Source organism: Neisseria sp. 20925_1_37 (genome assembly GCF_041433255.1).
In the GTDB taxonomy this organism is placed as follows: Bacteria; Pseudomonadota; Gammaproteobacteria; order Burkholderiales; family Neisseriaceae; genus Neisseria; species Neisseria flavescens_D.
The window spans coordinates 57,672-115,342 of the sequence record NZ_JAPWBC010000008.1 but is presented as its reverse complement, the minus strand read 5'-3'; the positions used below and the strand labels follow the sequence as shown (position 1 = coordinate 115,342).

At 45.7% G+C, this 57,671-nt stretch carries 53 protein-coding genes, 1 other RNA gene and 1 pseudogene (2 of these 55 cut by a window edge); 34 read left to right on the top strand and 21 right to left on the bottom strand.

Annotation, left to right across the window (positions count from 1 at the left end):
- Both O3661_RS07975 and O3661_RS07970 read right to left on the bottom strand, forming a co-directional pair.
- Window positions 1–499, bottom strand: the 5' portion of a protein-coding gene (locus O3661_RS07975; RefSeq protein WP_308538353.1) for an NAD(P)H-dependent oxidoreductase. 80 nt of this gene lie to the left of the window's left edge; the window shows 499 of its 579 coding nt (coding positions 1–499); it begins with the start codon at window positions 497–499; its stop codon lies off the left edge, out of view.
- A gap of 225 nt (window positions 500–724) precedes the next feature.
- Entirely contained in the window at window positions 725–1,054 is a 330-nt protein-coding gene (locus O3661_RS07970; protein ID WP_371492976.1) for a LysR substrate-binding domain-containing protein, read from the bottom strand.
- Window positions 1,055–1,139: 85 nt separating this feature from the next.
- Between O3661_RS07970 and O3661_RS07965 the strand changes: the two genes are divergently transcribed.
- Window positions 1,140–1,343 carry a hypothetical protein gene (locus O3661_RS07965; RefSeq protein ID WP_308538351.1) on the top strand — a complete coding sequence of 68 codons (204 nt, stop codon included), beginning with the start codon at window positions 1,140–1,142 and terminating at the stop codon, window positions 1,341–1,343.
- A gap of 57 nt (window positions 1,344–1,400) precedes the next feature.
- On the opposite strand, the gene O3661_RS07960 is transcribed toward O3661_RS07965, so the two are convergent.
- Window positions 1,401–2,252: an MBL fold metallo-hydrolase gene (locus O3661_RS07960; RefSeq protein WP_371492975.1), complete on the bottom strand. Its 852-nt coding sequence runs from the start codon at window positions 2,250–2,252 to the stop codon at window positions 1,401–1,403.
- Between the two features lie 97 nt (window positions 2,253–2,349).
- On the opposite strand from O3661_RS07960, the gene O3661_RS07955 reads away from it, so the two are divergent.
- Together O3661_RS07955 and O3661_RS07950 are read left to right on the top strand one after the other, a co-directional pair.
- Window positions 2,350–3,336: a GlxA family transcriptional regulator gene (locus O3661_RS07955; RefSeq protein WP_371492973.1), complete on the top strand. Its 987-nt coding sequence runs from the start codon at window positions 2,350–2,352 to the stop codon at window positions 3,334–3,336.
- A 210-nt stretch (window positions 3,337–3,546) separates the two neighbouring features.
- Entirely contained in the window at window positions 3,547–4,836 is a 1,290-nt protein-coding gene (locus tag O3661_RS07950) for a ferric reductase-like transmembrane domain-containing protein (protein ID WP_371492972.1), read from the top strand.
- A 177-nt stretch (window positions 4,837–5,013) separates the two neighbouring features.
- Here the strand turns inward: O3661_RS07950 and virB11 are convergent, their stop codons facing one another.
- The 8 genes from virB11 to O3661_RS07910 all read right to left on the bottom strand — a co-directional run bounded on the left by virB11 (window position 5,014) and on the right by O3661_RS07910 (window position 13,864).
- Window positions 5,014–6,033: a P-type DNA transfer ATPase VirB11 gene (gene virB11, locus O3661_RS07945; RefSeq protein WP_107723661.1), complete on the bottom strand. Its 1,020-nt coding sequence runs from the start codon at window positions 6,031–6,033 to the stop codon at window positions 5,014–5,016.
- 71 nt (window positions 6,034–6,104) lie between these two features.
- Window positions 6,105–7,811, bottom strand: a complete 1,707-nt coding sequence (locus O3661_RS07940) for a calcium-binding protein (RefSeq protein WP_371492970.1) — start codon at window positions 7,809–7,811, stop codon at window positions 6,105–6,107.
- Between the two features lie 18 nt (window positions 7,812–7,829).
- Complete coding sequence (locus O3661_RS07935; RefSeq protein ID WP_371492969.1) at window positions 7,830–8,471, bottom strand: hypothetical protein; 642 nt, start codon at window positions 8,469–8,471, stop codon at window positions 7,830–7,832.
- A gap of 63 nt (window positions 8,472–8,534) precedes the next feature.
- Window positions 8,535–10,226, bottom strand: coding sequence for a type IV secretory system conjugative DNA transfer family protein (locus O3661_RS07930; RefSeq protein WP_371492968.1), 1,692 nt, complete (start codon window positions 10,224–10,226; stop codon window positions 8,535–8,537).
- 359 nt (window positions 10,227–10,585) lie between these two features.
- On the bottom strand, window positions 10,586–11,758 hold the full coding sequence (locus tag O3661_RS07925) for a TrbI/VirB10 family protein (protein WP_371492967.1): 1,173 nt from the start codon (window positions 11,756–11,758) through the stop codon (window positions 10,586–10,588).
- A 2-nt stretch (window positions 11,759–11,760) separates the two neighbouring features.
- A complete protein-coding gene (locus O3661_RS07920; protein ID WP_063068979.1) occupies window positions 11,761–12,486 on the bottom strand; it encodes a TrbG/VirB9 family P-type conjugative transfer protein in 726 nt (241 codons plus the stop codon).
- The gene (locus tag O3661_RS07915) at window positions 12,486–13,388 is read right to left on the bottom strand and encodes a virB8 family protein (protein WP_371492966.1); all 903 of its coding nucleotides are present in this window, start codon (window positions 13,386–13,388) and stop codon (window positions 12,486–12,488) included. Before O3661_RS07915 ends, O3661_RS07920 begins: the two co-directional genes overlap by 1 nt.
- Window positions 13,389–13,399: 11 nt before the next feature.
- Window positions 13,400–13,864, bottom strand: a complete 465-nt coding sequence (locus tag O3661_RS07910; protein ID WP_371492965.1) for a hypothetical protein — start codon at window positions 13,862–13,864, stop codon at window positions 13,400–13,402.
- 100 nt (window positions 13,865–13,964) lie between these two features.
- Here O3661_RS07910 and O3661_RS07905 point away from each other — a divergent pair, with 100 nt between their 5' ends.
- From O3661_RS07905 to O3661_RS07870, 8 genes are all read left to right on the top strand, one after another.
- Complete coding sequence (locus O3661_RS07905; RefSeq protein ID WP_371492964.1) at window positions 13,965–14,672, top strand: lytic transglycosylase domain-containing protein; 708 nt, start codon at window positions 13,965–13,967, stop codon at window positions 14,670–14,672.
- Window positions 14,673–14,722: 50 nt separating this feature from the next.
- On the top strand, window positions 14,723–15,112 hold the full coding sequence (locus O3661_RS07900) for a TrbC/VirB2 family protein (RefSeq protein ID WP_371492963.1): 390 nt from the start codon (window positions 14,723–14,725) through the stop codon (window positions 15,110–15,112).
- A gap of 8 nt (window positions 15,113–15,120) precedes the next feature.
- Entirely contained in the window at window positions 15,121–15,426 is a 306-nt protein-coding gene (locus O3661_RS07895; protein WP_036490852.1) for a type IV secretion system protein VirB3, read from the top strand.
- A gap of 63 nt (window positions 15,427–15,489) precedes the next feature.
- A complete protein-coding gene (locus tag O3661_RS07890) occupies window positions 15,490–17,940 on the top strand; it encodes a VirB4 family type IV secretion/conjugal transfer ATPase (protein WP_371492962.1) in 2,451 nt (816 codons plus the stop codon).
- Between the two features lie 117 nt (window positions 17,941–18,057).
- Window positions 18,058–18,822, top strand: coding sequence for a hypothetical protein (locus O3661_RS07885; protein WP_371492960.1), 765 nt, complete (start codon window positions 18,058–18,060; stop codon window positions 18,820–18,822).
- 121 nt (window positions 18,823–18,943) lie between these two features.
- Window positions 18,944–19,978, top strand: a complete 1,035-nt coding sequence (locus O3661_RS07880; RefSeq protein WP_371492959.1) for a type IV secretion system protein — start codon at window positions 18,944–18,946, stop codon at window positions 19,976–19,978.
- A gap of 74 nt (window positions 19,979–20,052) precedes the next feature.
- Window positions 20,053–20,562 (top strand): DUF4189 domain-containing protein, encoded by a 510-nt coding sequence (locus O3661_RS07875; RefSeq protein WP_371492957.1) that lies wholly within the window; start codon window positions 20,053–20,055, stop codon window positions 20,560–20,562.
- A 66-nt stretch (window positions 20,563–20,628) separates the two neighbouring features.
- Window positions 20,629–20,931: a TrbM/KikA/MpfK family conjugal transfer protein gene (locus O3661_RS07870; protein ID WP_371492956.1), complete on the top strand. Its 303-nt coding sequence runs from the start codon at window positions 20,629–20,631 to the stop codon at window positions 20,929–20,931.
- A gap of 302 nt (window positions 20,932–21,233) precedes the next feature.
- Here the strand turns inward: O3661_RS07870 and ygiD are convergent.
- Window positions 21,234–22,019, bottom strand: a pseudogene (gene ygiD / locus O3661_RS07865) (4,5-DOPA dioxygenase extradiol).
- A 238-nt stretch (window positions 22,020–22,257) separates the two neighbouring features.
- Between ygiD and O3661_RS07860 the strand changes: the two are divergent.
- The 4 genes from O3661_RS07860 to O3661_RS07845 all read left to right on the top strand — a co-directional run bounded on the left by O3661_RS07860 (window position 22,258) and on the right by O3661_RS07845 (window position 24,788).
- Window positions 22,258–22,776, top strand: coding sequence for a GbsR/MarR family transcriptional regulator (locus O3661_RS07860; RefSeq protein ID WP_063068990.1), 519 nt, complete (start codon window positions 22,258–22,260; stop codon window positions 22,774–22,776).
- A gap of 262 nt (window positions 22,777–23,038) precedes the next feature.
- Window positions 23,039–23,428 carry a DoxX-like family protein gene (locus O3661_RS07855; RefSeq protein ID WP_371492954.1) on the top strand — a complete coding sequence of 130 codons (390 nt, stop codon included), beginning with the start codon at window positions 23,039–23,041 and terminating at the stop codon, window positions 23,426–23,428.
- Window positions 23,425–23,907: a DUF2269 domain-containing protein gene (locus O3661_RS07850; protein ID WP_314594995.1), complete on the top strand. Its 483-nt coding sequence runs from the start codon at window positions 23,425–23,427 to the stop codon at window positions 23,905–23,907. Before O3661_RS07855 ends, O3661_RS07850 begins: the two co-directional genes overlap by 4 nt.
- A gap of 41 nt (window positions 23,908–23,948) precedes the next feature.
- Entirely contained in the window at window positions 23,949–24,788 is an 840-nt protein-coding gene (locus O3661_RS07845) for an NAD-dependent epimerase/dehydratase family protein (RefSeq protein ID WP_371492952.1), read from the top strand.
- A gap of 124 nt (window positions 24,789–24,912) precedes the next feature.
- Here the strand turns inward: O3661_RS07845 and mobA are convergent, their stop codons facing one another.
- A complete protein-coding gene (mobA, locus tag O3661_RS07840; protein ID WP_371492951.1) occupies window positions 24,913–25,494 on the bottom strand; it encodes a molybdenum cofactor guanylyltransferase MobA in 582 nt (193 codons plus the stop codon).
- A gap of 260 nt (window positions 25,495–25,754) precedes the next feature.
- Here mobA and O3661_RS07835 point away from each other — a divergent pair, with 260 nt between their 5' ends.
- The 3 genes from O3661_RS07835 (at window position 25,755) to trmB (ending at window position 29,022) form a co-directional block, all read left to right on the top strand.
- Window positions 25,755–27,515 (top strand): histidine kinase, encoded by a 1,761-nt coding sequence (locus O3661_RS07835; protein ID WP_371492950.1) that lies wholly within the window; start codon window positions 25,755–25,757, stop codon window positions 27,513–27,515.
- On the top strand, window positions 27,512–28,168 hold the full coding sequence (locus tag O3661_RS07830; RefSeq protein ID WP_371492948.1) for a response regulator: 657 nt from the start codon (window positions 27,512–27,514) through the stop codon (window positions 28,166–28,168). The genes O3661_RS07835 and O3661_RS07830 overlap by 4 nt, the downstream gene beginning before the upstream one ends.
- A 137-nt stretch (window positions 28,169–28,305) precedes the next feature.
- Window positions 28,306–29,022 carry a tRNA (guanosine(46)-N7)-methyltransferase TrmB gene (trmB, locus tag O3661_RS07825; RefSeq protein WP_371492947.1) on the top strand — a complete coding sequence of 239 codons (717 nt, stop codon included), beginning with the start codon at window positions 28,306–28,308 and terminating at the stop codon, window positions 29,020–29,022.
- A gap of 59 nt (window positions 29,023–29,081) precedes the next feature.
- Here trmB and ilvA read toward each other — a convergent pair whose 3' ends face one another.
- Window positions 29,082–30,605 (bottom strand): threonine ammonia-lyase, biosynthetic, encoded by a 1,524-nt coding sequence (gene ilvA, locus O3661_RS07820; RefSeq protein WP_371492946.1) that lies wholly within the window; start codon window positions 30,603–30,605, stop codon window positions 29,082–29,084.
- 205 nt (window positions 30,606–30,810) lie between these two features.
- On the opposite strand from ilvA, the gene O3661_RS07815 reads away from it, so the two are divergent.
- On the top strand, window positions 30,811–32,028 hold the full coding sequence (locus tag O3661_RS07815; RefSeq protein WP_371492945.1) for a D-alanyl-D-alanine carboxypeptidase family protein: 1,218 nt from the start codon (window positions 30,811–30,813) through the stop codon (window positions 32,026–32,028).
- An 89-nt stretch (window positions 32,029–32,117) separates the two neighbouring features.
- Here the strand turns inward: O3661_RS07815 and O3661_RS07810 are convergent, their stop codons facing one another.
- Together O3661_RS07810 and O3661_RS07805 are read right to left on the bottom strand one after the other, a co-directional pair.
- Entirely contained in the window at window positions 32,118–34,748 is a 2,631-nt protein-coding gene (locus tag O3661_RS07810) for a type 1 secretion protein (RefSeq protein WP_371492944.1), read from the bottom strand.
- A 183-nt stretch (window positions 34,749–34,931) separates the two neighbouring features.
- On the bottom strand, window positions 34,932–36,560 hold the full coding sequence (locus O3661_RS07805) for an ABC-F family ATPase (protein ID WP_371492943.1): 1,629 nt from the start codon (window positions 36,558–36,560) through the stop codon (window positions 34,932–34,934).
- Window positions 36,561–36,746: 186 nt separating this feature from the next.
- On the opposite strand from O3661_RS07805, the gene O3661_RS07800 reads away from it, so the two are divergent.
- The 5 genes from O3661_RS07800 to O3661_RS07780 all read left to right on the top strand — a co-directional run bounded on the left by O3661_RS07800 (window position 36,747) and on the right by O3661_RS07780 (window position 40,417).
- A complete protein-coding gene (locus O3661_RS07800) occupies window positions 36,747–36,941 on the top strand; it encodes a hypothetical protein (protein WP_036491242.1) in 195 nt (64 codons plus the stop codon).
- A 13-nt stretch (window positions 36,942–36,954) separates the two neighbouring features.
- A complete protein-coding gene (locus O3661_RS07795; protein ID WP_371492941.1) occupies window positions 36,955–37,404 on the top strand; it encodes a DUF4124 domain-containing protein in 450 nt (149 codons plus the stop codon).
- Between the two features lie 160 nt (window positions 37,405–37,564).
- Window positions 37,565–38,401, top strand: coding sequence for a sulfate ABC transporter permease subunit CysT (gene cysT / locus O3661_RS07790; protein ID WP_004520580.1), 837 nt, complete (start codon window positions 37,565–37,567; stop codon window positions 38,399–38,401).
- Window positions 38,402–38,486: 85 nt separating this feature from the next.
- On the top strand, window positions 38,487–39,347 hold the full coding sequence (gene cysW / locus O3661_RS07785) for a sulfate ABC transporter permease subunit CysW (RefSeq protein ID WP_371492939.1): 861 nt from the start codon (window positions 38,487–38,489) through the stop codon (window positions 39,345–39,347).
- The gene (locus tag O3661_RS07780; RefSeq protein ID WP_371492937.1) at window positions 39,344–40,417 is read left to right on the top strand and encodes a sulfate/molybdate ABC transporter ATP-binding protein; all 1,074 of its coding nucleotides are present in this window, start codon (window positions 39,344–39,346) and stop codon (window positions 40,415–40,417) included. The genes cysW and O3661_RS07780 overlap by 4 nt, the downstream gene beginning before the upstream one ends.
- 54 nt (window positions 40,418–40,471) lie before the next feature.
- On the opposite strand, the gene ung is transcribed toward O3661_RS07780, so the two are convergent.
- Entirely contained in the window at window positions 40,472–41,131 is a 660-nt protein-coding gene (gene ung / locus O3661_RS07775; protein ID WP_371492936.1) for a uracil-DNA glycosylase, read from the bottom strand.
- Between the two features lie 125 nt (window positions 41,132–41,256).
- Here ung and O3661_RS07770 point away from each other — a divergent pair, with 125 nt between their 5' ends.
- The 6 genes from O3661_RS07770 to O3661_RS07745 all read left to right on the top strand — a co-directional run bounded on the left by O3661_RS07770 (window position 41,257) and on the right by O3661_RS07745 (window position 46,363).
- Complete coding sequence (locus tag O3661_RS07770; protein WP_371492935.1) at window positions 41,257–41,682, top strand: NfeD family protein; 426 nt, start codon at window positions 41,257–41,259, stop codon at window positions 41,680–41,682.
- 9 nt (window positions 41,683–41,691) lie between these two features.
- Window positions 41,692–42,654, top strand: a complete 963-nt coding sequence (locus tag O3661_RS07765) for an SPFH domain-containing protein (RefSeq protein ID WP_039863787.1) — start codon at window positions 41,692–41,694, stop codon at window positions 42,652–42,654.
- A gap of 75 nt (window positions 42,655–42,729) precedes the next feature.
- The gene (locus tag O3661_RS07760; protein ID WP_371492934.1) at window positions 42,730–43,992 is read left to right on the top strand and encodes a multifunctional CCA addition/repair protein; all 1,263 of its coding nucleotides are present in this window, start codon (window positions 42,730–42,732) and stop codon (window positions 43,990–43,992) included.
- On the top strand, window positions 43,992–44,603 hold the full coding sequence (locus tag O3661_RS07755) for a hypothetical protein (RefSeq protein ID WP_128581998.1): 612 nt from the start codon (window positions 43,992–43,994) through the stop codon (window positions 44,601–44,603). Before O3661_RS07760 ends, O3661_RS07755 begins: the two co-directional genes overlap by 1 nt.
- 63 nt (window positions 44,604–44,666) lie before the next feature.
- Entirely contained in the window at window positions 44,667–44,978 is a 312-nt protein-coding gene (locus O3661_RS07750; protein ID WP_371492932.1) for a hypothetical protein, read from the top strand.
- Window positions 44,979–45,145: 167 nt separating this feature from the next.
- Complete coding sequence (locus O3661_RS07745) at window positions 45,146–46,363, top strand: uracil-xanthine permease family protein (protein ID WP_371492931.1); 1,218 nt, start codon at window positions 45,146–45,148, stop codon at window positions 46,361–46,363.
- A gap of 117 nt (window positions 46,364–46,480) precedes the next feature.
- Here the strand turns inward: O3661_RS07745 and ffs are convergent.
- Window positions 46,481–46,577, bottom strand: an RNA gene (gene ffs / locus O3661_RS07740) — signal recognition particle sRNA small type.
- A 260-nt stretch (window positions 46,578–46,837) separates the two neighbouring features.
- Between ffs and O3661_RS07735 the strand changes: the two genes are divergently transcribed.
- A complete protein-coding gene (locus tag O3661_RS07735; protein ID WP_371492929.1) occupies window positions 46,838–50,671 on the top strand; it encodes a DUF3683 domain-containing protein in 3,834 nt (1,277 codons plus the stop codon).
- A gap of 189 nt (window positions 50,672–50,860) precedes the next feature.
- Here the strand turns inward: O3661_RS07735 and O3661_RS07730 are convergent, their stop codons facing one another.
- Genes O3661_RS07730 through O3661_RS07720 form a run of 3 tightly spaced genes read right to left on the bottom strand, consistent with a single transcriptional unit; the run spans window position 50,861 to window position 53,786 of the window.
- A complete protein-coding gene (locus O3661_RS07730; protein WP_371492928.1) occupies window positions 50,861–52,312 on the bottom strand; it encodes a LutB/LldF family L-lactate oxidation iron-sulfur protein in 1,452 nt (483 codons plus the stop codon).
- Window positions 52,309–53,010, bottom strand: a complete 702-nt coding sequence (locus O3661_RS07725) for a lactate utilization protein C (protein ID WP_371492925.1) — start codon at window positions 53,008–53,010, stop codon at window positions 52,309–52,311. The genes O3661_RS07730 and O3661_RS07725 overlap by 4 nt, the downstream gene beginning before the upstream one ends.
- The gene (locus tag O3661_RS07720) at window positions 53,007–53,786 is read right to left on the bottom strand and encodes a (Fe-S)-binding protein (protein ID WP_049323225.1); all 780 of its coding nucleotides are present in this window, start codon (window positions 53,784–53,786) and stop codon (window positions 53,007–53,009) included. The genes O3661_RS07725 and O3661_RS07720 overlap by 4 nt, the downstream gene beginning before the upstream one ends.
- A 667-nt stretch (window positions 53,787–54,453) precedes the next feature.
- Between O3661_RS07720 and O3661_RS07715 the strand changes: the two genes are divergently transcribed.
- From O3661_RS07715 to O3661_RS07705, 3 genes are all read left to right on the top strand, one after another.
- Window positions 54,454–56,364 carry an alpha-amylase family protein gene (locus O3661_RS07715; protein WP_371492924.1) on the top strand — a complete coding sequence of 637 codons (1,911 nt, stop codon included), beginning with the start codon at window positions 54,454–54,456 and terminating at the stop codon, window positions 56,362–56,364.
- Window positions 56,365–56,519: 155 nt separating this feature from the next.
- A complete protein-coding gene (locus tag O3661_RS07710; protein ID WP_254346350.1) occupies window positions 56,520–57,344 on the top strand; it encodes an amino acid ABC transporter substrate-binding protein in 825 nt (274 codons plus the stop codon).
- A protein-coding gene (locus O3661_RS07705) for an amino acid ABC transporter permease (protein WP_049323221.1) crosses the window boundary here: on the top strand, window positions 57,334–57,671 show its beginning. 379 nt of this gene lie beyond the right edge of the window; the window shows 338 of its 717 coding nt (coding positions 1–338); the start codon lies at window positions 57,334–57,336; its stop codon lies off the right edge, out of view. The genes O3661_RS07710 and O3661_RS07705 overlap by 11 nt, the downstream gene beginning before the upstream one ends.

Genomic DNA, 57,671 nt, shown 5'->3' with positions numbered 1-57,671 from the left:
ATACGAATGTTGGCAGACGGGTCAAACCGATGAACTCATTGAGTTTGTGGAAGTGCATGTATAAAGCATCCACGCCTTTGCCTTCGAAGAAGTCGCCTTCGCGAGTAAAGGCTTCAATCGGGGCATTCCAAGTAAGCGAAAGCATATGTTTTTTACCTTGCAACAAACCACCTGTGCCGTAGCCTTCAGTTGGATTGACACGATGACGGCCATCACTGTGGTAAAGCTTGCCGTGTCCGGCGGTTAATACTTCATCTATGTATTTTTTCACTGTCCAAGGTTCGTGCATCCACCAGCCTGGCATTTGCCAAATCACGGCATCCATCCACAAGAATTTTTCGATTTCTGCCTCAACATCATAGCCGGCATCAATCACGGTTTCTTTTACATCATGTCCAAGTGCGGTCAAAACTTCTTTCGCTTTTTTATGAAGTGTGTGGTTCAACTCGCCATGTGAATGTCCGAAATCTTTACCACCGTCTAATAATAAAATATTCATCTTCTGCTCCTAAAACAAATAATTCTGAAAAATGAGGGCTTCAATTATGCCTTTTTACTGCATCTTTTAAAAGTGCATTCACCTACACGCTATTTACAGACCATAAAGAGAAATTTCTCATACCTATCATTAGCATTCATCATTCTTCTTCAACCAAACAAGCCTTTTCAATCGGCTCTCTAACCCAGCGATACGCAGGATCTTTATGTGTCCGTTCGTGCCAAATCAATGTTTTGGTGAAGCCTTGAATTTCAAGGGGGGGGGCTCAAAGCGTTTAAGATTGTTTAAATGAGTAATCAAGCGCTCAGGCACGACTGCCAATAAATCACTTTGCTCCAGCAATTTAGGCAAGACAATAAAGTTTTGTACCGATAGGCTGACATTTCTTTGTAGCCCCATCGCTTGCAGGGCTTGGTCGGTAACACCGCTGAAGCTGCTGCCATGATAGGAAATCAAGGCTTGTTCTAACTGGCAAAATTGCTCAAGGGTAAGTTCTGTTTGTTGAGCTATGGGGTGATCGTGGCGAACGGCACAGATATAGCGTTCGTCATACAAATTTTTGGCGTGAAGATCCGGTGCTTGGAAATCAGGTGTTACCAACGCAAAGTCAATTTACTGCTGTTCAAGCTGATTTTGTACGATGCTTTCGTCAATCGCCAGCACCACCACTTTAATTTTCGGCGCTTGGATTTTAAAAAGCCTGCCTAACAACCGCGTGCATGTATTAACCGAAGAAAGCCAAATCGGCAAACTTGCCAAAGGCTTGGCAGAAACTGTGCTAAACCCAATGGTAAACGGCCATCAAGCATGGTTGGACGGTTTAACAAAAGCGGCGAAAAAATAAAGCAGCCTGCACTTTAAAAAGCAAAGTGCAGGCTGCTTTAAGGTAATGAGCCGTTTATCAATCTAGCTTCACAATTTCTCCGTCTTCCGGAACGTTCACACGGCTTTCAATGCCTTGACCGCGTATAAATTTACGCATATCGGCTCGGCTGACGGCGGTATGATTCACGGTATCCATGTGTACGGTGATGATTTTGGCTTTAGGCATGACTTGGCTGGCTTTTAATACATCAGCCGTCCCCATAATAATGCCGTCTGAAATACCTGAAATCAGCGCGTAGCCCGTGTTCATAATCAGATAATCGGGTTTGTAGCGATTCAATGCTTTGTTTACATCTGCCGTCCACACAGTATCACCCATAATATAAGCGGTTTTATGTCCGCTGCTTTGGAATACCACACCCATTGCATCGCCTAAGATTTCGGCTAGCTGCGGGTTGGCATACATGGCTTCTGTACCGTGTACGCCGCCGGTTTTGCTAATAGTTACGCCGTTGAAGACAGTGCTGCCGTTCAATACGCGTACATCAGTAAAGCCTTGGCTGCGGATTTTTGCCGCGTCGGCTTGGTGCTGCACATATATGGGCAGTTTCTTCGGAATGGAACGTGCGGCGGTTTCGTCCCAATGGTCTTCGTGAGTATGGGTAACGACAACTGCATCCACACCGTCCAAAATTTTATTCACGCTCATCGGCAGCCCGACCAGCGGCATTTTGGCTTGGCTGTTGAACGTGCCGGCAAAGCCGTTCATGGAGTGCTTGGGTGCGAAAAACGGGTCAATCAAAAACGTCTGCCCCGCATATTCGACCTTGGCGGTAGCGTTACGGATATGTTGGTATGAATCGCCTGCCCAAGCGGAAAAGGCTGTCACGCCCAAAACAGTGGCAAGAATAAATTGCTTGAATTTCATGATGTTGCTCCTTAAAAAATCATGTAGCGTATTTTAAGCAGCAGGTGCATCGGCTAAAATAGGCAATATTGCCAATAAACGTAAGGATAGTGCCAAAATGTCGTCTGAAAACGAGCGTAATGAGTTTCGCCAAAATCAAACTGTCCCAAAAATCGTGCTATATGCTCAATCGGGCATGAATGATTTTGTCTTCAACATTCCCTTTTCTGTTTTTCAGACGACCTATCGGGACAATCCACTCTTTGACCTGAAAATCTGTTCCGATGACAGCAAAGACGTCATCACGGCACTGGGCGCAAGCATTCCCGTACACGGCGGCCTAGATTTGACGGAAGAAGCCGACATCATCATCATCGCAGGCTGGCGCAATATTGAAGAAACCCCGACGCCGGAACTGGCTGAGAATTTACAGCGGGCAGCGAAACGTGGTGCACATATTGTCGCCCTATGTTACGGCACTTACGCCCTTGCCTACACAGGACTTTTAGACGACAGAACCGCCGCCACCCACTGGCTTGCCGAAGACGACTTTGTCCGCCGTTTCCCTAAAATTCATCTGGATACCAACCGCCTATATGCGGAAGACGGCAACTTTTTAACATCGGCAGGGGCGGCGGGCGGGCTGGATTGTTGCCTATACCTCATCCGCAAAATCCACGGTGCAACCGTTGCCAACGACCTTGCCCGTACCTTGGTTACGGCACCACACCGCGAAGGCGGGCAGGCACAGTTTATCCACCGACCTGTCGAACGTCGTACCGCCGATGACAAAATCAATCACTTATTGGACGAACTGCGCCAAAACCTTGCAACCCCATACCGCTTGGACGATTTGGCAAAAAAATTAGCCGTTTCCCGACGAACCTTTATCCGCCATTTTTCTCAAGCCACAGGTATGAATTTCGGTGAGTGGCTCACAACAGAGAGGCTATGGCAGGTGCAGGATTTATTGGAAAATACGGATTTGCCGATAGAACGCATCGCCGAACAAAGCGGCTTCGGCAGCGCGGCAAACCTACGTTTGCAGTTCAAAGCCAAATTTAAAATCAATCCAACTGCCTGGCGGAAAGTATTTGGCAGATAGCTCGCGTTAGTTAATCCAAAATACCTGAGTACAGGCTGCTTTGGAGGCCGTCTGAAAACCCAAAAAGCAGCCTGCACTTTTCAGACGGCCTCAACAGGTAAATCCTTCCCACCCTTACCCACACCACTAATTCCCATCTAATTTTCCCCACATATAATCCCCACAAACGACACAGACCGCTTCATATTCCCATCCATAAGGAACACTACCATGAAAAATATTAAATTTACATTATTTGCCTTTTTAGTAGGTATATTCGCTTTATGGCTGTTTGCCACACCGTTTCCAGACAAGTGGGGCGTATTTCCCGTACGCAACCTATTATTACAGTTCACAGGCAGCATCAGTATACTGGCCATGAGTGCTTGTATGATTCTTGCAGTACGTCCCAAAATGTTGGAAGAACTATTTGGCGGATTGGATAAAATGTACCGCCTGCATAAATGGTTGGGCATCGTTGCCCTTTCAGGCAGTATCCTGCATTGGACCAGTAAGCAATTCCCCAAATGGCTGGTAAAGCTCGGTCTGTTTGACGGCAAAAAGCCGCCGCGTCCACTGATGCAGGAAGTCTTGACTTTAAAAGATTGGTTGGTTACCCAGCGCCATTTTGCTGAAGAAGTGGGTGAGATTGCTTTTTACGTTGCAGTCGTCTTATTGGTGATCGCACTGATCAAACTTATTCCCTACCGTTGGTTTGCCAAACTTCACATCTTAATTGTCCCTGTCTATCTTGCACTCGTATGGCACACCATCGTATTGGCAAACTTTACTTACTGGGCTCAGCCACTTGGCTGGTTGCTGGCTACCGCCCTATTCTTCGGTAGTATTTGTTCGCTCCTCGCCCTCTTTAAACGCATTGGTAAACCGCAAACCGCAACAGTAACTGCCATGAACCAAAACGGCTCCCTGCTTTCACTTACTCTGAATGCGCCAAAATGGCAGGGACACCAAGCCGGTCAATTCCTCTTTTTGCGTGCACATGGAGAAAGCCATCCATTTACCATCGCTTCCAACTGGAATCCTGAAAATCAACAAATCAATCTTATCATCAAAGACTTGGGCGACTACACCCATCGCCTGCCTCAACGTTTGAACATCGGTGATACCGTTCAAATTGATGGTGCATATGGCCGCTTCAATTTTTCAGATAAAAATGAACAAATTTGGGTGAGCAACGGTATTGGTTTTACGCCTTTCCTTGCAAGGCTCGAAGAATTAGCTAAACAACCTTCCAATCAACCGATTGACTGGTTCCATACCGATAGAAATTTATCTGCAGAAATAATCGACCAATGGAAAGATTTGGCTCAACAAGCGAATGTTACGTTCCACTATATTCCTTCTGAAACCCAAAGATTGTCCGCTGATTATATTGCACAAAGCATTCAGAATAGTGAAACCTGCAGCCTATGGCTTTGCGGTAGTCGTAGCTTTACAAGCAGTATTGCAGGAAATCTTAAGACACGCTCATTGCATCAAGAGCTGTTTGAATTCCGCTAAATGAACCTGATGCTTTTAAGTAATAAAGCATTAAGGCCGTCTGAAAGATTTTCAGACGGCCTTTAAGCCTTCATTAATATCACAACCTTAACAACATAAGCCTACGGTTGCTTTTTATGTTTCACACATTCTGTATCATCCAAATGATATATTGCTTCAGTTGCATCATGTTCAATATCAAGTTTTGATAGGATTAAAATCAATACCCGTAATATAACGTTGTCCAGCATGAGCTTTAATGTGCACAACAATATCAATGGTCTGTCTAAGCAGGTTTTTAATAACTTCAAACTCCAGACCACTTCCTTCTGGTGAAGCTTTTACCATTAATGCTAATTGATCCCATGTTTGTTCCGTGCTACCAGCATGGCAACTTGTAATAGATCCCGGGTGTCCAGATGCACAATTTCGAATAAAATAAAATGATTCGTCACCACGTAGCTCTGCTAGAATAATTCTATCCGGCTTCATACGCAGACAGGATTCCATACAACTTTTTGCCGTAATATTTGAACTACCTTGTCCACCTTTTGAGTAAAGTAAATGAACTACATTTTCATGAGGAATAAATAGCTCCCTAGCATCCTCAATGCTGATTAGTCTCTCACTTAAAGGAATGTGATTAACCAATGCTTTCATAAAAGTAGTCTTACCACTACCAGTTGCACCTGAAACGACTATATTCTTTTTATATTCAACGGCTTTTTTAAAAAATTCTTCGTAGTTCCGATTGTTCTTCAGTTCGACTAATTCCTTATCTTGAGGAGATAATTCTCCATTTAATTCAATGATCTGACTAAAGAAACCATCTTTGCTATACTGGCTTAAGCTCTTAGTATGTTTTGATGGTAGACGGATTGTAATTGAAGCTTTTCCTGCATCACAGGCAGGAGGAATCACAAATTGGGCACGTTGTCCTGTTGGGAATGTCAACGATACCATCGGCTCTGCTTCTGTAATTCGTTGACCAGTATTACTTTCATTAACAACAGCTGTACAGAACTGACGTGCCCTATCAAAGTTTAGCGTATCTACTTCTACCTTTTTCCAACCTCGAGAAGTCTCAAGAAATACCTCTCCCGGCCTATTAATACAAATTTCTGTAACATCAGGATCTTTCAGGAAAGAGGTAATTCCCAATACTTCGTATTGATAATCTAAGAAATCTGCTGAAATTGTTGAGTTTAATTCATCCATGTTTAAAATAAGTTTATTCAAAAATTTAATTACAATAATACTTGAACCTTAGGTGTATTTTTCATTTTAGCCTAAGAAATACTCAGCCCTCTGGCTTGTGTTAACTGCTTTTGTTGTGTTTCTAATTCAAATTGCTGAGTTGTTGCTTGTACTTTGATAATACTCTCCTCTATCGGAGTAACCTCAGCTTTCTGCATATCCACAGAAGCAGTTCTTAATTCAGGAGCCTTATCACCAATAAGAATATGTCCATTTTCTTTGATATTAATAAGAGATGCACCTCTCATCTTGTTTGCGTACCCTTCAGCAGCCAGTGCCATAGCAATATTATCTAGGCTTCTTTCATCGTAGATAATATCTTTTTTATTACAGAATTCAGTAAAAATTTTTTTACTCTGCTGATAGATATTTAGGGCATTTTGCGGGATTGCTTCCAAATTCAAAGGCTGATTAGTGTACATATCATCCCCATTACTAGGAGCTGGAGTATGAGCCATGTTGGTATTCCGAGGTTGACGCAAAATCTTAATACCATCTATTCCCGTAGCAGAATGTACTCTAACAACATCATTATATTGGCCTGTTTTTTGGCCTGTTTTTTGTTCTTTTAAATGAATTCCTAAATCACCATTTTTGAAATTTTCAATTTTAAGACCATTTACATCTAATGTCCCCGTATTTCTATCCCATTCATATACCATTCCAGCACTACGGTAAACGAAACGGTTTGATTGAGATAAATCACGTACACCACCCTGTAATATATGGCCATTTAATGACACTTCACCCTTGCCGTCTGAATCTCGGATAATATCTAAATTATCAGCACGATATTTGTCATGTCCTTTACCACCAAATAATTTATCTCTTCCGGAATTACCGGCTAAAACATCATTACCATTACCACCAATTAATATATCATTACCACTACCGCCTAATAAAATGTCATTTTGATTAGTACCTTTTAGAATATCATCACCGGCATCTCCATACATATATGCACCACTTTTTAAGAAAGTCTTAGATCTGCCTATTAATAAACTATCACGGCTATATGATCCATCAGCAACGACTTTATTGTTACCCTTATTTCCAAAAGTGTCATAATTTGCCATATGTTTAACAAATACTTGTTTATCTTCCGGCCTTAAGAATGCCTCAGAAAAGTCTTTGGCAAAATTGGTACGGGTATTCAGAAAGTAATAAATATCCTTTTCATAATAACTCAATTTAATCGATTCATTTTCTTCTGAATTTGGGCGCATACCATACATATTTTGGCGAGCAATCAAATCCTTAACTTGCTCAAAAGATTTACCCTTGATATAAGGATAAAGATCACCGCTAATTTGAGTTCTATAGGCACTTCCATTATTTCGCTCTTCATAAGCAATCATACGTGCTTCATTAAAGATTGCCTCTGCTTCTCCATAGCCTCGTGCTTGAGCATAAGCTTTAGCAGTATTATAATAACTCGCTGATTTAGCCTGATATTTACCCAATGCATGTCCTATTTCATGGGCTACTGCTGTGGCAGTAGTATACCCTGTTCCTGGTCGGAAATAGATGTTTCTATCGTTGGAGTCATAATACGCATTACTCTTACTATTTGTAACTTTGAAAAAACCCTGTCCTTTACTGCTAAACTGATTAATCTGTCTAACCAGCTCATAATCTGCCTTTATCCTGTCTAATTCTGACATGGTGGAATTAAATTGTGTTTTATGGAAACCTAATATTTTTAATTGAGTTTCTGCTTTTTTGTTTAATTTAGTCATAATATATTAGTCTCTGTATCAATAACCCATTGGACTCATTTCTGTATTACTATAAAAAGTAAATGATGTGATTGCTCCAGAACCGTTGTTTGCCGCAATTATTTCACGACCGTTTTCACGCCAATAGTAATCAACCAGCTCTTTAATCGGGTCACTTTCACGTCTTGGATAATAATCCCCATACTCAGGAGGCATTTCTTTCTCCTTAGGCTTTGGTAAAAAGTCAGGAAATCTGTTTTCTGGGAAAATACTTATTTTTTCTTTAAAATATTGCTCAGTCGGTAAAACAATAAAACTGGTTTGATATGAACTATATTGTACTGCTACATACAATCCAATAGGAGAAGCAAAATTTTCAAAATGATTATTGACATAACCTTCAATAACTGGAATTTGCCAAATATCTTCTAATTCTAGCGCATACATTGCATACAGGCAGTCATCTTTAAAAGCCGTATCATACATCTGCTTGATTAGATCATCCCGATTTTCCACTTTGTGCAACATACTTCGGCAACGATTGCGCACTTGTTCCATAGTTATTTCCTTTTGTATATTCTGCATCTTGGAAGAATCCTTAATATTTTTATTGCTAATCTGCGGAGTACAAGAAGTTACCAAGCATACAGTTAATATGGCTGTAATCGCTGATAGTTTCATATAAATTCCTTTTTTGTCATTATGCACATTTCATTTTCAGGCGGCCTTGGACTTTGATTACTATTACCGTTTTTCTTTTAACGAGGCAACTTTCACTGCCCCCATCAGCCGTTTAGTAAATGTTCCATCTTGGTAATAACGGATTTTCCCCACTTGCGCCGGATGTGACATACCCTCGTAAAGAATAATTTCCTTATCTTGGCTCATTGCCTTTAACTCTTGCGGCAACATCAGTGCGCGGCGCTCTTCGCTTTCCGAGACACTACGTTCGCGTCCACGGCTGACATTTTTTCTTTTCACTGTGGTATAACCCAGCATTTCGGAGTATTCGTTTGCATCCTGCTGTTCTCTAGGTGTATAAATGATTTGCAAAGCATGGTTAGTGATAATAGTACGCGCATATTCTTTGCCATAGACAGCATCCAGCTGGGCGACTGACTGGATAATCGGAAATAGGCGAATGTTATAGCCCGCCATATAACTGACAGAATGAGCAATGATTTCAACTTTACCAATACTTGTGAACTCATCCATTAACAGCATACATTGGTGTTTCAAATCTGGGTTGTCCTGAGGTAACTCTTTCGTATTCTGGTTGATAAGTTGAGAGAAAAAGAGGTTAACAATGACCCTTGATTCAGCAAGCTTGTTAGGAAGAATGCCGATATAAATAGTCATTTTCTTTTTACGTACGTCAGTCAACAGAAAATCATCAGCGGAAGTGGCGGCATCAATGACGGGATTAATCCATGGGTTGAGAGGTTCTTTAAACGTACCCATGATAGAACCAAAGGTTTCTTTTTCCTGAGAGATTAAACCGGAAAAAGCAGTTTTTGTAGCCTCGCTGAGATATGGTTGTTGTGATAAAGATGTAAAATACTCCTTGAGCTCTGTTCCATTACCTGATGAAAGGCGATATATTTTCCCTAATGTACAAGCTGGCTCATTTTCTTTGCCCTCCACAGAAAAGTCAGCCATTGCTTCATACTCATCAAAACAATAAAGTGAAAACGCCAAAAACGCATTTCTTGCCTGCGCTACCCAGAACTTATCACGGCTATCTCCATCAGGATATAGCATTGCAGCTATCGACATTAAATCCGATACTCGCTGGTCAGGATCAGAAGAAACATAGGTAAACGGATTCCAACGGTGTGTCCTTCCATCTTCGGCAAACGGGTTGAACAAATAGACTTCCTGACCTAATACTTCTTTGCGGTAGCCGCTAGTTAAATTGAAGTTCTCCTGTTTGATGTCCAAAACAACTACCGATCCTTTATAACTTAACAGGTTCGGAATAACGATGCCGACACCTTTACCCGAACGTGTTGGCGCTGCCAACAATGCGAATTGCTGGCCATTGTAATGTAACAATTTGCCGTTGTATTTACCGACGACAATTGAAGTATCCGTTTGTTTGAAAAATCCCGCTTTTGTCAAATCAGCCATCCCGGCAAATCGTGCTTCCCCATGAAGACTTTGGGAGGCAGTGCGCCAAATAGGAATTAAACCAAGCAGGGCAATCAGAAAAGTAAAACCAAATCCAACAATTCCTGATGTTTTAATTTGCAGTGAATATTTAGCAACCTGAGGAATATCCAACGTATTATAGTATTTGAACCATGTTGTAAGTAGTAAGGGCGTTTTATCTAAGCCTAACCATTGCAGCAGGATAAAGCCTGAAAGGTAACAGCCTAATATGAAAGAAATTAATAGTAAAACTACCGTAATAATAGATTTGTTTTTTAGAGTCATTTCAATACCTGTAAGTCAAAGGAATAGATCGTTTTAGATTTCTAGTGAAGATATTAGTTTTCAGACAGCCTAAGGTGATGAGAGAAAGCTCAGTTCTACTGATGTGTATTATGAGAAATTTATCACTCTCTTTTAGTGCTATCCTTAGCAGTTTTACTGTATATTTGAACTAAATATTTTTGAAATAAGTTTACGCCTATTGCATCATAATTATGATACACCTCTATATACAAACTCTTAGCACTATATTTAACAATAGGGCTATAGACTGTATTAGAACAAGAGGCTTTATCAATAATTCCTCTTTGTGATGAAAGCATAATAAGTAGGCCGTCTGAAAAAACAGACGGCCCTTTAAATTACTGCATAACCGAACTGAAATCAATGTCCTGGGCAGTATAAATATTAATCAAGGTCCCTTGATTGATCGTTACCGTATTGGGACGAGCATTATTTCGCTCAAGTTGATTGATAGCCTGTTGCTTCAATGCATTGGCTGTTTCACTCTCGTAAGGATTAGTGGTAGTTGATGAGCTGGTTGTAACCGTTTGTCCTTGTGGGCCATATTCAGTAGCAGCATATTTAAAAGCATCAGAAATCATACTAATCAATAAAGCTGATGCCAAACGAGACCCCCAATGGGACTTAAATTTACCGACATGACCTGCTGCACCAAGATTATCTACTCCAGGAGATTCAAGTGTTACATCGATACCCTCGGGTGTTATAACTCGATTCCAGATAATCTCCATCCGTGGACCAGTAGGATTGCTGGAACCATATTGCCCCATTACTTTTGACCCTTTCGGCAATAAGAGATATTTTCCACTGGCAGAATATACAGGTTCAGTAATGATACAAGATGTAAATCCTTTTACCTCAGAAATAATTTTAGTTTCTAATACACAACGCAAATAAGTCCCTTGTTGAAGCAACTTATCCCTATTATGCATATAACGGACAGCATTAGCCTGAGCTGTACTTACTCCTGACTCTTTTTGAGCAGCCTCCCCGTCCTGAACAAATGCAGAATTCATATTAGCATACATATCTCCTGCTGGAATAATCGGCTGTATAGGAACATTAGGAGTTGTTGGAGTTGATGGAGTTATAGGTGGCAAGGTCTCCACTACTGGTGGAGTAGTTACTTCTATTGTTTTTGTATTCGATGTATTATCCGTTTCTAATTCGGGCTTTTTGTCTTCTGCTAAATCAATTGAAGGGGGTTCTGTAACTTGAGGATCTGGAGCAGGTAAATCTGGTACAGTAACTACCTGAGGACGTTCTGGAGGGGGAGCTTCATCAGAACCACTAAATTGATGATAGGCAAATGCCCCTAGTCCAGCCAACCCAAAACCTGCAGCTACAATAAACGCAATAGCTTTTTTGTTGACTGTGCGATCAACAGGAGCATTTAGTTGAGGAGCATTCTCCTCAAGTCCCGCCAATTGTTCTTGTTCGTATTGGCTTGAATATAAATTTTGTGATGATTCACTATCTTTGTGATGTTCATTATTTAGCTTATCAGACATTCTTAATTCCTTTTTAATCCAACTACATCATTTCCATGTCTCAAAACTAGGAATGGATAAGTCCCATGGACAATAACTACATTACCTTCAACATTACTGTTTAAGACAAACTCAGCTCCTTTCTCTGATTTTCTGCCATAAACAGCAGGAAAATCACCTGTGAATTTGCCCTTATTCAAGTGGACATAGGTAAATCTGCCATCATCATAGACTTTTAAAGGAACTAGCCAACGAGATTTTTCATTTGCAGCCACATCATAATTAGTATTATAGATTTTAGAAGAATCATATTTCAGGCTATAACCAGCCAAAGTACTAGCACGAAGACTGAAGTCCGTAGAATCGGGATATCTGAATTTAACTTGATAATTTACCCCTTTGTCTGAAGCTTCTGCTAAATTACCAACAACATTTTTCATAACCTTAAGCTCAAAAATATATTGGTGAGCCTGAGTACGAACAATAAGATTAGTATCAACTGCATCAGCCTTTGGACGCAGATAAAATACATTTTCTCTACGTACCAAATCCCATCCACCACTTAGGCCTGCACCAAAATCTTTAACCTTTTCACGAGAATCAAGTTCAATTTGTGTGACTACGCCTTGTGCCGTATGAACGGGATAAGTTGTATTTTCTTGAAACGTATACTCTTGAATAGCTGCAGCATAGACGCTTCCTTGCAACAAACACGATGCTGCCGTTGCTAAAAACATTTTTCTTAACATTATTGATTTCCACTTTCAACAGATATAGGAGAAGCATTAGGAACATCATTATCTACAGATGTAGGAGCTTCTAACTGGGGCTGGGGTACACTTTGTATTTGTTGCTGAGCCTGGCTTTCAGATGATGTTCCTGCAGAAAGATAATCCGAAGATAAATCTTGAACAGGCGATTCACTAGCATCAGGATCAACACGATAAGATAATACCTGGAATCCCAGAGGATTTTTTAACCTATACTTTTCATCCATCTTCAAATTGCTATTATAAGTATAGGTCAGAGTAGCAACATTGCTATCCATAAATCTTGATATGCCAGTACTCTTATTTAATAAAAATCTTTGGAATCTTACTGTTGCGCTAGCATCGCGACCATCGGCCTTTCCACTATTATTAAGGACAATACTCAAAATCTTAACGCGAATTGACTGAGCAGACCCATAAAGATTAAATGGGCTATTCGGGTTACTTTTATTCATCAGATTGCGATAGCTGTCAGATACCCCTGCAACCGACATAGAATAAACTGTAGCCCAGTCATTATCATAAATAATCTGACTATCAAAAGATTCTCTAGCAATAATAAAGTGAGAAATATTACTCTTATTTACTGCTTCATTTTTAGTAATATCTAAATTATTCCAATTACCGGTTAGTTTAGCAACAGTAGCTTGTCCCGTATAGACATCAGCCATAACAAGATAAGGTTCTTTTTCTTTCAGCGGCAAAATATAAAATAATCCGCCAAGCAGACACAAAGAAGAGAAGGTAGAAATACCGGCAACAATCCATGCCCTTTTCTCACTTTTTTTGCGGATATCAACCAAGGTCGTTTCAAAATCCAAAGATCTTTTTACAGCCTTTTGGATATTACCATCAGTAGTATTTTTACTTGATTTGAACATATGTTTCCATTTTAATCTTGGGTTTTTACATCAGCTTTTGCTGATCTCTCATGTTTTTTCTTTCCACTGTTTTTCACAGCAACATCCATTCTCTTATGCGCCATAATGACACCATTTTGAACATAGAAAACCATCCCTTTATCTTCATAAAGTTTAGATAATTCACTCAGGGCATTATCAAGCTCAGTATTTCGTATTGTTGATACTTTCTTATACAAAGTAAAATCAAGCGTATAGTCATAAACAACAGGCATCTTTGCCTCTTCTCCCCAACGCTCCAACAAACCTTTTACAGTTGTATCAAGTCGTGTCACTTGATAAACATGAGGCTTGACAAGAGGAATCTCAGTTACCTGATCAGGTAGTTCATTTAATGGCCTCCATGAACTTGGGAAATCTGGAGCAGACTGATTTGCACAACCTGCCATTAGCGCGCCCACACTAGCAGACAGTAACAGCGTTCTTAAAAGAAACATACATAGTACCTTATAAAATAACTTAAGTTACAACCAAAGCATCTTAATTAAAAATGAAGAAAAGACAATTCATGTTTGGTTATTTTTATTGGTTAAAATCTTGTTAATTATTTTAATCTGTGCTAAATTTCACGTCAATACAAATTCATATTTTCATCTCAACATCATGTTTTTTTCCTGCGCCGACTTAGCTGTCCCGCATGATATTATGCATCATGTCGTGAGAGTTGAATCCTCAGGCAACCCATACGCTATAGGTGTTGTAGGCGGACGCTTACAAAGACAGCCTAAAAATTTGGCTGAAGCAGTTGCTACTGCTAAAATGTTGGAACAAAAAGGATTTAACTTCTCCTTAGGATTAGCTCAAGTTAACCGATACAATTTAAAAAAATACGGGTTGCATTCCTACGAACATGCATTCCAAGTGTGCCCAAACGTCAAGGCAGGTTCGCATATATTGCGAGAATGCTACAATCGTGCAAAAGACTGGGGTAAATCTTTCAGCTGTTATTATTCCGGTAACTTTGTAACTGGTTATAAGCATGGATATGTGCAAAAAATTTTTTCATCTATGGGGAAAGGGAGAGCAATCCCACAAAATGCCATTCCAGTCATCAGCAATACTGTGAATACCCCTCGCCCTATGGGTCAAATGCCAGCACAACAAGCTAACCGCCCAAATTTGACAGTTACCGCTAATCCACAGCCATACTCGGCCACTGTCTCTAAAAACCAACATTCTTTGCAAGATAATAGTACTGCACAAGCAAAAAGCAATACTTATAAAGATAGCGCAGCAGTCTTTTAGATAGATAGTTTTTTTCCACATCAACCTGTAATAAACATAGGAAATTTCAAATGAAAAACACTCAGATTCAAAAAAAGTCCCACTTTACCGCTGAAAACGTTGCTACAGCAGCATTTGTTGCTGCAGCATTTTTAGCACCGACTGTAGGTATGGCTGCTGATGATTTTACTTCAGCTTCTGGTGGTGCCTGTAAATTCATTAAAAACATCCATACCGTATTGAACTTAATGTCCGTTGCTGTTGTAACCATCGCCATTATTTTTGCCGGTTACCAAATTGCTTTTGCACACAAACGCATTTCTGACGTCGCTCCTATTTTAATTGGTGGCGTACTGATTGGTGCGGCCGGCCAAATCGCAAAAATGCTGGTTGGTAATGCAGACTCTTGCTCTGCCGGTACAACATCAGCAATGCTTCAAGTATTGCAATTTTTTGCCTGATTCACACCATGCAGAAAAACATCGTTTTTCGAGGATGTACGCGTCCGGCAACCTTTCTCGGCGTACCCTATATACCTTTCTTTATAGGGGCCGGTTCAGGATTATTGATGGGAATGTACTTCAATATGTTTTTTTTATTGACTATTCCCTTCATCATCCTGATTATGAGGCAGATGGCAAAGCGGGATGATATGATTTTTCGTTTTCTCGGTTTACGTCTGAAATTTAGACTTAAAGCCAGAAACCGAGAGGAGTTTCCTGACACATGGTGCTTCTCGCCTAATGAATACCGCAACAATCCTCCCAAACAATGACAACAAAACATCCGACAGACATCTTTGTCTGTCGGACGATTTCAACACAAAAAAACAAATAAAATGTTTACTCCTGACGCATCAATCAGTCAATTCGTATCCCTCTCCACCCATGTCTCCCCAACCATTGTCAAAACCACTGGTGGAGATTACCTGACAACATGGCATCTATCCGGCCTTCCTTTTGTGGGTCGAGAAGAATGGGAGCTCGAACACAAACACAACACATTTAATCGTTTACTCCAATCCTTACGCGCTCCGGACTATGTCAATGTTGCCTTCTGGGTACATGACATTCGCCGCCACCGCGGCATCGATTTGCGCCCAAAATTCCAAGAGTCTTTCAATCAAAGCCTCTCCGACCGCTATTTTTCCCAACTTTCTAAAGAAAAGCTCATGAATAACGAGCTTTACTTGACCATGATTTATCGCCCAGTTGTTGACGGCAAAAAGTTTGTTGATAAATCAGGCAATATCGATCGTCTGAAGGCCGAACAGGAACAAGCTATTGGTACACTTAACGAATTAGCAACCAACCTTGAGGCTGTTCTCAAAGACTACCATCCATACCGACTTGGCATGTACGAAGGTAAAAACGGGACTGTATTCTCTGAAACCCTCGAGCTTTTCGGTTATATCCTTAACCGCATTAATGAGTCGGTTCCTGTACTTCCTGCTCCTGTTTACAACTACTTACCCCTTAGCCGGCATCTCTTTTCTGCCAAAACTGGCGACTATATCGTCCGTACTCCTGAGGGTAAAAACCACTACGGTGCCATACTCAACCTTAAAGAATACCCTGACGGCACCTATCCCGGCGTGCTTAACGGGCTCAAATATTTGGATGTCGAATACGTTATCACTCATAGTTTCAGCCCCATGAGCCGATACGACGCCATGAAAACCCTTGAGCGTACCCGTGGAATGATGATCTCTTCCGGTGATAAATCCTTTACCCAAATTGCAGAACTCGACCATGCAATGGATCAGCTCGCATCTGGCAATTTTGTTCTTGGCGGCTACCATTTTAGCCTTGCTATCTACGCCGATAGCCAAGAGCAGCTTTCCCAAAACATTGCCGCTGCTCGAGCCGAACTTTCCAATGCAGGCTTCGTAACGACCAAAGAAGACTTGGCCGTCTGCGCCGCATATTATGCCCAGCTTCCGGGTAACTGGAACTACCGCACTCGTATTGCCAATCTCTCATCGTTAAATTTCTTGGGCCTTTGTCCTCTTCACAACTTTGCCGCTGGTAAACGTGAAGGCAATCCATGGGGGCAATGCGTTACCGTTCTTCAGACGACCAATGGCCAGCCCTACTATTTCAACTTCCATGCAACCCTCGAAGGCGAAGATTCCGAAGGAGAAAAAGCCATTGCCAACACCATGGTTATTGGTAAGTCTGGTACCGGTAAAACGGCACTTATCAACTTCCTTCTCAGCCAGGTACAAAAGTACGATCCCAAGCCTACCATCTTCTTCTTCGATAAAGACCGTGGTGCCGAAATCTTTGTCAGAGCTTGCGGCGGTGCTTATATGGCGCTGGAAAGCGGTCAGCCAACTGGCTTTAACCCCTTCCAATGCGAAAATACAGAGGCAAATGTCCAATTCCTCTGTGGCCTTATGAAGCAGTTGGGTGGCAAGGCGCACTATTCCGCTGCAGAAGACGACGACGTCCTGCGCGCCGTCCGAGCCATGCTCGATACTCCGCCGGCGCTGCGTAGTATTTCCAACTTCCAAAAATCTCTGCCCAATACAGGCGACGATTCCCTCTATGCCAATATCCGCAAATGGACTAGAGGGAACAGTCTCGGCTGGGTCTTTGATAACCCTCAGGACAAAATCGACTTCAGTGGAGCCAATATTATCGGCTTCGACTACACCGATGTGATTGAAAACCCTCAGGTACGCGATCCAGTCATCGGCTACCTTATTCATCGAATGGAAGAGCTTATCGATGGCCGTCGCTTCATCTACATCATGGACGAATTCTGGAAAATCCTTGATGGCGAAGGAGGTTTGAAAGAGTTTGCCAAAAACAAACAAAAAACCATCCGTAAGCAAAACGGTATGGGTATCTTCGCTACCCAGTCTCCGGAAGACGCCCTCAAAAGCGATATTTCTGCAGCACTGATTGAGCAGACAGCTACCATGATACTGCTGCCAAATCCGAATGCAGATAAAAAAGACTACATCGATGGACTGAAGCTGACCGACTCAGAGTTCCAAGTGATTAAAAGCCTGGACGAGCGCAGCCGCTGCTTCTTGGTCAAACAGGGTCATGCTTCCGCAGTATGCCAGCTCAACCTACGCGGATTTGACGATGAATTGGCAGTTATCTCCGCCAGTACCGACAACATCGACATCATGGACGGCATCATCAAGAAAACGGCCGAACGTCTTGGTGTTGGCATCGATGCGGTAAGACCGGAGGATTGGTTACAGACCTTCTACGATGAGCGTAAAGGTTCCGGCAAGAAGTCGGCTACTAATATGATGCGTAATGCAGATTAAACCGATTTGACTAAAAATGAGATAGGGTTATCTAAAGACAGTAACTCTTCAGGCAACCCTAAGACAGAAAATTTAAATATTTTAAAATTAACCAATTTGAAGAAAGATTGAATAGTAATGAAAACTAAAATAAAACGGATAATCGCCTCAGTTTTGGTGGGGGCGACAATGCTTACTTCCATGCCGATAGCTAATTCATATGTATTGCCTGTTATTGATGGGGCTAAAATGATGCAAGATGCAATCAACTGGGCCATGGATGCAGCGGATCGTGCAACTACCATAGCCCACTGGGTAACTCAGTTGAAAAACTGGGATACCCAGTTGAAACATTGGGTGCGTAGTCAAATGGAACAGATTCCAGAATTGAAAGCGCTACTCGATAAAAAAGAAGAAGGAGAAATCAAAAAAATGTTCCAAAAGCGTAAGGATCGCTGCAATAGAATTGCTAATCAAACATCAAGAAATTTATGTGTGAGTACAGTAACTCTTGAAGAGCAAAAATTTACGCTTCTACGAAAAATGGAAACAGAAATTAACCAAACTTTTTCGGAGATAAATGCCACTTCGATCAAAAAACAAAATTCCAATGCCCAAGGACAAAGTAATTCAGCAGCCTCTGCCGAAGCCGAAGTCATCGCAAAATTGCAGCAGTTGCAAATCAAACTGACAAATTACCAATCGGCAATAAAATCTATCGACCAAATGCTTGATCAATACAAATGGGCAAGGGTAAATTTGGCCAAAGACCAACTCTCTGGCTCAAACAGCAACAACCTGACTAAAGCATCAGCTTCTATCCTTTTAGAAAAAAAGGTAAAACAAATCCGCGAAGAGGCAAAAGAAAAAAGAGCCATCAGCACTGGCTATAAACTCCGCTAATTTTAATGTTATCTTTACCCAAACTATTTAACAGGAAAACATCATCATGATGGATCTTCTCCTTTATTCCAGTATTCGTGACTATATCTATGCACGAATAAGCTTTTTTACTGAACATGTATTGTCTAAAAACCTAACACTTGCTTTTACCATTATCGTCGCCTTATTGACTTTATGGATAATGATCCAAGGTTATCTGATTGCAACCGGTAGAAGTCAGGAAGGTCTGAAAGGCTTTGTGTACGGTCTCGGCAAGACCTACCTCATTGTAGCCGTTGCACTGGGTGTAGCGGCCGGCGGCGATTTCAGCGTACGGGTTCTGACTGATACTCTTTCAGACGGCATTTCCCAAATCATGACCGGCGACAGCGATGTCGGCAGTAAGTGTCTGACACAAGACAGTAAATCCATCATTGGCTGCCGAATAGACCAAAACCTAACGGCAACCCAAAGCATGATGGGTATACTTGACGGTATCGATACCGCCGACAGTGAATATCTCGAAGGGAAAGTGACACAGGCAAGATGGTTTGTCGGCGTCGGTACCGCAGGGCCTGCCATCGTAGCGGGTACCATGTTGATCATGTTCCGCATCGCCATGGCTCTCTTTATCGGCTTTGCGCCCATCTTTATTTTATGCCTTCTGTTCAAAAAAACAGCCCCCCTGTTTCAAAAATGGCTATACTATGGGCTGGCAACGATCTTTTCCAGCGTGATGCTTGGCGTCATGGCGGAAATCTCTATGGATCTAGTAGGCAATATCGCCATTACCGATGCCGTATCCAATATTGCTTCGGCACTGATCGGTGGAAACGTCGGCGGTATTATGCAGACAGTTACCCAGCAGTTGGGCTTGGGTCTGATGCTTTCTACCCTATTGATTACCGTACCGCCTATGGCAGGTGCCTGGTTTAACGGCATGATGGCTGGTTTCAGCGCCTACTCAGTCATTGGCAATGGAAATCGCCAAGAAGTTCCTCCGCATTTGGATGGTGGGGCAAGTCAACGGGCTAATTATAATGTTCAAAATAAAATTGACGATCTTTCCAATGATGCAAGAATAGAACCTAGTCAACGAAATATGTGGACAACCGGTGGCAGCCAACCTGGAAGCACAACCACTGATACCATAAAACAGCCTGGTCAGCCGCGTTAAAAAGATGACAAACCTTAGTATTATTGCAATAGTAGATGTGTAAAGGTTCAAATAACCAACAAATTGGACTTAAAATGAAAAAATTATTTTTTGTATTGTTAGGGCTGACAAGCTTGAATATCTATGCAGCAGATCCTACTTATGATGCAACAAGAGGTGCATTACAGAATGACCCTAGCTTGTGTCAATACGGATACAACCCTAATTGTGGTTCGGCTAGTTACCGCCAACAAAGACGACCTACGGAAATCATTAATATCAATGTCCCTTCAAAATACGGGGCTTGGGCAGCTAATCCTAAAACAGGCATATCAGGAGGGGCACTCGATATGGATTCACTTGCAGCTGCTAAAAGACAAGCGATCAGAACCTGTGAAGAAGGGGGAAGAAATAAACCGTGTAAAATTTACGCTTGGGTCCGAAATGGTTGTCTTGCCGTTGCCCAAGATCAAAATGGTACGCTTTTTTTTGGATCAACTGCTCCTGGTCTTGCTGAAAATGAAGCCTTGAAAAAATGTCAAAAGAATAAAAAAGCACAATGTAAAATTATTGCTTCAGAAGGCTGTTCGATGCCTAGATTTTAATAGACAAAGGCCGTCTGAAATTTCAGCTACTTCCCTTTCAAACTCCATTCAATAACAGAGTAAATTATGAAATTCATTTCAACAATTATTGCCTTGGTAATGGGCTTTTCTTCAGTTACCACTATGGCTGCCAATCCCCTCAATCCTCCGAAAATGGGGGGTGACGAGCGTTTGGCTTGCGAAGCGCTTATGTGCTTGGTCAATCCGGCATCTCAACCATCTGAATGTCAATCTGCTTTGAAAAAGTTCCACTCTATCAAGCATAAACATGGACACGATACGATTACCGCACGACGCAATTTCCTAAAAAAATGCCCTGCTCAGGATCGTTCTGGTTTTGATGATTTTATTGATTCAATCATCAAGTAATTTTTGCTCATTAAAGAAAAGGCCGTCTGATATTCAGACGGCCTTATATTTTAAGGGCCGTCTAGAATTCAGATAACCCTTTCTTTTACAATTTACAAAGCCTTTTCAAATCGCCCTCAAAATCCAACCACTTTTTCTATCCAAATTGTTTACATTAAAACTTACAGGCTTAATCTCATCTTTTCCGATATAGGTTGTAGCTTTTATATAGACATAAAATGCCGTCTGAAACAACTTGGTACCATCTGCAAAGTGGCTCGAACAAATAAAGAATGGTTCATTTTGTTCAGATTTTTCCCTTTTTACCCCACCAAAACTGACGTCATGCTGAGCAATCCTGCACTCAACTTATCATTGAAAAATGTAATCTTGTCTTGCGGTTCGCGTAATGCCATGATGTACAGCAACGGTAAGTAATAATCCGGCGTTGGTACAGAAAGCTCGGCCTTTTCGCCTAGCTGCTCATAATGCACCAGAGTTTCATTATCTCGTGTTGCAATTGCCTGATTGACCGTTTCACGGAACGCAAACGCCCAGTCATACCCTGCACCGATTTGATCGATATGTTCCCAGCTTATCGCCCTTAGATTATGCACAATATTGCCGCTGCCGATAATCAACACGCCTTGTTTTCGTAAGACAGATAATTTTTTCGCTAAATTGAAATGCCATTCAGCTGATTGCAAACGGTTAAGGCTAAGTTGTACTACGGGAATATCGGCATCGGGATAGAAAAATTTCAACACCGCCCATGTTCCATGATCAAAGCCACGCGTTGGGTTCAGCTCGACATTTTCCGGCTGTAATAATGACTTCACTTGCTCCGCCAACTCAGGCGAACCGGGTGCGGGATATTGCATTTGGCTGAGCTCTTCAAGAAAGCCGTAGAAATCGTAAATCATTTCAGGGTGTTTACCTGATGTCACCTGCAAACGGCTGCTGTATCAATGCGCTGAAATCATCAAAATGGCTTTTGGTTTGGCAAACTTTTGCGTAATTAGGCTGAAATTCTGATTGAACGGGTTTTCTTTATCCAATACATTCATCGGACTACCATGCCCAACAAACAATACAGGCATTTTTTTCATGTTCTGCTCCTCGTTATCTGATCCAGCAGATTGTATGGATAAATTTTTATTCAAAAAATACCGGTTTACTAACAATATCTTTTACTAATAGGAAATAATAGCTGACAAAGTTGGATGTACCATTGATGTATTTAGAAAAATGCATTAAAAGGCCGTCTGAACATTTTTACTTCATACACTAAAATTTCTTTATTTCTGTATTGACAGAAATAAAAGATAAAAATAGAATACCATCACTATGAAACTAAATCCGACCACTGAAAAATTTATCCTCCATTGGGGCGAAATGGGTACCAAATGGGGGGTCAACCGTACCGTTGCGCAAATTCATGCCCTGCTCTACATCTTAGGAAGACCGATGAACGCCGAAGAAATCACCGAAACGCTTGGCGTAGCGCGCTCCAATGTCAGTAACAGCATTAAAGAGCTGCAAAACCTGAGACTGGTACATACCGTACATATCCTGGGCGATAGGCGCGATCATTTTGAAACTTCGGATGATGTCTGGACTTTGTTCCGTACCATTGCAGAAGTGCGTATGCAGCGTGAAATCGAACCGACGCGGCAATTTTTGCAAAGCCTGATCGACAGCCCTGAATTTAGTCAGGAAAATGAAACTGCCAAGCAGCGAATCCAACAAACCCATGATTTCATTAGTACGCTGACCGTGTGGGCAAATGAAATGCTGAAGCTTTCTACTTCAACCATGGTAAAAATTTTGAAAATAGGCGCTGGAATACAAAAATTTTTCCGATGATGGCAATGGACTTGTTCTCAATAAACATAGCCAATCCTATTTAGGATACAGAAACATACTCATAGCAGCCTTGCATGGGCATATTTATCTGAAGCTTGATGTTCTTTGGTAGATTTTGAATCACTGGATATGGATTTCCCACCCAAAGAAACAATCCCGGAGCCTATTTAAAATTTTTTGCCCTATAATTTCTCTTTTAACAGAAATTATAGAAATTACAGACTAATTATATATTTAAACCAAAACAAAATAGGAAACCAGCATGTCCAACAACACTACGCTCACTCTACCCGCCTACCTGTCTTACTCGATGGGGCTGCTATGGCTCTGGAGCGGTACCCAACCTCTGTTTTTCATGCCTGAAATGTCATTGGATTTGCTGCACTCGGTCGGTATTCCCAATCCGTTGCAATGGCCTACATTAATCGCCGCTTCACTATTGGATATCGGTTTTGCTTTTTTATGCTTCAGCCGCCTTCGTTCCCATTCCTCAGTATGGCTGCTGCAATTGATAACCGTCGCGGCATACAGCCTGATTATCGCCTTCAGGTTACCCGAAATGTGGGCACATCCATTTGCACCTTTGGTAAAAAACCTGCCGATTATGGCTACTTTATTTTTCCTGTATCAATCCGTAGGAGATAAAAAATGAACACTTATTTAATTGTTAAAACCCTGCACATCATCTCGGCTACCTTAATGGTCGGCACCGGTTTTGGTACAGCGTTTTACCTCTTTTGGGCAAACCGCAGCGGTTCGGTTGCCGCGCAGTCGGTCGTCTCGCATTGGGTCATCAAAGCAGATTGGTGGTTTACCACGCCCGCCGTCATTTTCCAACCCTTATCCGGCTTATGGATGCTGTATGAACGCGGCTACACTGTTGCCACCATGCTGGAACAAAATTGGATATGGATGACGCTGGCTTTATATATCTTTTCAGGCATTTGCTGGCTGCCTGTTGTTTGGCTGCAAATCCGCATGGCAAAAATTGCAGAAAAAGCGCACAAAGAAAATGCAAACACCATTCCGGAACCCTATTGGCGTTACGCTAGACGCTGGGAATTACTCGGCTATCCTGCCTTTTGCGCCACTATCGTGATTTACTTCCTAATGGTGATGAAACCGATTTAAAGGTTTTCAGACGGCCTCAGCAACAATATAAAGAAAAACATATGAACATCATCATTTTCGGAGGCAGCGGCTTTATCGGCAGCCGTACCGTTCAAATCCTCAAAGAACAAGGTCACCAAGTTTGCACACCTGACCGCCGCGCCTTCGATTTTCTTCATCCCGACGAAACCGCCGCACGCCGTTTATTGGAAGGGCAAGACGTTCTCATCAACTGCATTGGCATCATGAGCCGTCATGCCGAAATACTTGAAACCGTGCACCACCACACGCCCAAACAGCTCGCCGCATGGGCAAAAGCAGCAGGCATAAAACGCTGGGTGCAACTATCCGCGCTGGGTGCCGATCCATCTCAATCCATCAACTTTGTTGGCAGCAAAGGACGTGGCGATGATGCCATAACCCAAAGCGGCATACCGATTGCCATAGCCAGACCATCCGTTGTTTACGGACGTGGAGGAACCAGTTGCGAGCTATTCATCAAGCTAGCCCACCTCCCTTTACTTCCCTTACCGGAAGCCGGTCGCTTTCATTTGCAGCCTGTACACCTTGCCGATGTTGCCGAAGGTTTGGCAAAACTTGCCGTCCAAACCGACACCGACCATAGCGTCATCAATATGACCAGCAGCCAAACGCTAACCTTGGCGGAATACCTGACCACCATCCGTCAAACCCTGCACCATAAACCGCCGCAACGTATTCTGCCTATTTCCCTGCAACTGATTGACCCAGCGCTGCCGTTGGCAAACATCCTCAGCAACGGCATTATTAGCCACGACAGCTTTGCCCTACTCAAGCAAGGCTCATGTGCTGACTATTCTGATTTTGCAGCTTTACTAGGCAGGGAACCATTGGCAGCAGAAAACTTTGCTGGTTGCCTATAATTCATTTAACTTTAAAATGACAAAACAAAGGCCGTCTGTTGTTCAGACGGCCTAGAGCTTTTATAAAATACTTTATTGCAAAACAATTCAGTTCATCAGAAGCTTATTGCTTCTACCTACCCAGCTACAAAGGCTGGGCCAAATCGTTTTCCGTGTTGTAGCTGATAAAATCCTGCTCATGAGGGAAATGGACAACCCGCGCGCGCTGTTGCTGTAGCCAGCCGCGGATGCTACGCATTCCTGAATAAAGGTATGGCACGGTGCTTTGCAGGATTTGCGGACGGATAAACATCACGCTGTAATGCGGTCTGGACGGGGTTTCAACGTAAAATGCATTGCACAACGGCGTGCGTTTGGCGATAGTCTCAAACTGGAAAACCAAGTTTTCCGGCAAACGTGGCATATCGCAGGATACGATAAGCAGCCAATCGGCAGTGGCAATTTGTAAATCGTTGGCGGCAGTACATAAGGCGGCTAAAGGACCGTAATGCTGCCATTGGCGTGCATCCGAGAAAACGTGCGCGCTACGTTGGGCGTAGGATTCGAGATTGCGGTTGGCACTGATGGCGATATGACTGACTTGCGGGCGGATTTTTTCGATAACGTGGTCTATCAAGGCTTTGTTGTGCCACTGCACCAACCCTTTATCGACACCTCCCATCCGGCTTCCCTGCCCGCCGGCCAATATCAGTGCAAAAATTTTCATTTTGGTAGTCCTTTGCAAAGCAGAGTGTGTAAGTGTTATTCGCGATGTTGTATTTATGGAATAAGTTTTTAAGGCTTCAGGCCGTCTGAAACCTGATTTTGTGATTTAATTCACTTAAGATGAATTTTATCATAACATGATTTTACATTAAACCCCTGTTTTTTCTTATCATAACCATACAATTATTTTAGACAGGTTGTTTATAGGCCGAAAGAATGATATTTTTATAAGATTATCGGATTAGTCTTCCTGCGTGCTTTATGCGTTTATTCTCCGGATCTTCAGACGGCCTGAGCCTGTCCTCGCGTTTAAAACTACTGACTGTGTTATGGGTCGGCTCAGCTTTTTTATCAATTGCCTTTACCCTGTTGCTTTCTTGGCGTTTGGAAAGCGCGGCTAAAACGATTGAAGATGCGGGCAGCTTGAAAATGCAGGTGTATCGCTTGGCTTATATGGCAAGCGTCCGTACGCCCAATGCTCAAATTGACAACCAAATTAAAGAATTTGAACGTACGCTGGCCAATGTAACGCAAAGCGATGCCATTCATCCGCTGATTCCGTCACAAATGCCGCTGGCTTACGATTTGATTCAATCGATGCTGTTGATTGATTGGGAATCCAACATCAAGCCTTCTTTGCAACATTACGAGCGGCCGACCCAAATCGGCCTATACCGTTTTGCCGGCAATATCGAGCTGTTTTTACAAGCGATGGAAAACGCCAACGAGCAAAATACTTTGTGGCTGCGCCGTTTTCAAATGGCGATGATGTTGATGATTTTAGTGGCTGCCGGCTTGATGATTGTTTGGCATTATTCGTGGATCATCCGGCCGCTGGAAAAATTGCGCGACGGGGTAGAAACCATCAGCGAAGGTCGTTTCGGGGTGCAAATCGATACAGACCAAATTCGTGAATTCGCCCAAGTCAGCAAGGGCTTCAACCAAATGAGCCGCCGTCTGAAAACGCTTTATACGGATTTAGAAGGACAGGTTGCCCAACAAACCCAAGACTTGGCTCGGCAAAACCGTGACTTGACCCTGCTCTACCAGACTACGCGCAACCTGCACCAAACCTTTACGCCGCAACAGGCCGCAGAAGAATTTTTGGCTCAGATTCTGCCGGCGTTTTCCGCTTTGGGCGGTACGGTATATCTTTCCGATGAAGAACGCAAACGCTCTGACTTGGCGGCAAGTGTCGGTGAAACCGAAGAGGGAAATCATGTAGAATTCCCAATCGTTTACCAAGACGAACAGCTCGGTGTATTGGCCCTGTATTTTTCAGACGGCCATATGCCCAATGAGCAAGACGAAAAATTATTGCAGACTTTAAGCGGGCAGCTGGGGATTTCCATCGCCAACAACCGCATGGAACAAGAACGCCGCCTGCTTGCCGTCTTGCAGGAGCGCAACTTGATTGCACAAGGTTTGCATGACAGCATTGCACAAGCCCTGACCTTTTTGAATTTGCAGGTGCAAATGTTGGAAAGCGCGTTTGCTTCAAACCAACGCGAGCAGGCTGAAGAAAACATCAGCTTCATTAAAGACGGCGTGCAGGAATGCTATGAAGACGTCCGCGAGCTTCTGATGAATTTCCGCACCAAAATCAGTAATAAAGATTTCCCTGAAGCGGTAGAATCGCTGCTGGCGCGTTTTGAACGACAAACCGGTATTCCAGTTGATTTAAAATGGCAGGACGATGGGCAGGCTTTGAATTATGATGAGCATTTGCAGATCATCTTCATCTTGCAGGAAAGCCTGTCCAATATCCGGAAGCACGCGCGTGCGCAACATGTCAGCGTCGAAATTGCCAACCACGGCGATTTTGTCATGACGATTCGGGACGACGGCGCAGGCTTTAATAAAGAACACCTATCAAACCGGCCTTCAGGCGAACATGTCGGCTTGGGCATTATGCAGGAACGGGCCCAACGGATTAACGCAGAATTGGCCATTACATCGCAGATTGGGCAAGGTACGGCGGTTATGCTGACTTTGCCGCAACAAATGAGAACAGCATCATGACGATTAAAATTACCCTTATTGACGACCACACCCTATTTCGCAGCGGCATCAAAGCCCTACTCTCCCGCCAGCCTGATTTTGAAGTCGTCGGCGAAGCTTCAGACGGCCTGGCCGGCGTAAAAATGGTCGAACAGCTCAAGCCTGACGTAGTTTTGCTGGACTTGGATATGCCGGTTATGAACGGCCGCGAAGCACTGGCTCAAATTCTGAGCATCAATCCGCAACTGACCGTCATCATGCTGACTGTTTCCGAAGACAGTGACGACTTGACCGAATGTATGCGTGTGGGGGCAAAAGGCTTTTTGCTGAAAAACATCAACGCCGACTTCCTCTTGGAAAGCATCCGCAAAGCCGTCGACGGAGACAATGTATTCTCCCCTGAAATGACCAGCCGCTTGGTGCAATCGCTGATTTCCCCTTCTCCTTCACGCTCCGACCACCTGCTGGCGCAGCTGACCCCGCGCGAAATGGAAATCTTGGGCTACCTTGCCGCAGGACACAGCAATAAAATCATTGCACGCCATTTAAACTTGGCTGAGTCAACCGTCAAAGTGCATGTGCAGAACCTGTTGCGCAAGCTGAATCTAAGCAGCCGCGTTCAAGCTGCGGTTTATGCGGTGCAACACAAAGTACCGCAACCGGAATTGTCTTAAAAAGGCCGTCTGAAACCTCCTTTTTAAAAGGTTTCGGGAAGAGCGTTTATTCGCTATAATCACGCCGATTTGTAAGCAGGGTTGTCTGATTTTTTCAGACGGCCTTTTTATTTGATTTTTCAATGATTTTAAACGATATGTCTGAAAACATTCCAGAAAATACGCCCGAAAATACCGTTCCTGAAGAACACAAACGCAGCATCCGCAGTTTCGTCTTACGCCAAGGCCATATGACCGCGGCCCAACAGCGCGCCATCGATACCATGTGGCCGCAATTCGGTGTGGACTTCCAAGAAGCCCCTTTAGATTTGAACCGCACTTTTGGACGGGACAACCCTAAAGTTTTGGAAATCGGTTTCGGTATGGGCGTCGCAACGGTGGAAATTGCCAAACGTCTGCCCGATACCGACTTTTTAGCGATTGATGTTCACGGCCCGGGCGTCGGTAATATCTTGAAGCTGATCGAGGAAGAACACATTTCCAATATCCGCGTGATGCGTCATGATGCGGTGGAAGTGGTGGAAAAAATGCTGGAAGACGATTCTTTAGACGGTATTCATATTTTCTTCCCCGACCCTTGGCACAAAAAACGCCACAACAAACGCCGCTTGGTACAAGTGCCGTTTGTTGAAAAGCTGCTGCCCAAAATCAAAAGCGGCGGCTATGTCCACATGGCGACCGATTGGGAAGAATACGCCGTGCAAATGCTGGAAGTTTTGAGCAGTTTCGACTCTTTGCAAAACACGGCTACCGATTACGCCCCTACGCCTGATTATCGTCCTGAAACCAAGTTTGAAACCCGAGGCAAGCGATTGGGTCATGGCGTTTGGGACTTGGTGTTCCGTAAAAAATAAAGCAAAATATAAAACAAAAGGCCGTCTGAAAAATTTCAGACGGCCTTTTATCTTACTGATTAAGCCAAGAAAAGTTTATAGGCCGGATTGTCGGTTTCCTCTTTATAGACATAACCCAAGCTATCCAAGAAGTCGGCAAAAGCCTCATTGTCGCTTTCCGGCACATCGATACCGACCAAAATACGGCCATAGTCTGCGCCATGGTTGCGGTAATGGAACAAGGTAATATTCCATTCGGCACGCATATGGTTCAAGAAACGGGACAACGCACCCGGGCGCTCAGGAAATTCAAAGCTGACCAAACGTTCGTTGGCTACTTTTTCCGTACGGCCGCCAACCATGTAACGGATATGGATTTTGGCGATTTCATCATTGGTCAAATCGACATTGGGCAAGCCTGCTTCAGTCAGTTGTGCGCTGATGACGGCCAAGTCTTGCGCACCGGCAGTTTGCAAGCCGACAAAGATATGAGCATTGTTGTCGTTGCCGTAGCGATAGTTGAACTCAGTAATGTTCCGGCTTCCCAGCAAATTGATAAACTTCAGGAAGCTGCCCTTTTCTTCGGGAATGGTAACGGCGAAAATACCTTCGTTGCCCTCGCCCAGCTCACTGCGCTCCGAAACGTGGCGTAAGCGGTGGAAGTTCATATTGGCGCCACTGGTGACGGCAACCAAGTTTTGACCTTGAATATTGTTTTTCGCAACGTAAGCCTTTAGGCCGGCAAGTGCCAATGCGCCCGCAGGCTCGGTAATGCTGCGCGTATCGTCAAAAATATCTTTAATTGCGCCGCACAACATATCCGTATTGACCGTAATAATCTCGTCCAGCAGCTCTTTACACAGGCGGAAGGTTTCATCACCGACAACCTTGACCGCCGTGCCGTCTGAAAACAGGCCGACATCTTTCAAATGTACGATTTCCCCAGCCTCAACCGATTGCTTCATACAGCAAGAATCATCGGTTTGCACGCCAATCACTTTAATTTCAGGACAAACTTGTTTGATAAACGCCGCTACGCCTGCTGCCAAACCGCCGCCGCCAATCGGAACGAAAATCGCATTGATATTGCGGTGTTGACGGAGAATTTCCATGCCGATGGTTCCCTGACCGGCAATTACGTCAGGATCATCAAACGGCGCGATATAAGTCAGTTTTTCCTTTTCTGCCAACTCCATCGCATAATCATAGGCGTCGTTATAAGACACGCCTTTCAATACCACTTCGCCACCTCGGCTCTTGACCGCATCGATTTTGATTTTAGGCGTTGTTTCCGGCATCACAATGACGGCGCGGCAACCCAAATATTGCGCCGATAAAGCCACACCCTGCGCATGGTTGCCCGCGCTGGCTGCAATCACGCCGCAATCTAAGGCTTCTTTCGGCAGCTTCGCCATTTTGTTGTACGCGCCGCGTATTTTGAACGAAAACACCGGCTGCAAATCTTCACGTTTGAGCAAAACCTGATTGTTCAGACGGCCTGACAAACTGCGTGCCAAATCCAAAGGCGTTTCTACGGCTACATCATAAACGGAAGCGGTCAAAATACGGGTTAGATAATCAGAAAGAGGAAGGGAATGGTTCATGGTATTTTTAGTGTTCGGAAATAAATTGCAATTCGGTCAAATCGACCAGAGGAAAAAGTTAAAACCATACCCCTGAGGCCGTCTGAAGGCAAGAAAAATCTTAGCAAAGCCTAAATGAGACGGTATAATGTCCGCTTAATATCTATTTAGTATGCCAAACTGTTTGCCTCATAACAGTGTCCACTCATATTCAAATTTACAAACAATGATGAAAAAAACGCTACTTAGCTTAATTTTTGCTGCCCTCTTGAATACTCCTACCCTCGCTGCCAACCCAGTTGCATCCGCACCTGCCGTACAAGGCGAGGCTCAAACGCAGCCGCTGCTGCACAGCATCAACAGCCCGACAACGCCGCCGGAAATTGCGGCGACTGCCTATATCGTTACCGACCTGCACAGCAAGCAAACCTTGGCATCCAACAATGCCGACACGCCTATCGAGCCTGCCGCGTTAACGCAAATGATGACCGCCTACCTTGCCTTTAAAGCACTGGAAAACGGTACACTTGAAGCAAGCCAAATGCTGACCGTTTCCAATGCTGCATGGAAAGTCGAAGGTTCGCGCATGTTCCTCGATCCCAAAGTTCCTGTCAGCGTCAGCTCCTTGATTAAGGGTACAACCATCCAATCGGCCAACGATGCCGCCATTACCCTTGCCGAAGCCATTGGCAACGGCTCTATCGACGAATTCGTCAAACAAATGAATGAAGAAGCCAAACGCTTGGGCATGAAGCACACCCACTTCAACAATCCGACCGGTATTTCTTCTAACGGCCATGTTTCAACCGTTGGCGACCTTGCCATCTTGGCAGCCGCGCTCATTAATGACTATCCGAAATATTATCCTTTGTTTGCAAACAAATCTTTCAAATACAATAACATTGAGCAGCCCAACCGCAATCTCCTGCTCTATCGCGACAGCAGTATCGATGGTTTGAAAACCGGCTATAGCGAAGGCGCAGGCTACCATCTTGCCGCTTCCAGCAAACGCAACAACCGCCGTATTGTTTCCATTCTTGCCGGTGCCGAATCCACCGAAGCGCGCGCCAGCGAAAGCAGCAAACTGCTCAACTGGTCATTGCAGGCATTTGATACGCCTAAACTGTACAACGGCGGAGAAGTGATTTCCCAAGTCAAAGTTTACAAAGGCAGCACCAAAGCCGTAGATATCGGTTTCTTGGACGATGTTTACATTACCATTCCCCACGATACCGGCAAAAACGTCAAACCTATCTTAGAAACGCTTCAGCCCGTCCTCGCCCCAATTGAAAAAGGCCAAGTATTGGGCAAACTGAAAGTTATGAAAGACGGCAAAATCATTGCCGAAAAAGACGTCGTCGCCCTGACCGGCGTGGAAGAAGGCAGCTGGTTGCGCCGTATGTGGGACGCGATTGTGTTGTGGTTTAAAGGTTTATTCAGTTAATCCTCTTTCTATCAAAACATAAATAAAGGCCGTCTGAAACCTATTTTCTAGATTTCAGACGGCCTTTATTCAGCCTAAAAGACAGCTAATTAGATAATTCCAGCATTGGCGGTAGATGCTGTGTCATCATGAACATCAGCCGTATCGACAGACGAGTAGCTCATGCGCTCAGTATGTGTATTGACGTCTGACAAATTATTGATATTGCCGTTGCCTGACAATCTCCCCATCAACTCTTGCAGGCTCAATGTACCTTCATCGAAACGGAAGGTATCAATCACAGCATCAGTTTTACCAGAAACGAATTGGTCATTGATGGTAATACTGTCCCCTTCTGATCTCTTAATGGTAATTTTCCAATCGGTATTGCCTCGAACATCAGTGATGGCATCAATATGTAGGTCATTAACAGAGATATTTTGGCCGAATTGCAACGCATTATGTTCGCCCACATTATCGACAATCGTATCCTTACCTTCTTCAAGACTGAAAACATAAGTATCGGCACCCTTGCCGCCTACCAAGTAATCGGTTCCTTGTCCGCCAAACAAAACGTCGTCGCCATCACCACCATTCAAATAGTCATCGCCACTTTCTCCCCATAGGGTATCATTACCATTTCCCCCATAGACAGAGTCATTACCCATACCGCCATTGAGACGATCGTCTCCATCATAACCGGAAATGATGTCATTACCTGAATCGCCGTTAATCATATCATGGCCCAAACCGCCTCTGATACGGTCATTACCATCGCCGCCACTGATAGAATTGTTGCCATTTCCTGTAATAGTAATGATGTCATCACCTCCCCAGGCATAGATAGTGTCATTACCATTTTTACCATCAATTCTGTCAATACCACTCGTACCATCGATATGATCATCCGCTTGTGTACCTTTAATATTAGTTACAGTTACAGTTTCATATCCAGGAGTATTACCATGAATATATGATTTATCAATGACATAGCGTTTTTCTTCATAAACAGATGTTGTAACATGGTCTGCATCACTCGCTACTGTATTATTTCTACTAACTGCATCATTTGCATTAATAAAAACTGTAGTATCATTTATTGATGTATTAAGATCATCAGGTATGGTATTACGAATTGTTGTAATGTCTCGTTTCGATAAATTATCAATAATCGTATTTCCTTCAATTCTAATATTATTTAGTTCTCCTCTTAGTGGCATATTATGAATCTTATCTTCATAGTCTCGGCCCTCTTCTAAATCAATAGAACCTTTAATGCGACCATAAGCATCGGTATTAGTACCATTACTAACAAATAAATTATTATGAATGTTAATGCCTGGATCGTTAAGATCAAAATTATGGCCACTAAATACAGTATTAACTCGTACGCCACTCCAATTAGCATTATCTTTGATAAGGTTATTGGCTACTTCATGACCTTTACCGCCAAAGATACCAATACCTGCTGCACGCCAGCCTAATTCAACGGTATTATTCAAAAAGCGGTTATTTTCAGCAACATGGGCATTGGTATTCTCATGATGGCTTGACCATGTCGCTAAGTTATCATCACCATTGCCACGGATATTGGAATTGATAACGGTGGAATTGCTGGTACCTTGGGCAAAGTTAACACCATCTGCCAAGTTATTGCGAATAGTGGCATTAGAAATAGTCAAACCATCAGTGTAATTTAAAGGTTTGTTTTGAGAATAATCTCCAATCCATACGCCAGCTTCAAAATGTTCGATTTTGATATCGTGAATAGAAGAGCCAGTACCTAAAGTGCCGGATATACCTTTGTAATTGGCTTTCTCAGCATATCTTGAGTTTAGATTTGAATCCATAGAGAGATTACCAAAATCTATATTGTTACTACCAGATACGAAATCAATACCGCCACCACCTTTGACATAATTACCCTTTTTATCATATTCAGCAGCTTCTGTATTCAAAAAATGTAACTTGGTGTGCCATTGCCCTGCACCGGTAATCTTAATACCATCAGGAACATAAAGAGAAATTGGGCGTGAAAAATCAAATTGGCCTTCGGGGATATAAACAGTCTTATGTTCTGTATTTTTTGCAGCTTCTACCGCTTTCATAAACGCCTGGTAATCATCCGAGCCGTCATTGGCAATTGCACCAAAATTGACATCAGTAATGTTGATACTGTTTTCAGGCTGTCTAATGGCGTCCGGTGCCTTTTCCAAATCAATCAAGTCAATGCCTACAGGCGTGCTGTCGAGATTAGTGATGGTAACTGTATCTCCTTTATTGATATGGGCATCTTTAAATAATTGGCTGACTTCGTCAAATTGGAAGCGGGCAAGCCTATCTGCCGCAGGCGTATCATGAACTTTAATATCGTCATTCGGATGATATGTATAGTTATCCAAATATTGCCAGTTAGATTTGGAAGACAAATCCAAAGTACCGATCACTGTATTATTGACTTTGACTTCAACTTTACCGCTTTCACCGTCAGGAACGGTATAACGGATGGTTACGGCATTGGCTTCTGCTTGTGCAACAAATGAAACTGAAGCATTGGTCGGCAAATCGACATATGCCTGACCGCTTGCTTCACGGGCAGTTGCGCGATCTGCTTCTTTAGAAGAAGACTGGTTCTCAACGATACCGTTCTTCAACTTGCCTTGTTCTGTCTCATAAGTCGTATAGCCAAGTTTGGCACCATATTGAGAGGCATCGGGCACTGCTGTTTTAATGTTTACCATTTAATATATTCCTTCAAAAATGTCGTAATATTGAATTATTCTTTTGCAAAAAGCTTTTATTAGTCATAATTTTGGCATAAAAGTTCAATATACCATTGTTTAATTTTGAAAAGAAAATGCCGTCTGAAAATATAGAAATTTTCAGACGGCATCTCAATGCCTTATTAGATCGTTAGTAAAGATTTAAGCCAAACCTTTTTTCTCCAGATAGCTTTCGTAATCGCCCAAGTAGTGTTCATATCCGCCTTTGCCATCCAATTCGATGATTTGGGTAGCCAATGAAGATACAAACTGACGGTCATGCGATACGAAAATCAGCGTGCCGTTGTATTTTTCCAGCGCCATGTTCAAAGATTCGATGCTTTCCATGTCCATGTGGTTGGTCGGTTCGTCCATGACCAAAACATTGGGTTTCAACAGCAACAGTTTGCCGTAAAGCATACGGCCTTTCTCACCACCGGAGAGAACCTTAACTTTTTTCACAACATCGTTGCTGCCGAAGAGCAAGCGGCCCAAAGTGCCGCGGATGACTTGCTCGTCATCACCTTCCTGACCCCATTGACGCATCCATTCGCTCAGATCCATATCGACGTCGAAGTCGTTTTCATGGTCTTGCGGGTAGTAGCCGACACTGGCTTTTTCCGCCCATTTGATGGTGCCTGCGTCGGGGGCGATGCCTTCGGCGTATTCAGGGTTGAACGCGCCGGCGAGGAGTTTCAGCAGGGTGGATTTACCCGCACCGTTGGGGCCAATGATGGCAAGGCGTTGTCCTGCTTCAAGGATGAAGTTCAGGTTTTTAAATAATTGGGTTTCAAAACGTTTGGCCAGTTTTTCAACTTCCACAGCCTGACGGTGCAATTTGGCTTTTTCGTCGGCTTCAAAACGGATATATGGGTTTTGACGGGTAGAAGGTTTGACTTCGACCATCTCCGATTTGATTTTGTCTGCCTGTTTCAGACGGCTGGTTGCCTGACGGGCTTTGGATTTGTTGGCAGAGAAGCGTGCGACAAACTCTTGCAGCTCTTGCAGTTTCTCTTTGGCTTTGGCATTGTCTTTCAGGGCGCGTTCACGCGATTGGGCGGAAGCGAGCATATAGTCGTCGTAGTTGCCCGGATAGATGGTGATGGTGTTGTAGTCCAAATCCGCCATGTGGGTGCAGACTTCGTTCAAGAAGTGACGGTCGTGCGAAATAATAATCATGGTGGAATCGTATTGGTTCAACACGCCTTCCAACCAGCGGATGGTATTAATGTCCAAGTTATTGGTCGGTTCGTCCAAGAGCAATACATCTGGTTTGGAGAACAGGGCTTGCGCCAGCAATACGCGCAGTTTGAAACCCGGGGCAACTTCTGCCATGGTCGTATTGTGCAAATCTTCGGAAATACCCACGCCGCTCAACAATTCGGCAGCGCGCGCTTCTGCGGTGTAGCCGTCGTATTCGGCGAACTTGGCTTCCAGTTCGGCGGCTTTCATGTAGTCGTCTTCGGTGGCTTCGGGGTTGGCGTAAATCGCGTCGCGTTCGGTCATTGCCGCCCACATTTCGGTGTGCCCCATCATCACCACGTCCAGTACGCGCATGTCTTCGTAGGCAAACTGGTCTTGGCGCAATTTACCCAAACGCACGCCGTTTTCAATCGCCACTTCGCCAGCAGTCTGTTCCAAATCGCCGCCGAGGATTTTCATGAAAGTGGACTTGCCCGAACCGTTGGCGCCGATCAAGCCGTAACGGTTGCCTTCGCCGAATTTGACGGATACGTTTTCAAACAGCGGCTTTGCGCCGAACTGCATGGTGATGCCGTTGGTAGAAATCATTATTCGTAAAACCTTTATAAATAGAATGTTATAATCGGACGCGATTGTAGCATATTTTTGCAAAGACCTCAGGATTGAGGCCATGGCGAATGTGCCCAATTTCGATGTTAAGATGAAAACAGGCAGCGCTTCACACAAAAATGCGTTGTAGTCAGCATTTCAGGCCGTCTGAAACGGAGAAACGATATGGAAACGCACAAAATCTATTACGCCGTGATTATTTTGGTATGTGCCGCTTCCATGCTGCTCAGCCCGTTTTTCTATATCCGCCGCACGCGATCTGGCGCCGAATTGCGGCGCGCGCCCAGACAGTGGAAACCCATCCTCTTCGCCAACATCATCATGATTGCGGCTTTGTTTGTTTGGTGGAAATGGTTTTAAGGAAAAATAAAAAATGAACAAACTCTGGATCAGCACATTACTGCTCGCTTTGACAACTGCGATTTCCGCCGCGCCCATTTTTGAATGTACCGATTCTGCAGGTCGTAAAGTCTATACCCAAGCCGGCGGCAAAAACTGCAAAGCCAGCAATATCGGCAAACCGTCCGTATATACTTCTGCGCCTGTTTCAACACCGGCAACGCCGACTTCCCCAAGCAAAGCCGAGCAGGCGGAAGAAGCTGTCACCCCGGTCAATCCAGTTGACGTCGGCGCAGCCAAGCGTGCTTTGGATACCGCCAAGAAAAATTTGGAAGAAGGCAAAAAAGTGCGTTATGGCAATGAGCGTAACTATACCCGCTATCTCGAACGGATCAAGGGTTTGGAAAAAGCCGTCCGCTCGGCTCAGGAAAACTATGACGCGGAGCAACGCCAGCCTGCATATCAAGATCCTGTTGCCTATTGATCCTTACCACTCCAGCAAGGCCGTCTGAAATTTGGTTTTCAGACGGCCTTTTCATGTCTTCAATATAACAAAATCGTCTTTATACCAAACAAAGCATTCTTTCCAGTTTTCAGACGGCCTTGTTAAAGTAAGCGTGTATTAAATTCTGACGGTTGCCATTATGTTGTTACTCAAAACGCCTTCTGTATTGCCGGGTTTCAAGCTCAGTTTGGGTTTGACGGTTTTATGCCTGTCGCTTTTGGTGGTTTTGCCGTTTGCGATGATGGCGGCCAAAGCAGCAGAAATCGGCTGGAGCGGATTTTGGAACACGATTACCGAACCCAATGTCTTGGCGGCCGTCTGGCTGAGCTTGCGGATGTCGTTTTATGCGATGTTAACCAATATCGTGTTCGGCACGTTGGTCGCCTGGGTATTGGTGCGCTATGAATTTCCGGGCAAAGGGTTGGTAAACGCTTTGGTCGATTTGCCGTTTGCGCTGCCGACAGCGGTAACAGGCATTGCGTTGGCAACCCTATACGCCCCCAATGGCTGGATAGGTCGTTTTTTCGAGCCTTTGGGCATCAAAATTGCCTTTACGCCTACCGGCATCTGGATTGCGCTGATTGTCGTCAGCCTGCCCTTTATCGTCCGCGCCGTGCAGCCGGTATTGGAAGAATTGTCGGGCGAATATGAAGAAGCGGCGGCAACTTTGGGCGCAAGCCGTTGGACTACGTTCCGCCGTGTCCTTTTGCCTGAAATCACACCGGCACTTCTGACCGGTGCAGGCATGATGTTTGCCCGCTCTACCGGCGAATACGGCTCGGTCATCTTTATCGCAGGCAATATTCCAATGGTGTCTGAAATCCTGCCCTTGATTATTACCGGCAAACTGGAGCAATACGATGCTCAGGGCGCATCTGCCGTTGCCCTGTTTATGCTGATGATTTCGTTTGTCATCCTGCTGATTTTAAACATTATGCAATGGACTTTAAGCCGCCGCGCCGGAGCGAGGGTTTAACAAACAACAGGCCGTCTGAAACATCAGAACAAACATTTTTCAGACGGCCCAAACAGATACAAGAATAAATCGAGACTACCCTACCATGAAAACCCATTCCACCAATCCAAATTTGAGCGAACCGCGTTGGCTGCGCGTATTGCTGACCGCTACCTCCTTGGGCTTTCTGCTGCTGATGCTGGTCGTGCCTTTGGTTGCCGTATTCTATGAAGCCTTAAAAGGCGGTTGGGATTTGTACCTGCAATCACTAACCGATCCCGAAGCTTGGTCTGCCATCAAATTGACGCTGATTACCGCGCTGATTGTCGTTCCCGTCAATGCCGTATTGGGCGTGGCGATGGCATGGTTGCTGACCCGTTTTGATTTTCGCGGCAAGCAGTTGCTAACTACCTTGCTCGATTTGCCGTTTTCCGTGTCGCCCGTGGTGGCCGGTTTGATGTTCGTCTTATTGTTCGGTGCGCACACGGCGTTGGGCGGCTGGCTCGAAACGCAAGGCATACAGATTATCTTCGCCATCCCCGGCATTATTTTGGCGACACTGTTCGTTACCTTCCCCTTTGTCGCACGCGAAATCATCCCACTGATGCAGGCGCAGGGCGACAGCGAAGAACAAGCCGCGCTGATACTCGGCGCAAACGGCTGGCAGATGTTTTGGCGCGTTACCCTGCCCAACATCAAATGGGCGCTGCTCTACGGCATCATTCTTACCAACGCCCGCGCGATGGGCGAATTCGGCGCAGTCAGCGTGGTATCGGGGCACATTCGCGGCGAAACCAACACCATCCCGCTTTTAGTCGAAATCTTCTACAACGAATACAACTTCACCGGCGCATTCGCCCTCTCCGGCGTATTGGCACTTTTAGCCTTGGCCACCTTGCTGGTGCAAAACATCATTACCAAATTACAAGATAAAAAACTCGCCGCCGCCGAAAGGAACGCAGCATGAGCATCACTATTCAAAACTTAAACAAACACTTCGGCAGTTTCCACGCGCTGAAAAACATCAACCTCAACGTCCCCACCGGCAAACTCGTTTCCCTGCTCGGCCCATCCGGCTGCGGCAAAACCACGCTCCTGCGCATTATCGCCGGACTGGAAAACGCCGACGGCGGCCAAATTCTCTTTGACGGCCAAGACGTTACTGCCAAGCATGTGCGCGAGCGCAAAGTCGGTTTCGTGTTCCAACACTACGCCCTTTTCCGCCACATGAACGTGTTTGACAACGTTGCTTTCGGTTTGACCGTATTGCCCAAGTCCGAACGTCCGTCCAAAGAACAAATCCGAGCCAAAGTCGAAGAATTGCTGAAACTCGTGCAGCTCTCCCACCTCGCCAAATCCTATCCGCACCAACTCTCCGGCGGCCAACGCCAACGCATCGCCCTCGCCCGCGCCCTTGCGGTCGAACCCAAACTCCTGCTTTTGGACGAACCCTTCGGCGCGTTGGATGCCAAAGTGCGCAAAGAATTACGCACCTGGCTGCGCGACATTCATCACAACCTTGGCGTAACCAGTATTTTGGTCACGCACGACCAAGAAGAAGCCCTCGAAGTTTCCGACGAAATCGTCGTCATGAACCACGGCCAAATCGAACAAACCGGCAGCGCCGAAGCCATTTACCGCAAACCCGAAAACGCCTTCGTCACCGAGTTCCTCGGCGAAACCGACGCTTTTGAAGGCAGAATTGAAAAAGGCATCTGGCATTACAACGGCTTCGCATGGAAATTGGACGCACACTACAAATGGCAGGAACAAACCGCCATCGGCTACATCCGTCCGCACGAATGGCAGCTGGCCGCCGAAAACGAAACACCGATGATTCGTGCCAAAATCGAAAAAATCCACGCCGTCGGCGCATTGACGCATATTTTGGTCAAACACGACAAACAGGACGTACATATCACGCTGGCTGGCAGCGATGCCGCGCGTTACCAAATCGCCGAAGGCAAAGAATTGAAGCTGATTCCGAAACAGGTTTATGTCTTTTCTCAAAACGAACTAATTGAATATTCGATTTGAGACTAAATCATAAGGCCGTCTGAAAATCTGCTTTCAGACGGCCTTTCATCTTATTTAAACCTGCCAATCAATCGGCTCTAAACCATGTGCTTGCAAATAAGCGTTTGCCTGCGAAAAATGCTTGCAGCCGAAAAAGCCACGATACGCCGATAAAGGCGAAGGGTGCGGCGCGGTCAGCACCAAATGACGGCTGCGGTCGATAAACGCGCCTTTCTTCTGCGCATGGCTGCCCCACAGCATAAAGACCAAATGCTCGCGTTCCTTATCCAATTGTCGGATAACTTCATCGGTAAACGCCTCCCAACCAAAAGTCGCATGAGAATGAGCCGAACCAGCACGGACAGTCAACACTGTGTTCAACAGCAACACGCCCTGTTCCGCCCAATGCTGCAAATAGCCGTGTTGCGGAATCTGAAATCTCTCAATATCCGTCGCCAATTCTTTATAAATATTGACCAGTGACGGTGGCACCGCAATTTCAGGTTGCACGGAAAAAGCCAAACCATGCGCCTGACCCGCGCCATGATACGGGTCTTGCCCCAAAATCACTACTTTTACATTGCCGAATTCAGTCGTCCGAAAGGCATTGAATACATCGCGCTCAGGCGGATAAACGGTTATCCCCGCCTGCCTTTCATGGCGCACCTTCTCTAAAATCGTTTGAAAATACGCCTTTTCTTTTTCCGCACCAATCGCCTCGTGCCAAGTCTGCATTATTTACCGCTCCGTATTTGAATGGACTTATTATAACTGAAATAATTTTCAGCCTTAGCCTTTTCATTTTAAGCCATTGCCATTATGATAAGGATTATCAAAAGATTATTAAAAGGATATGCCGCATGACGATATGGTTTGTTGCCGCCGCCGTTGTTCTAATTGTCGAATTGTTTATCGGAACGGTTTATCTTTTGGTTGTCAGCGTAGCGCTGGCCGCCGCCGGAATCATGTACGGATTAAGCGGACACTTCTCCACCGCCGTTTTGACCGCCGCCATCATCAGCGCACTCGGTATCTGGCTGGTACACGGCCGTCTGAAAAACCGCTTGGCTCCCCAAGCGCTCAACGATGATTTGGATATTGGGCAAAACGTCCGCATCCTACGCCACCTGCATGACAATATTTACGAAGTCGCCTACCGCGGCACACACTGGCAGGCGCAAGCCGAACGGCCTCAAGATACTTTTCAGACGGCCTCAAGTGCAGTCATTACTGCCAAAAACGGTAATCTACTGATTATCCGCACACTCTCCCAACCATCATCATAAGGAAACATTATGGAATTTCTGCTCAGTCTCCCCGTCCTCATCCTCATCGTTGTTGTTGTTTTTGGTTTCAAATCCTTTATCGTTGTACCGCAACAGGAAGTTTATGTAGTCGAACGATTAGGCCGTTTTCACAAAGCGCTGACCGCAGGTCTGAACATCCTTATCCCATTTATCGACCGTGTCGCCTATCGTCACTCGCTGAAAGAAGTTCCTTTGGATGTTCCCAGCCAAGTCTGTATTACCCGCGACAACACTCAGCTGACTGTGGACGGCATCATCTACTTCCAAGTTACCGATCCTAAACTCGCTTCATATGGTTCCAGCAACTACATCATGGCGATTACCCAGCTTGCGCAGACAACTTTGCGATCTGTCATCGGCCGCATGGAGTTGGATAAAACCTTTGAAGAACGCGACGAAATCAACAGCATTGTTGTTGCTGCTTTGGACGAAGCGGCAGGCGCATGGGGTGTGAAAGTCTTGCGTTACGAAATCAAAGACTTGGTTCCGCCGCAAGAAATCCTCCGCTCAATGCAGGCACAAATTACCGCCGAACGTGAAAAACGCGCGCGCATTGCCGAATCCGAAGGCCGTAAAATCGAGCAGATCAACCTTGCCAGCGGTCAGCGCGAAGCAGAAATCCAACAATCCGAAGGTGAAGCGCAAGCCGCCATCAACGCGTCAAACGGTGAAAAAATCGCCCGCATCAACCGCGCACAAGGTGAAGCCGAAGCCCTGCGCCTGGTTGCCGAAGCCAACGCCGACGCCATCCGCAAAATTGCCGAGGCTGTCCGCTCAGAGGGCGGTGCTGAAGCTGTTAACCTGAAAGTTGCCGAGCAATACGTTGCCGCCTTCAGCAATTTGGCTAAAGAAAGTAACACGTTGATTATGCCCGCCAACGTTGCCGACATCGGCAGCTTGGTCTCCGCCGGTTTGAAAATCATCGACGGAAACAAGCCTAAAGCGTCATAATAGCGTTCTGACTCAGGCCGTCTGAAAACCCAATACGGCTTTTCAGACGGCCTTTTTATATCGTTCGATTTTTATATGAATACACAAACCATCAAAACCTATCTTGTCGGCGGCGCCGTCCGCGACTATCTTTTAGGCCTGCCCGTCAAAGACCGCGACTGGGTAGTCGTCGGTGCAGATGCGCAAACCATGTTGGCTCAAGGCTATCAACCCATCGGCAAGGATTTTCCCGTCTTTCTCCATCCGGACAGCCACGAAGAATACGCCCTCGCCCGTACCGAGCGCAAAACCGCCAAAGGCTATGCCGGATTCAGCTTTCATGCCGATAAAGACGTTACGCTGGAACAAGACCTGATGCGCCGCGACCTGACCATCAATGCCATGGCGCAAGATTCAGACGGCACGATCATCGACCCTTTCGGCGGACAACAAGATTTGGCGGCCGGCATCCTGCGCCACGTTTCGCCTGCCTTTGCCGAAGACCCCGTGCGTATTTTGCGTATTGCCCGTTTTGCCGCGCGTTATGGTTTTCAAATTGCCGATGAAACCATGTCGCTGATGCGGCAAATGGTAGAAAACGGCGAAGCGGATGCCTTGGTTGCCGAACGTGTCTGGCAGGAATTGGCCAAAGGCTTGATGGAGAAAAATCCGCGCCGAATGATTGAAGTTTTGCGCGAATGCGGCGCACTCAAAGTTTTACTGCCAGAAGTCGATGCCCTTTTCGGCGTACCGCAACGCGCCGACTATCATCCCGAAATCGACAGCGGTATTCATACGCTGATGGTTGTACAACGAGCCGCAGAAATGAATCTGCCCCTCGCCGAACGCTATGCCGCCTTATTGCACGACTTGGGCAAGGCAAAAACACCGGCCGATATCCTGCCGAAACACTACGAACACGACGTCAACGGCGTCGAACCCGTCCGCGAAGTCAATCAACGCCTGCGCGCACCCAAACACTGCGCCGAGCTTGCCGAACTCGTCTGCCGTTGGCACATCATGCTCCATCAAGTCGGGCAGTTTAAAAGCAAAACCATTTTGAATGTTTTGAAAAAAACCGATGCATTCCGCCGCCCCGAACGTTTTCAGACGGCCTTAAACGTCTGCGTGGCCGACAAACAAGGCCGTCTGAACCTTAAAGACACCCCCTATCCGCAGCGTGAACACTGGCTGGCCTTACTTGAAGCCGCCAACCAAGTAGATGCAGGCAAAATTGCCGCCGAGTGCCGCGCACAAGGCAAAGCGCACCTTATCGCCGAACAAATTGATCATGCTCGCTTGGCGCAAATTACACCGCTGCAAAAAGCATATCAGGCAGACAAAGTAGGAGGATATTGATGACATCTTCACGTTATAAAATTGAACAAACACCTAGCAAAATTACCTTGTCAGCAAAAATTATACGTAACCGACTCAAACTTCTATTAACTTGCAGAGACCTTGTAATCGTACTATTGATATTGGCAAACATTCCAAATTTAAACTTTGAATCAGCATTTAATATCATACTCCTCATATTTTTGGGTCTGCTTTCTTTCCAATGTATTTATGACTTACTGTGGCAACTTTTTGGACAAGAACATATTCATGTTCAAAATGGAATACTTTCACACCAGTTCACGCTGTTTGGATTGGGAAAAGGTAAAAAATTTTCACTCATAGAAATAGCGCAATGGCAGCCACATGAGAACCATGCAAATACTAAAAACACTAAAATAACACTGCGTAACTATTTGAGCCAGAGAAGGAATACATCCACCATCTCCAGCCCCTTGCGACAACCAAATAGTAAACAAGGTGCATGGTCATTTGTTTATCATGGGGAAACCATATATATCGGAGAATTTTTTTATAGCGACGATTACCAAGCAATTAACTCAAAATTAAATAGCCTAATGCCAAAAAAAGCCAAAACAGAGGTACTTTCCGAACCAGAATACGGCCTTTAAAACAGCCACCACGATATCTGCTATAATCCGCACCTTGACCATCTTATTTCAACAATAAAAATCATGACCATCCAGACCAATTTACTTCACAAAAAAATCAGCAATGAAGATTATCAACGCCTCATTGTCAAACACAGCGAATCTTTCAGTAACGGCGAAATCCGCCTATTAAACGAAATCCTTGAAAAATTCCACTTTGATGTCGTACAGGAGCAGGCATTGGCGCAAGCGGTCATGCAGCAGGTACGCTTTGACCCCAACGCCTACCATATCGACAGCGACGATGAAGACACAACCGGCATCTGCCCGCACTGCATCAATCCGCCCATGCCGCCCCTGCGCGATTATTTGGTTTGGCGCGAAACACGCGGCTGAAAATTTTCCTAATCGATTTTGATAAGTTATTAACCATTCGTTATCGAACAAGGCCGTCTGAGCAGGTGTCATCGTTACATTTGTTCAGACGGCCTTTTGTAAATAAATGTTCACGACTAGGATAAATCAGTATAATCTGCGCCGTTTGAATTTTCTTCGGAGCTTTTATGAACCAGCTTAAAACGGCGGTAGCAGGTGCGCAGATTTTGTTTGTCGCATTCGGTGCCATGGTGCTTGTGCCGCTTCTGACGGGACTGAACCCGGCTTTGGCATTATTAGGCGCAGGCTTGGGCACCTTGTTGTTCCAATTGGTTACCAAACGTAAAGTGCCGATTTTCCTCGGTTCTTCTTTTGCCTTTATTGCACCGATCATCTATTCAGTCAAAGAATGGGGTCTGCCTTCTACCATGTTTGGCCTGTTTGCGGCAGGTTTCATGTACTTCATCTTTGCCGCGCTGATTAGATGGCGCGGTCTGGATGCGGTACACAAGCTGTTGCCGCCCGTGGTTATCGGCCCGGTGATTATGGTAATCGGTTTGTCCGTTGCCTCAGAAGCCAGCAAGATGGCCATGGGTCAATCAGGCGGCAAGCAGGTCATCGACTATATCGACTCGCTGATTCTCTCCGGCTTTACCTTTGCGGTAACCGTCATTGTTTCTGTCTTCGGCAGCAAAATGATGAAGCTGATTCCGATTCTGATCGGCGTGGCTTCCGGCTATGTGTTGGCTTTAATCATGGGCTTGGTCGATACCAGCGCCATCATCAACGCTCCTTGGTTTGCCGTCCCTCATTTTGAAACGCCTCAAGTCAACTGGCAGGCTGCCTTGTTTATGTTGCCCGTCGCCATTGCCCCGGCCATCGAACACATCGGCGGCATTATGGCCATTGGTAATGTAACCGGCAAAAACTACACCAAAGACCCGGGCTTGGACAAAACCCTCGCCGGCGACGGCTTGGGCGTATGCGTGGCCGGTTTGATCGGCGGCCCTCCTGTAACCACTTACGGCGAAGTAACCGGCGCGGTGATGATTACCAAAAACAGCAACCCCGTCATCATGACTTGGGCAGCTATTTTTGCGATTTTCATGGCGTTTTTCGGTAAGTTCAACGCGTTTTTGGGTTCGATTCCTATGCCGGTTATGGGCGGCATTATGTTGCTGCTGTTCGGTACAATCGCCTCTTTGGGCATCAAAACATTGATTGATGCGAAAGTCGATTTGATGCAGCCGAAAAATCTGGTTATCGTCAGCTCCGTATTGACGACCGGTATCGGCGGCATGATTATCAAAGTAGGTACTTTGAGCTTCGCCGGTGTAGGTTTGTGCGCCGTATTGGCCATTATCCTAAACTGCGTTTTGCCCAATACAAAATCAGAAGAAGCATAAATAGCTGGTTCATAAACTCAAAGGCAGTCTGAAAATGAGATTTCAGACGGCCTTTTTATTACGCTTTATACAATGAAAAATGCCGGAGACTTAACCATCTCCGGCATTTTTGAATAAGGTGGCGAGCCGAACCCCCGGCACTGGCTCATCAGAGTGGGCTGCTGGCTTCCGCCCCTGACCCGGTGTTCCGAATTACCATGCGGGGAGACCCGCCATAGAAGAAACGCATTATAGCGGTTTTACAGAAAAACTCAAGCGATAAAATCTGTCAGGCCGTCTGAAAACCATTTACACGACAAGATTGTAAACAATATTACCTAGTTGCAAATCATTCCCATTGAAATGTTTATTGTCTTTTCCGTTGAAAAATATCGGAAATTACACTACATTAACACTTTACGCCATCAAGAAGAAATTGCATTTTTCAGACGGCCTTTAATATAAAAACATTACATCCATCAACGGAACACGACCATGACCACGACTACTGCCCCTCAGCGTATTCGAGAAATTCCCTATAACTATACTTCTTATACCGACCGCGAAATCGTCATCCGACTGTTGGGCGACGAAGCGTGGCAAATCCTGCAAGACCTGCGCGGTCAACGCAAAACAGGACGTTCGGCACGAATGCTGTTTGAAGTATTGGGCGATATTTGGGTGGTCGTGCGCAATCCGTATCTGGTTGATGACTTGTTGGAGCACCCGAAACGCCGCGCCGCGCTGGTACGCGAAATGCGCCACCGATTAAATGAAATCCGCAAGCGCCGCGATGATAATCGGCAAGTGGATGTCTTGGTTGCCGCAGCAGAAAAAGCAGTCGAGCGTTTTGATAGCAGTTTTGATAAAACCAGCCAAAAACGCCATCAGATTTTGGAACGCTTAAGCAAAATCACCAAGCCGCACAACATCATGTTTGACGGCTTGGCTCGCGTAACGCACGTTACCGATGCGACCGACTGGCGCGTGGAGTATCCATTTGTCGTCGTCAATCCTGATACCGAGGCAGAGATCGCTCCTTTGGTGCGCGCTTTAATCGAATTGGACTTGGTTATTATCCCGCGCGGCGGTGGTACGGGTTATACCGGCGGCGCAGTACCTTTGGACGCAAACAGCGCAGTCATCAATACCGAAAAACTCGACAAGCATCGCGGCGTCGAATACGTTGAACTGGCAGGCTTGGACGGCAGACATCCGATTATCCATTGCGGCGCAGGCGTAGTAACCCGCCGAGTGGAAGAAACCGCACATCAGGCAGGTTTGGTGTTCGCCGTTGATCCGACTTCCGCCGACGCGTCTTGCGTGGGCGGTAATGTGGCGATGAACGCAGGCGGTAAAAAAGCCGTGCTGTGGGGTACTGCCTTGGACAACCTCGCCTACTGGAACATGGTCAACCCTCAAGGCGAATGGTTGCGTATCGAACGCGTGCGCCACAATTTCGGCAAAATCCACGACGAAGAAACCGCCGTGTTTGACGTACATACGCTGGATTCAGACGGCCGCAATATCGTCAATACCAAACGTTTGGAAATCCCCGGCCACAAATTCCGCAAAGTCGGTTTAGGCAAAGACGTTACCGACAAATTCTTGAGCGGCCTGCCCGGCGTGCAAAAAGAAGGCACAGACGGCATCATCACCAGCGTTGCCTTCGTGTTGCATAAAATGCCGAAATACACGCGCACCGTGTGTATGGAGTTTTTCGGTACGGTCGCCACCGCTACGCCGTCCATCGTCGAAATCCGCGATTTCCTACTTACCCATGAAAGCGTGCGGCTGGCCGGTTTGGAGCATTTAGACTGGCGTTACGTCCGCGCCGTCGGTTATGCCACCAAAGCGGCAGGCAAAGGCCGACCTAAAATGGTCTTGCTGGCAGACGTGGTTTCCGACGACGAAGCCGCCGTACAGGCAGCCGCCGAACACATCTGCGAACTCGCCCGCGCCCGCGACGGCGAAGGCTTTATCGCCATATCTCCTGAAGCCCGTAAAACCTTCTGGCTCGACCGCAGCCGCACCGCAGCCATCGCCAAACATACCAACGCCTTTAAAATCAATGAAGACGTAGTAATCCCACTCGAAAGGCTCGGCGAGTATTCAGACGGCATCGAACGCATCAACATTGAGCTTTCCATCCAAAACAAACTCAAACTCTGTGCCGCTTTGGAACAATATCTGTCCGGCAAACTCCCCATCGACAAAATGGGAACAGACCTGCCAACCGCCGAACTGTTGGGCGAACGCGGCAAACACGCCCTGGCCCACGTTTCCGCTGTCAAAGCGCGTTGGGAATGGCTACTTGCTAACTTAGACGCGCCGCTTGCCGACTATAAGGCTCGCTATGGCGCAGCTGTCCATGCCGCGCCCGAAGCCAAAGACAATGAAAGCTGCTTTATTGCCTTCCGCGATTTCCGCCTGCGCGTGTCTGTCAAAGCGGACGTAATGAAGCCGCTTTCAGAAATCTTCAGCGGCAAAACAGATACCAAAATTATCCAAGGCTTGGGCAAAATCCACTCCAAAACCGTACGCAGCCGCGTCTTCGTCGCCCTGCATATGCACGCCGGCGACGGTAACGTTCATACCAATATTCCGGTTAACTCAGACGATGCCGAAATGCTTCAGACGGCCTACCGTTCGGTCGAACGCATCATGAAAATCGCCCGTTCGCTCGGCGGCGTAATTTCCGGCGAACACGGCATCGGCATTACCAAGCTCGAATTTTTGACCGATGAAGATTTGCAACCGTTTTGGAACTATAAAAACCAAGTCGATCCCAAGCACACCTTCAACCGTCACAAACTGATGAAAGGTTCGGACTTACGTAACGCCTACACGCCATCTTTCGAGCTTTTGGGGGCGGAATCGCTGATTATGGAAAAATCAGACCTCGGCACCATCGCCGATTCCGTCAAAGACTGCCTGCGCTGCGGCAAATGTAAACCTGTTTGCTCTACTCATGTTCCGCGTGCCAACTTGTTGTACAGCCCACGCAACAAAATCCTCGGCGTAGGCTTGCTGACCGAAGCCTTCTTATACGAAGAACAAACCCGTCGCGGCGTTTCCATTAAACATTTTGAAGAACTGATGGACATCGGCGACCACTGCACCGTGTGCCACCGCTGCGTTAAACCTTGCCCTGTCAACATCGACTTCGGCGACGTTACCGTAGCCGTCCGCAACTATCTTGCCGATTCCGGCCACAAACGTTTTTCGCCTGCGGCTTCAATGGGCATGGCGTTCCTGAACGCCACAGGCCCGAAAACCATCAAAGCCCTGCGCGCCGCCATGATACAGACCGGTTTCCCTGCGCAGAACTTTGCCTACAAAATCGGCAAGCTTCTTCCGATCGGCACTAAAAAGCAAAAAGCCGAACCGAAAGCCACCGTCGGTACCGCCTCAATCAAAGAACAGGTTATCCATTTCATCAACCGTCCTTTGCCGAAAAGCGTGCCTGCCAAAACTCCGCGCTCCATGCTGGGTATAGAAGACGACAAGAGCATCCCCATCATCCGCAATCCGGCTTCTCCGGAAGATGCCGAAGCCGTGTTCTACTTTCCAGGTTGCGGCTCTGAGCGCCTGTTCAGCCAAATCGGACTTGCCGTTCAAGCCATGCTTTGGCATGTCGGTGTACAAACCGTCCTACCGCCCGGCTATATGTGTTGCGGCTATCCGCAAGACGCAGGCGGCAATAAGGCTAAAGCCGAAGAAATGAGCACCAACAATCGCGTGGCTTTCCACCGTATGGCAAACACCCTCAACTACCTCGACATTAAAACTGTCGTCGTCAGTTGCGGTACCTGCTACGACCAACTGGAAAAATACCGTTTTGAGGAAATCTTCCCCGGCTGCCGTATCATCGACATCCACGAATATCTGCTTGAAAAAGGTGTGCAGCTAAACGGCGTACAAGGTCAGCAATACCTCTACCACGACCCTTGCCATACCCCGATCAAAACCATGAACGCCACCCAAATGGCCAGCAGTCTGATGGGACAGAAAGTCGTCTTAAGCGACCGCTGCTGCGGCGAATCCGGTATGTTTGCCGTCAAACGACCCGACATTGCCACTCAGGTCAAATTCCGCAAACAAGAGGAAATTGAGAAAAACCTCAAAGAGCTGCCGCAGGGCGAACCAGTCAAAATGCTTACCTCCTGCCCAGCCTGCCTACAAGGCTTGAGCCGCTACGCCGACGACAACAATATGCCTGCAGACTACATCGTCATCGAAATGGCGAAACACATCCTCGGCGAAAACTGGCTGGATGAGTTTGTGAAAAAAGCCAATAACGGCGGTGTAGAAAAAGTATTGCTCTAAGGACTTAGACAAAAACTTTTGGCTGTAAGAAAGGCCGCCTGAAAATCTTTCAGACGGCCTTTTTATTCAAAAGAATCAAGATAAAACAATCAAATCAAACGCCTTTACAAATAGCGATGCCACACCAGCAGTATTCAATAAAAAATAAAACCTGGGGCCTTTTATTCCTCAGGTTTTATTTATCAAGCCTTATGCTTTTTCTTTCTGGAGTTTTTCTGCCATCAGTTGATGCAGCGTTTTCTTAGCCGGTTTCATCGGAACACGGTTATCCGTCCAGCCCAGCTGCTTGCTAGGCGTCAATGCACGGAATTTGGTAGCAGCCCAGCCGAATGCTCGATAAGCTTTACTGCCGCTGAAAATACCGTTAAACGTACGCCATGCCATTTGTTCGCCGAAAGTATGCGATGCACCTTGACCACGGATAGGATGAGGAACGGTTTCGGTTGGCGAACGTTGCGCTTCAACACGCAGACGTTGCATTTGTTCGGTAATCGGAATACGTACCGGACAAACCTCAACACAGGCGCCACACATGGTACACGCAGTCGGCAGATCGCGTGTTGCATCCAAGCCTAACAAATGTGGAGAGATAATCTCGCCAATCGGACCAGGATAAGTCGTACCGTAAGCCGCGCCACCGATACGGGTATAAACCGGACAGTGGTTCATACACGCACCGCAACGGATACATTGCAAGGTACGGCGCATTTGATCTTCTGCATACGCTTGGCTACGGCCGTTATCAAGCAGTACCAAGTGCATTTCTTGAGGGCCGTCCAGCTCTTCGCTACGGCGAGGGCCGGTAATCATATTGAAATAAGTGGTAATGTTCTGACCGATGGCGGAGCGTGGCAGCAGGCTGTACAAAGGCGGAACATCCGACAGCTTCGCAACCACTTTTTCAATACCGGTAATGGCGATGTGCACAGGCGGTACAGTGGTACTCAAGCGGCCGTTGCCTTCGTTTTCAACCAGACACAAAGTACCCGTTTCCGCAACGGCAAAGTTCACACCGCTCAAACCAACATCGGCAGTGCTGTAAATATCGCGCAATGCTTTACGGGCAAATCCGGTTAGCTGATCTACATCGTCTGTCAAAGGCGTGCCAAGGTTTTGATGGAAAAGCTCGCTAACCTGCTCTTTGGTCTTGTGAATGGCAGGCATCACGATATGGGTTGGTTTCTCGCCAGCCATTTGAACGATAAACTCGCCTAAGTCGCTCTCAACTGCTTTGATGCCTTGGTCTTGCAGATAATGGTTCAGCTCAATCTCTTCGCTGACCATAGATTTGCCTTTCACCATCAGCTTACCGTTTTTATCGGTAATGATGTTGTGAATGATTTGGCAGGCTTCGGCAGGTGTTTCCGCCCAGTGGACTTTAACGCCTAACTTGGTCAGGTTTTCTTCCAGTTGTTCCAATAATGCAGGCAATTTGGACAACGAACGTTGACGGACATGCTCACACAAATCACGCAGGCTTTGCAGCTCTTCTTCATCTGTCAAAACGGCTTTGCGCTTGGTCATCAGCATATCCATCGCCGTGCGCAAGCTTTTACGCAGAGGCTTGTCTTGCAAAGAAATCGCGGCGTTTTGCTTGAATGTTTCCGGCTTCATATGGAATTTAATGGTTTGGGAACTCATGCTTTTTCCTCCAACTTGGCAGGGGAAATGTAATCAGGCAGAACGGCCAAAACCACCAAATCGCGCGGGCCGTGTGCACCATAGGCCAAAGTCAATTGAATATCGGCAGTCTTAGACGGGCCGGAAATCAAAATAACGTTGGTAGGCATGCCTTTTTCTACCAGTTTTTCGCCTTCAACAGCATTATGGAATTCGTTGTACATTTTGCTGGTGTCAAACAGGCAGAAATGCACAGGCGGAACCAAACTCAGGCTGCGCGGCTCGACAGGGCTGGACTCCAGCATAATCGTACCGGTACGGGCAATACCGCATTTAGAGCCGCTAAATCCAGCCTCAATATCGGCAAAAAATTCATTTTTCCAGTCGTCGATTTTTCGCTCAAAACCGCGCGGTTCAATATTGGTATCGGCCAAAGCTGCACGAGCCAGCTGACCATGTTCCGTTTCCAATGGAAGCAGAATGTTTTTCAAGCCTTTGCCTTCGGCTGCTTGGCAAAATACTTGCGGCCAGTTGGTTTTAGTAACCCAATAGATTTCAGTTTTGACGGCACGCATGGCAGCCGCCCAATGTTTCAAGCGTTCGACATCGTTTGCCCAAGAAACACCCATTTCACGGTAATAATCGAAAACCGGCGGTTCTTCCATCGGCAAGGCATCGGCTTTTTTCAATTTCGCTAAAATATTTTCGCGCGCGCTCATGCTTTACCTCCGGTACGTTCCAACAGGAAAGATGCAATATGTTTCGGACGTGGCATATTGGGTTCGTCTTTGGCAATTTTGCCGCCAATATTCATCATGCAGCCACAGTCCGCGCTAATGATTTCAGTTGCGCCTGTTTCTTTCAGTGCTGCAACTTTGTCGGTTACCATCGCGCCGGAAATATCGGCTTGTTTTACAGAGAATGTACCGCCAAAACCGCAGCATTCACTTTCATGGTCGTGAACGATACGTTCAACATTTTCCATGCCGTCAATCAGCTGCCAGCCTGACAAATGGACATTCATCTCGCGACGTGCCGCGCAGGAAGTATGAACGGCCACTTTAACCGGCTCGCCTTTATCTTCAGGTTTGTAACCAATCGCCAGCAGGAAGTGGGTAAATTCAATGATACGATTGGCGCAATCAATGGCTTTTTGTTCGTACTCGGTGCCTTTGAACAAAGTCGGCCAGTGGTGTTTCATCATGCCGCCGCAAGAACCAGAAGGCACGACAATCGGCCAATTTTCAGGGAATAAATCCAGTTGCGCTTTGGCAACATCAAAGGCTTCTTTAGGATGACCTGACGAATAGGCCGGTTGACCACAGCAGCTTTGCTCCATCGGATAATGGATACGGATGCCCTGTTGTTCGATTAAAGTGATGGCATCCATGCCTGCTTCGGGCATGAAAAGGTCAAGAACGCAAGTACCGAAGAAATAAGCATCGGTTGGCTTGCTGTCGAATACGGTGATTTGTGGTGGTTTGATTGCGCTCATTTTTTTGGAACGGGACAACCCGTTTTCTTGTGTAAAAATAAGATGGGTACTTTAAGTAATTGCTTGTAATGGGTCAAGTCTAATTTTAAAAAATAATATTAAAAAAGCATGACAAACCAGACAAACACCTTTTCCTTATTAACTTGATAATCTACATAATAACCACTATCAATAAGAAAACTGATGGATTCATTTTTTAATAAATGAAACTCGTACATTCCTTCCCTCTTCAAAACACAATCACTGCCTCTTTATAGAATTTTGATTTACATCAGAAGTCATGAACTTAATCTCTATGACACGTTTTTAGATGAAACAAGCAATCCGCTATGCTGTAAATATGTTTCAGACGGCCATATTGGAATAAAAAGATATCTAAGACAATAAAAATAAAAGTTTTTCTCACAAGACTCAGGCCGTCTGAAAGATAAGTTCGTCAAAAGGCCTCTTTCCATCTGCTTAATCCTACTTTTAATCAAAATCAAACACTTGAAAAATCATCGTTCCTAACCTTGAAAACCCTTTGCACACTCAAGCACTTCCAGTATCATTGAGACAGTTTCTTGACGCAAAATTACAGTCTTAGCCGCCCACAATCGGCATGGATTTGCAAAAGAAGTGAAACCAAGCTTCAAAACAATTTCACCTTAATTTCGGAGTAGGCATTATGTTGACCCAGACTCAACAGGTTGATTTGACCTTGCATCACCTTAAAGAACGCACCCTATCGATATATACTCCCGAACAGCGTGCAAGCATCGAGGCATCTGAAGACTGGAAACAGTTTGACAGACGGCTTGAAGAACACTTTCCAAAACTGATGCACGAGCTGGACAACGTTTACAACAACAACGAAGCCGTCCTCCCCATGTTGGAGCAACTGATTGCCCAAGCATGGCAAAGCTATTCCCAACGCAACGCATCTTTAAAAGATATCGATATCGCGCGCGAAAACGATCCTGACTGGATTTTGTCCAACAAACAGGTCGGCGGCGTGTGCTACGTCGATTTGTTCGCAGGCGATCTGCAAGGTTTGAAAGCCAAAATCCCTTATTTCCAAGAATTGGGCCTAACCTATCTGCACCTGATGCCCCTGTTTAAATGTCCTGAAGGCAAAAGCGACGGCGGCTATGCGGTCAGCAGCTACCGCGATGTCAATCCGGCTTTGGGTACGATAGACGACTTACGCGATGTCATTGCCGCTTTGCACGAAGCAGGCATTTCCGCCGTTATCGATTTCATCTTCAACCACACTTCCAACGAACACGAATGGGCAAAACGCTGCGCCGCCGGCGATCCGCTCTACGACAATTTCTACTACATTTTCCCTGACCGTTGGATGCCCAACCAATACGACCGCACCCTGCGTGAAATCTTCCCCGACCAACACCCGGGCGGCTTCTCCCAACTGGAAGACGGACGCTGGGTATGGACAACGTTCAATTCTTTCCAATGGGACTTGAATTACAGCAACCCATGGGTATTCCGTGCCATGGCAGGCGAAATGATGTTCCTTGCCAACTTGGGCGTTGATATTCTGCGCATGGACGCCGTTGCCTTTATTTGGAAGCAAATGGGCACAAGCTGCGAAAACCTGCCTCAGGCACACGCTCTGATTCGCGCGTTTAACTCTGTAATGCGTATCGCAGCGCCAGCCGTATTCTTCAAATCGGAAGCCATCGTCCACCCTGACCAAGTTGTCCAATACATCAGCCAAGACGAATGTCAAATCGGCTACAACCCTCTGCAAATGGCATTGTTGTGGAACACCCTCGCCACACGCGAAGTCAACTTGCTCCATCAAGCACTGACCTACCGTCACAACCTGCCCGACCACACGGCATGGGTTAACTACGTCCGTAGCCATGACGACATCGGCTGGACGTTTGCCGATGAGGACGCATGGCAGTTCGGTATTCACGGCTACGACCACCGACAATTCCTCAACCGCTTCTTCGTCAACCATTTTGACGGCAGCTTCGCGCGCGGCGTCCCCTTCCAATACAATCCAAGCACAGGCGACTGCCGTGTCAGCGGTACAGCAGCAGCTTTGGTCGGCTTGGCGCAAAACGATCCATATGCCGTTGAGCGCATTAAACTTTTGTACAGCATTGCTTTGAGTACCGGCGGCCTACCGCTGATTTACCTAGGCGACGAAGTCGGTACGCTCAATGACGATGATTGGTCGCAAGACAGCAATAAGAGCGATGACAGCCGCTGGGTACACCGTCCTCGTTACAATGAGGAGTTGTACAACCAACGCCATGACAGCTCGACCACTGCCGGTCAAATCTTCCAAGGTTTACGCCATATGATTTCCATCCGCCAAAGCAATCCGCGCTTTGACGGCGGCAGGTTGGTTACCTTCAATACCAACAACAAACACATCATCGGCTATATGCGCAACAACGCGCTTTTGGCATTCGGCAACTTCAGCGAACATGCGCAAACCATTAGTGCGCACACCCTGCAGGCCATGCCGTTTAAAGCGCACGATTTGATCAGCGGTCAAACCGTTTCTCTGAATCAGGATTTGGTCCTGCAACCCTATCAAGTCATGTGGCTTGAAATTGCATAAGCTGAATTTTTTATACATCATTCAAGGCCGTCTGAACAAATCAGCATTCAGACGGCCTTTTAAGGCATTAAGATGTATTTTGTATTTTGGGCAGTTTCGCTTAGAATGCACGCTTTAATACCAAATGACACACTTAAAGTCAGGAGTAAAAATCCATGTTGAAAAAATTCGTACTCGGTACCATCGCTGCAGTAGTTTTGGCTGCTTGCGGCGGAGAAGGCAGCAACTCAGCTTCTTCTGCTCCGGCACAATCCGGTGCGGCCTCCGGCTCACTGATTGAGCGTATCAACAACAAAGGTACCATCACTGTCGGTACGGAAGGTACTTACGCACCATTTACCTACCACGACAAAGACGGCAAATTGACCGGCTACGATGTCGAAGTAACCCGCGCAGTTGCCGACAAACTGGGCATCAAAGTTGAATTTAAAGAAACACAATGGGACTCCATGATGGCAGGTTTGAAAGCCGGTCGTTTCGACGTGGTTGCCAACCAAGTCGGCCTGACCAGCCCCGAACGCCAAGCGACTTTTGACAAATCCGAGCCTTATAGCTGGAGCGGTGCCGTATTGGTCGCCCGTAAAGACAGCAACATCAAATCCATCGACGACATCAAAGGTGTGAAAACTGCACAATCCCTGACCAGTAACTATGGTGAAAAAGCCAAAGCGGCAGGCGCAGAACTCGTACCAGTAGACGGCTTGGCGCAATCCCTGACCCTGATTGAACAAAAACGTGCCGATGCAACCCTGAACGACGAATTGGCGGTATTGGACTATTTGAAGAAAAATCCGAATGCCGGCGTACAAATCGTTTGGTCTGCCCCGGCTGATGAAAAAGTCGGCTCCGGCTTGATTGTCAATAAAGGCAATGATGAAGCATTGGCTAAATTTAGTACTGCCATGACTGAACTGAAAGCCGACGGCACGCTGAAAAAACTGGGCGAACAATTCTTCGGAAAAGACATCAGTGTTAAATAATTTCCTTGCCTCTCTACCGTTTATGACGGAAACACGCGCTGATATGCTCATCAGCGCGTTTTGGCCTATGGTTAAAGCCGGCTTCGCAGTGTCTTTGCCTTTGGCGATCGCTTCTTTTGTTATCGGCATGATTATTGCCGTAGCCGTTGCTTTGGTAAGAATCATGCCCTCCGGTGGCATTTTCCAAAAATGCTTGCTGAAGCTGGTAGAATTTTATATTTCCGTCATTCGCGGTACGCCGCTTTTGGTGCAGTTGGTCATCGTATTCTATGGTTTGCCTTCCGTCGGCATCTATATCGACCCGATTCCTGCCGCCATTATCGGCTT

Coding starts and splice junctions, on each gene's coding strand:
- O3661_RS07965 (WP_308538351.1), top strand. CDS start 1,140: ATGCTTTCGTCAATCGCCAGCACCACCACTTTAATTTTCGGCGCTTGG.
- O3661_RS07960 (WP_371492975.1), bottom strand. CDS start 2,252: ATGAAATTCAAGCAATTTATTCTTGCCACTGTTTTGGGCGTGACAGCC.
- O3661_RS07955 (WP_371492973.1), top strand. CDS start 2,350: ATGTCGTCTGAAAACGAGCGTAATGAGTTTCGCCAAAATCAAACTGTC.
- O3661_RS07950 (WP_371492972.1), top strand. CDS start 3,547: ATGAAAAATATTAAATTTACATTATTTGCCTTTTTAGTAGGTATATTC.
- virB11 (WP_107723661.1), bottom strand. CDS start 6,033: ATGGATGAATTAAACTCAACAATTTCAGCAGATTTCTTAGATTATCAA.
- O3661_RS07940 (WP_371492970.1), bottom strand. CDS start 7,811: ATGACTAAATTAAACAAAAAAGCAGAAACTCAATTAAAAATATTAGGT.
- O3661_RS07935 (WP_371492969.1), bottom strand. CDS start 8,471: ATGAAACTATCAGCGATTACAGCCATATTAACTGTATGCTTGGTAACT.
- O3661_RS07930 (WP_371492968.1), bottom strand. CDS start 10,226: ATGACTCTAAAAAACAAATCTATTATTACGGTAGTTTTACTATTAATT.
- O3661_RS07925 (WP_371492967.1), bottom strand. CDS start 11,758: ATGTCTGATAAGCTAAATAATGAACATCACAAAGATAGTGAATCATCA.
- O3661_RS07920 (WP_063068979.1), bottom strand. CDS start 12,486: ATGTTAAGAAAAATGTTTTTAGCAACGGCAGCATCGTGTTTGTTGCAA.
- O3661_RS07915 (WP_371492966.1), bottom strand. CDS start 13,388: ATGTTCAAATCAAGTAAAAATACTACTGATGGTAATATCCAAAAGGCT.
- O3661_RS07910 (WP_371492965.1), bottom strand. CDS start 13,864: ATGTTTCTTTTAAGAACGCTGTTACTGTCTGCTAGTGTGGGCGCGCTA.
- O3661_RS07900 (WP_371492963.1), top strand. CDS start 14,723: ATGAAAAACACTCAGATTCAAAAAAAGTCCCACTTTACCGCTGAAAAC.
- O3661_RS07895 (WP_036490852.1), top strand. CDS start 15,121: ATGCAGAAAAACATCGTTTTTCGAGGATGTACGCGTCCGGCAACCTTT.
- O3661_RS07890 (WP_371492962.1), top strand. CDS start 15,490: ATGTTTACTCCTGACGCATCAATCAGTCAATTCGTATCCCTCTCCACC.
- O3661_RS07885 (WP_371492960.1), top strand. CDS start 18,058: ATGAAAACTAAAATAAAACGGATAATCGCCTCAGTTTTGGTGGGGGCG.
- O3661_RS07875 (WP_371492957.1), top strand. CDS start 20,053: ATGAAAAAATTATTTTTTGTATTGTTAGGGCTGACAAGCTTGAATATC.
- O3661_RS07870 (WP_371492956.1), top strand. CDS start 20,629: ATGAAATTCATTTCAACAATTATTGCCTTGGTAATGGGCTTTTCTTCA.
- O3661_RS07860 (WP_063068990.1), top strand. CDS start 22,258: ATGAAACTAAATCCGACCACTGAAAAATTTATCCTCCATTGGGGCGAA.
- O3661_RS07855 (WP_371492954.1), top strand. CDS start 23,039: ATGTCCAACAACACTACGCTCACTCTACCCGCCTACCTGTCTTACTCG.
- O3661_RS07850 (WP_314594995.1), top strand. CDS start 23,425: ATGAACACTTATTTAATTGTTAAAACCCTGCACATCATCTCGGCTACC.
- O3661_RS07845 (WP_371492952.1), top strand. CDS start 23,949: ATGAACATCATCATTTTCGGAGGCAGCGGCTTTATCGGCAGCCGTACC.
- mobA (WP_371492951.1), bottom strand. CDS start 25,494: ATGAAAATTTTTGCACTGATATTGGCCGGCGGGCAGGGAAGCCGGATG.
- O3661_RS07835 (WP_371492950.1), top strand. CDS start 25,755: ATGCGTTTATTCTCCGGATCTTCAGACGGCCTGAGCCTGTCCTCGCGT.
- O3661_RS07830 (WP_371492948.1), top strand. CDS start 27,512: ATGACGATTAAAATTACCCTTATTGACGACCACACCCTATTTCGCAGC.
- trmB (WP_371492947.1), top strand. CDS start 28,306: ATGTCTGAAAACATTCCAGAAAATACGCCCGAAAATACCGTTCCTGAA.
- ilvA (WP_371492946.1), bottom strand. CDS start 30,605: ATGAACCATTCCCTTCCTCTTTCTGATTATCTAACCCGTATTTTGACC.
- O3661_RS07815 (WP_371492945.1), top strand. CDS start 30,811: ATGATGAAAAAAACGCTACTTAGCTTAATTTTTGCTGCCCTCTTGAAT.
- O3661_RS07810 (WP_371492944.1), bottom strand. CDS start 34,748: ATGGTAAACATTAAAACAGCAGTGCCCGATGCCTCTCAATATGGTGCC.
- O3661_RS07805 (WP_371492943.1), bottom strand. CDS start 36,560: ATGATTTCTACCAACGGCATCACCATGCAGTTCGGCGCAAAGCCGCTG.
- O3661_RS07800 (WP_036491242.1), top strand. CDS start 36,747: ATGGAAACGCACAAAATCTATTACGCCGTGATTATTTTGGTATGTGCC.
- O3661_RS07795 (WP_371492941.1), top strand. CDS start 36,955: ATGAACAAACTCTGGATCAGCACATTACTGCTCGCTTTGACAACTGCG.
- cysT (WP_004520580.1), top strand. CDS start 37,565: ATGTTGTTACTCAAAACGCCTTCTGTATTGCCGGGTTTCAAGCTCAGT.
- cysW (WP_371492939.1), top strand. CDS start 38,487: ATGAAAACCCATTCCACCAATCCAAATTTGAGCGAACCGCGTTGGCTG.
- O3661_RS07780 (WP_371492937.1), top strand. CDS start 39,344: ATGAGCATCACTATTCAAAACTTAAACAAACACTTCGGCAGTTTCCAC.
- ung (WP_371492936.1), bottom strand. CDS start 41,131: ATGCAGACTTGGCACGAGGCGATTGGTGCGGAAAAAGAAAAGGCGTAT.
- O3661_RS07770 (WP_371492935.1), top strand. CDS start 41,257: ATGACGATATGGTTTGTTGCCGCCGCCGTTGTTCTAATTGTCGAATTG.
- O3661_RS07765 (WP_039863787.1), top strand. CDS start 41,692: ATGGAATTTCTGCTCAGTCTCCCCGTCCTCATCCTCATCGTTGTTGTT.
- O3661_RS07760 (WP_371492934.1), top strand. CDS start 42,730: ATGAATACACAAACCATCAAAACCTATCTTGTCGGCGGCGCCGTCCGC.
- O3661_RS07755 (WP_128581998.1), top strand. CDS start 43,992: ATGACATCTTCACGTTATAAAATTGAACAAACACCTAGCAAAATTACC.
- O3661_RS07750 (WP_371492932.1), top strand. CDS start 44,667: ATGACCATCCAGACCAATTTACTTCACAAAAAAATCAGCAATGAAGAT.
- O3661_RS07745 (WP_371492931.1), top strand. CDS start 45,146: ATGAACCAGCTTAAAACGGCGGTAGCAGGTGCGCAGATTTTGTTTGTC.
- O3661_RS07735 (WP_371492929.1), top strand. CDS start 46,838: ATGACCACGACTACTGCCCCTCAGCGTATTCGAGAAATTCCCTATAAC.
- O3661_RS07730 (WP_371492928.1), bottom strand. CDS start 52,312: ATGAGTTCCCAAACCATTAAATTCCATATGAAGCCGGAAACATTCAAG.
- O3661_RS07725 (WP_371492925.1), bottom strand. CDS start 53,010: ATGAGCGCGCGCGAAAATATTTTAGCGAAATTGAAAAAAGCCGATGCC.
- O3661_RS07720 (WP_049323225.1), bottom strand. CDS start 53,786: ATGAGCGCAATCAAACCACCACAAATCACCGTATTCGACAGCAAGCCA.
- O3661_RS07715 (WP_371492924.1), top strand. CDS start 54,454: ATGTTGACCCAGACTCAACAGGTTGATTTGACCTTGCATCACCTTAAA.
- O3661_RS07710 (WP_254346350.1), top strand. CDS start 56,520: ATGTTGAAAAAATTCGTACTCGGTACCATCGCTGCAGTAGTTTTGGCT.